This window comes from Lactobacillus sp. RTP31084st1_F9_RTP31084_210423 (assembly GCF_040919545.1).
Classification (GTDB): Bacteria; Bacillota; Bacilli; order Lactobacillales; family Lactobacillaceae; genus Lactobacillus; species Lactobacillus paragasseri.
This window is the reverse complement of the sequence record NZ_JBCOVH010000003.1, coordinates 73,003-130,673: the sequence shown is the minus strand read 5'-3', so window position 1 is coordinate 130,673 and position 57,671 is coordinate 73,003. Positions and strand designations below refer to the sequence as shown.

General features: G+C 35.1%; 50 protein-coding genes (1 of these 50 running past the window's edge). 33 read left to right on the top strand and 17 right to left on the bottom strand.

Annotated features, from left to right (window positions below):
* The 8 genes from AB5359_RS07965 to AB5359_RS07930 all read left to right on the top strand — a co-directional run.
* Nucleotides 1–2,665, top strand: the 3' end of a protein-coding gene (locus AB5359_RS07965; RefSeq protein ID WP_368280104.1) for a YSIRK-type signal peptide-containing protein. 3,986 nt of this gene lie to the left of the window's left edge; 2,665 of the gene's 6,651 nt are visible here — the last part of the coding sequence; its start codon lies off the left edge, out of view; its stop codon occupies nt 2,663–2,665.
* A 105-nt stretch (nt 2,666–2,770) separates the two neighbouring features.
* Complete coding sequence (locus AB5359_RS07960) at nt 2,771–3,556, top strand: Cof-type HAD-IIB family hydrolase (RefSeq protein ID WP_048685582.1); 786 nt, start codon at nt 2,771–2,773, stop codon at nt 3,554–3,556.
* A 30-nt stretch (nt 3,557–3,586) separates the two neighbouring features.
* On the top strand, nt 3,587–3,865 hold the full coding sequence (locus AB5359_RS07955) for a helix-turn-helix transcriptional regulator (protein ID WP_048685579.1): 279 nt from the start codon (nt 3,587–3,589) through the stop codon (nt 3,863–3,865).
* 258 nt (nt 3,866–4,123) lie between these two features.
* Nucleotides 4,124–5,023: a metal ABC transporter solute-binding protein, Zn/Mn family gene (locus tag AB5359_RS07950; protein ID WP_039157672.1), complete on the top strand. Its 900-nt coding sequence runs from the start codon at nt 4,124–4,126 to the stop codon at nt 5,021–5,023.
* Between the two features lie 34 nt (nt 5,024–5,057).
* The gene (locus AB5359_RS07945) at nt 5,058–5,717 is read left to right on the top strand and encodes a metal ABC transporter ATP-binding protein (protein WP_003649964.1); all 660 of its coding nucleotides are present in this window, start codon (nt 5,058–5,060) and stop codon (nt 5,715–5,717) included.
* Entirely contained in the window at nt 5,717–6,508 is a 792-nt protein-coding gene (locus tag AB5359_RS07940) for a metal ABC transporter permease (protein ID WP_003649965.1), read from the top strand. The genes AB5359_RS07945 and AB5359_RS07940 overlap by 1 nt, the downstream gene beginning before the upstream one ends.
* Nucleotides 6,509–6,615: 107 nt before the next feature.
* Nucleotides 6,616–8,139, top strand: coding sequence for a lactate permease LctP family transporter (locus tag AB5359_RS07935; RefSeq protein WP_077410531.1), 1,524 nt, complete (start codon nt 6,616–6,618; stop codon nt 8,137–8,139).
* A 144-nt stretch (nt 8,140–8,283) separates the two neighbouring features.
* A complete protein-coding gene (locus AB5359_RS07930) occupies nt 8,284–9,156 on the top strand; it encodes an Rpn family recombination-promoting nuclease/putative transposase (protein ID WP_126327936.1) in 873 nt (290 codons plus the stop codon).
* A gap of 58 nt (nt 9,157–9,214) precedes the next feature.
* Here the strand turns inward: AB5359_RS07930 and pepF are convergent, their stop codons facing one another.
* Entirely contained in the window at nt 9,215–11,026 is a 1,812-nt protein-coding gene (gene pepF / locus AB5359_RS07925) for an oligoendopeptidase F (protein WP_048686197.1), read from the bottom strand.
* 163 nt (nt 11,027–11,189) lie between these two features.
* Between pepF and AB5359_RS07920 the strand changes: the two genes are divergently transcribed.
* The gene (locus tag AB5359_RS07920; RefSeq protein ID WP_048686198.1) at nt 11,190–12,314 is read left to right on the top strand and encodes an LCP family protein; all 1,125 of its coding nucleotides are present in this window, start codon (nt 11,190–11,192) and stop codon (nt 12,312–12,314) included.
* A 104-nt stretch (nt 12,315–12,418) separates the two neighbouring features.
* Here AB5359_RS07920 and AB5359_RS07915 read toward each other — a convergent pair whose 3' ends face one another.
* Nucleotides 12,419–12,688: a hypothetical protein gene (locus AB5359_RS07915; RefSeq protein ID WP_020807069.1), complete on the bottom strand. Its 270-nt coding sequence runs from the start codon at nt 12,686–12,688 to the stop codon at nt 12,419–12,421.
* A 222-nt stretch (nt 12,689–12,910) separates the two neighbouring features.
* On the opposite strand from AB5359_RS07915, the gene AB5359_RS07910 reads away from it, so the two are divergent.
* The 7 genes from AB5359_RS07910 to AB5359_RS07880 all read left to right on the top strand — a co-directional run bounded on the left by AB5359_RS07910 (nt 12,911) and on the right by AB5359_RS07880 (nt 17,518).
* Nucleotides 12,911–13,303: a hypothetical protein gene (locus AB5359_RS07910; protein WP_003649972.1), complete on the top strand. Its 393-nt coding sequence runs from the start codon at nt 12,911–12,913 to the stop codon at nt 13,301–13,303.
* Between the two features lie 8 nt (nt 13,304–13,311).
* A complete protein-coding gene (locus tag AB5359_RS07905) occupies nt 13,312–14,859 on the top strand; it encodes an ABC-F family ATP-binding cassette domain-containing protein (protein WP_048686201.1) in 1,548 nt (515 codons plus the stop codon).
* A gap of 22 nt (nt 14,860–14,881) precedes the next feature.
* Nucleotides 14,882–15,661 carry a threonine/serine exporter family protein gene (locus tag AB5359_RS07900; RefSeq protein WP_368280101.1) on the top strand — a complete coding sequence of 260 codons (780 nt, stop codon included), beginning with the start codon at nt 14,882–14,884 and terminating at the stop codon, nt 15,659–15,661.
* Nucleotides 15,661–16,131: a threonine/serine exporter family protein gene (locus AB5359_RS07895; protein WP_003646733.1), complete on the top strand. Its 471-nt coding sequence runs from the start codon at nt 15,661–15,663 to the stop codon at nt 16,129–16,131. Before AB5359_RS07900 ends, AB5359_RS07895 begins: the two co-directional genes overlap by 1 nt.
* 230 nt (nt 16,132–16,361) lie before the next feature.
* Complete coding sequence (locus AB5359_RS07890; RefSeq protein WP_020807066.1) at nt 16,362–16,613, top strand: AbrB/MazE/SpoVT family DNA-binding domain-containing protein; 252 nt, start codon at nt 16,362–16,364, stop codon at nt 16,611–16,613.
* Complete coding sequence (locus AB5359_RS07885; RefSeq protein ID WP_003649976.1) at nt 16,600–16,941, top strand: type II toxin-antitoxin system PemK/MazF family toxin; 342 nt, start codon at nt 16,600–16,602, stop codon at nt 16,939–16,941. Before AB5359_RS07890 ends, AB5359_RS07885 begins: the two co-directional genes overlap by 14 nt.
* Nucleotides 16,942–17,026: 85 nt before the next feature.
* Nucleotides 17,027–17,518: a hypothetical protein gene (locus tag AB5359_RS07880; protein WP_048686202.1), complete on the top strand. Its 492-nt coding sequence runs from the start codon at nt 17,027–17,029 to the stop codon at nt 17,516–17,518.
* A 25-nt stretch (nt 17,519–17,543) separates the two neighbouring features.
* On the opposite strand, the gene AB5359_RS07875 is transcribed toward AB5359_RS07880, so the two are convergent.
* Nucleotides 17,544–18,488: a ribonucleotide-diphosphate reductase subunit beta gene (locus AB5359_RS07875; protein ID WP_368280099.1), complete on the bottom strand. Its 945-nt coding sequence runs from the start codon at nt 18,486–18,488 to the stop codon at nt 17,544–17,546.
* Nucleotides 18,481–18,942, bottom strand: coding sequence for a class Ib ribonucleoside-diphosphate reductase assembly flavoprotein NrdI (gene nrdI / locus AB5359_RS07870; RefSeq protein WP_077410530.1), 462 nt, complete (start codon nt 18,940–18,942; stop codon nt 18,481–18,483). The genes AB5359_RS07875 and nrdI overlap by 8 nt, the downstream gene beginning before the upstream one ends.
* 142 nt (nt 18,943–19,084) lie before the next feature.
* Between nrdI and AB5359_RS07865 the strand changes: the two genes are divergently transcribed.
* Entirely contained in the window at nt 19,085–19,711 is a 627-nt protein-coding gene (locus AB5359_RS07865; RefSeq protein ID WP_048686204.1) for an LVIS_2131 family protein, read from the top strand.
* Between the two features lie 65 nt (nt 19,712–19,776).
* On the opposite strand, the gene AB5359_RS07860 is transcribed toward AB5359_RS07865, so the two are convergent.
* Together AB5359_RS07860 and AB5359_RS07855 are read right to left on the bottom strand one after the other, a co-directional pair.
* Nucleotides 19,777–21,306: an O-antigen ligase family protein gene (locus AB5359_RS07860; protein WP_048686205.1), complete on the bottom strand. Its 1,530-nt coding sequence runs from the start codon at nt 21,304–21,306 to the stop codon at nt 19,777–19,779.
* A 52-nt stretch (nt 21,307–21,358) separates the two neighbouring features.
* Nucleotides 21,359–21,649: a DUF2187 domain-containing protein gene (locus AB5359_RS07855; RefSeq protein WP_003649982.1), complete on the bottom strand. Its 291-nt coding sequence runs from the start codon at nt 21,647–21,649 to the stop codon at nt 21,359–21,361.
* Between the two features lie 90 nt (nt 21,650–21,739).
* On the opposite strand from AB5359_RS07855, the gene AB5359_RS07850 reads away from it, so the two are divergent.
* The 3 genes from AB5359_RS07850 (at nt 21,740) to AB5359_RS07840 (ending at nt 24,968) form a co-directional block, all read left to right on the top strand.
* Nucleotides 21,740–22,297, top strand: a complete 558-nt coding sequence (locus AB5359_RS07850) for a guanylate kinase (RefSeq protein WP_003651275.1) — start codon at nt 21,740–21,742, stop codon at nt 22,295–22,297.
* Nucleotides 22,298–22,493: 196 nt separating this feature from the next.
* A complete protein-coding gene (locus AB5359_RS07845) occupies nt 22,494–23,657 on the top strand; it encodes a C40 family peptidase (protein ID WP_180374236.1) in 1,164 nt (387 codons plus the stop codon).
* Between the two features lie 102 nt (nt 23,658–23,759).
* Complete coding sequence (locus tag AB5359_RS07840; RefSeq protein WP_048686211.1) at nt 23,760–24,968, top strand: L,D-transpeptidase/peptidoglycan binding protein; 1,209 nt, start codon at nt 23,760–23,762, stop codon at nt 24,966–24,968.
* Nucleotides 24,969–25,009: 41 nt separating this feature from the next.
* On the opposite strand, the gene hflX is transcribed toward AB5359_RS07840, so the two are convergent.
* Nucleotides 25,010–26,290: a GTPase HflX gene (gene hflX / locus AB5359_RS07835; RefSeq protein WP_048686213.1), complete on the bottom strand. Its 1,281-nt coding sequence runs from the start codon at nt 26,288–26,290 to the stop codon at nt 25,010–25,012.
* Nucleotides 26,291–27,082: 792 nt separating this feature from the next.
* On the bottom strand, nt 27,083–28,525 hold the full coding sequence (locus tag AB5359_RS07830; protein ID WP_048686215.1) for an APC family permease: 1,443 nt from the start codon (nt 28,523–28,525) through the stop codon (nt 27,083–27,085).
* Between the two features lie 234 nt (nt 28,526–28,759).
* On the opposite strand from AB5359_RS07830, the gene AB5359_RS07825 reads away from it, so the two are divergent.
* Nucleotides 28,760–29,506 carry an ABC transporter ATP-binding protein gene (locus tag AB5359_RS07825; RefSeq protein ID WP_003652590.1) on the top strand — a complete coding sequence of 249 codons (747 nt, stop codon included), beginning with the start codon at nt 28,760–28,762 and terminating at the stop codon, nt 29,504–29,506.
* Nucleotides 29,507–29,525: 19 nt separating this feature from the next.
* Nucleotides 29,526–31,394 carry an ABC transporter permease gene (locus tag AB5359_RS07820; RefSeq protein ID WP_020807519.1) on the top strand — a complete coding sequence of 623 codons (1,869 nt, stop codon included), beginning with the start codon at nt 29,526–29,528 and terminating at the stop codon, nt 31,392–31,394.
* A 40-nt stretch (nt 31,395–31,434) separates the two neighbouring features.
* Here AB5359_RS07820 and AB5359_RS07815 read toward each other — a convergent pair whose 3' ends face one another.
* Nucleotides 31,435–32,085: a histidine phosphatase family protein gene (locus tag AB5359_RS07815; protein WP_003649991.1), complete on the bottom strand. Its 651-nt coding sequence runs from the start codon at nt 32,083–32,085 to the stop codon at nt 31,435–31,437.
* Nucleotides 32,086–32,116: 31 nt separating this feature from the next.
* Nucleotides 32,117–32,344, bottom strand: a complete 228-nt coding sequence (locus AB5359_RS07810) for a hypothetical protein (RefSeq protein WP_048686218.1) — start codon at nt 32,342–32,344, stop codon at nt 32,117–32,119.
* Nucleotides 32,345–32,444: 100 nt separating this feature from the next.
* Here AB5359_RS07810 and AB5359_RS07805 point away from each other — a divergent pair, with 100 nt between their 5' ends.
* Together AB5359_RS07805 and AB5359_RS07800 are read left to right on the top strand one after the other, a co-directional pair.
* A complete protein-coding gene (locus AB5359_RS07805) occupies nt 32,445–32,789 on the top strand; it encodes a hypothetical protein (RefSeq protein WP_003652598.1) in 345 nt (114 codons plus the stop codon).
* Nucleotides 32,790–32,880: 91 nt separating this feature from the next.
* On the top strand, nt 32,881–33,645 hold the full coding sequence (locus tag AB5359_RS07800) for an exodeoxyribonuclease III (protein ID WP_368280097.1): 765 nt from the start codon (nt 32,881–32,883) through the stop codon (nt 33,643–33,645).
* A 62-nt stretch (nt 33,646–33,707) separates the two neighbouring features.
* Here AB5359_RS07800 and AB5359_RS07795 read toward each other — a convergent pair whose 3' ends face one another.
* Together AB5359_RS07795 and AB5359_RS07790 are read right to left on the bottom strand one after the other, a co-directional pair.
* Nucleotides 33,708–35,783 carry a PTS transporter subunit IIABC gene (locus tag AB5359_RS07795; RefSeq protein ID WP_048686221.1) on the bottom strand — a complete coding sequence of 692 codons (2,076 nt, stop codon included), beginning with the start codon at nt 35,781–35,783 and terminating at the stop codon, nt 33,708–33,710.
* Nucleotides 35,784–35,809: 26 nt separating this feature from the next.
* Entirely contained in the window at nt 35,810–36,502 is a 693-nt protein-coding gene (locus tag AB5359_RS07790) for an N-acetylmannosamine-6-phosphate 2-epimerase (RefSeq protein WP_003652604.1), read from the bottom strand.
* A 131-nt stretch (nt 36,503–36,633) separates the two neighbouring features.
* Here AB5359_RS07790 and AB5359_RS07785 point away from each other — a divergent pair, with 131 nt between their 5' ends.
* A complete protein-coding gene (locus tag AB5359_RS07785) occupies nt 36,634–37,452 on the top strand; it encodes a MurR/RpiR family transcriptional regulator (RefSeq protein WP_048686223.1) in 819 nt (272 codons plus the stop codon).
* A 253-nt stretch (nt 37,453–37,705) separates the two neighbouring features.
* Here the strand turns inward: AB5359_RS07785 and AB5359_RS07780 are convergent, their stop codons facing one another.
* Nucleotides 37,706–40,390, bottom strand: a complete 2,685-nt coding sequence (locus AB5359_RS07780; protein ID WP_077410523.1) for a cation-translocating P-type ATPase — start codon at nt 40,388–40,390, stop codon at nt 37,706–37,708.
* Nucleotides 40,391–40,585: 195 nt separating this feature from the next.
* On the opposite strand from AB5359_RS07780, the gene AB5359_RS07775 reads away from it, so the two are divergent.
* The gene (locus tag AB5359_RS07775) at nt 40,586–40,768 is read left to right on the top strand and encodes a hypothetical protein (RefSeq protein WP_003646756.1); all 183 of its coding nucleotides are present in this window, start codon (nt 40,586–40,588) and stop codon (nt 40,766–40,768) included.
* Nucleotides 40,769–40,795: 27 nt separating this feature from the next.
* On the opposite strand, the gene AB5359_RS07770 is transcribed toward AB5359_RS07775, so the two are convergent.
* Nucleotides 40,796–41,440, bottom strand: a complete 645-nt coding sequence (locus tag AB5359_RS07770; RefSeq protein WP_077410521.1) for a matrixin family metalloprotease — start codon at nt 41,438–41,440, stop codon at nt 40,796–40,798.
* A 168-nt stretch (nt 41,441–41,608) separates the two neighbouring features.
* On the opposite strand from AB5359_RS07770, the gene helD reads away from it, so the two are divergent.
* Entirely contained in the window at nt 41,609–43,903 is a 2,295-nt protein-coding gene (helD, locus tag AB5359_RS07765; RefSeq protein WP_048686228.1) for an RNA polymerase recycling motor HelD, read from the top strand.
* Between the two features lie 51 nt (nt 43,904–43,954).
* Here the strand turns inward: helD and AB5359_RS07760 are convergent, their stop codons facing one another.
* A complete protein-coding gene (locus tag AB5359_RS07760) occupies nt 43,955–45,142 on the bottom strand; it encodes an ATP-binding protein (RefSeq protein ID WP_003650002.1) in 1,188 nt (395 codons plus the stop codon).
* Nucleotides 45,143–45,369: 227 nt separating this feature from the next.
* Here AB5359_RS07760 and AB5359_RS07755 point away from each other — a divergent pair, with 227 nt between their 5' ends.
* The gene (locus AB5359_RS07755) at nt 45,370–46,092 is read left to right on the top strand and encodes a C39 family peptidase (RefSeq protein ID WP_003651498.1); all 723 of its coding nucleotides are present in this window, start codon (nt 45,370–45,372) and stop codon (nt 46,090–46,092) included.
* 149 nt (nt 46,093–46,241) lie between these two features.
* Here the strand turns inward: AB5359_RS07755 and AB5359_RS07750 are convergent, their stop codons facing one another.
* Nucleotides 46,242–46,925, bottom strand: coding sequence for a MurR/RpiR family transcriptional regulator (locus tag AB5359_RS07750; RefSeq protein ID WP_048686230.1), 684 nt, complete (start codon nt 46,923–46,925; stop codon nt 46,242–46,244).
* Nucleotides 46,926–46,959: 34 nt separating this feature from the next.
* Between AB5359_RS07750 and AB5359_RS07745 the strand changes: the two genes are divergently transcribed.
* Nucleotides 46,960–47,616 carry a hypothetical protein gene (locus AB5359_RS07745; protein ID WP_003651501.1) on the top strand — a complete coding sequence of 219 codons (657 nt, stop codon included), beginning with the start codon at nt 46,960–46,962 and terminating at the stop codon, nt 47,614–47,616.
* A gap of 39 nt (nt 47,617–47,655) precedes the next feature.
* Complete coding sequence (locus AB5359_RS07740) at nt 47,656–48,978, top strand: PTS sugar transporter subunit IIC (protein WP_077410517.1); 1,323 nt, start codon at nt 47,656–47,658, stop codon at nt 48,976–48,978.
* A gap of 44 nt (nt 48,979–49,022) precedes the next feature.
* On the opposite strand, the gene AB5359_RS07735 is transcribed toward AB5359_RS07740, so the two are convergent.
* Nucleotides 49,023–49,595 carry an SGNH/GDSL hydrolase family protein gene (locus AB5359_RS07735; protein WP_048686233.1) on the bottom strand — a complete coding sequence of 191 codons (573 nt, stop codon included), beginning with the start codon at nt 49,593–49,595 and terminating at the stop codon, nt 49,023–49,025.
* An 88-nt stretch (nt 49,596–49,683) separates the two neighbouring features.
* Here AB5359_RS07735 and coaA point away from each other — a divergent pair, with 88 nt between their 5' ends.
* The 3 genes from coaA to AB5359_RS07720 form a co-directional block, all read left to right on the top strand.
* The gene (gene coaA, locus AB5359_RS07730) at nt 49,684–50,535 is read left to right on the top strand and encodes a type I pantothenate kinase (RefSeq protein ID WP_048686235.1); all 852 of its coding nucleotides are present in this window, start codon (nt 49,684–49,686) and stop codon (nt 50,533–50,535) included.
* A 9-nt stretch (nt 50,536–50,544) separates the two neighbouring features.
* Entirely contained in the window at nt 50,545–51,117 is a 573-nt protein-coding gene (efp, locus tag AB5359_RS07725; protein ID WP_003650006.1) for an elongation factor P, read from the top strand.
* Between the two features lie 155 nt (nt 51,118–51,272).
* On the top strand, nt 51,273–57,671 hold a 6,399-nt coding region (locus tag AB5359_RS07720), incomplete at its 3' end, for a Rib/alpha-like domain-containing protein (RefSeq protein WP_368287206.1).

Genomic DNA, 57,671 nt, shown 5'->3' with positions numbered 1-57,671 from the left:
TCATTATGTTTATGCTGATGGCACAACAGCAAATCCAAGCCATACTCAGACAATTACATTTACAGGATCTGGCCACATTAATAAAGTAACTGGTGAATATGTAGAAGTTGATGAAGATGGCAACATTAAGCTAGATGCAGCCGGTAAGCCAGTTCCTGGTAAGTTAAACTGGGTGGCTACGCTTGGAAACAGTTTCTTAGCTGTTACATCTCCAGAAATTACAGGTCATACACCTAGCCACGTGCAAATCGATGGTGTTGAAAATGTGGCACATGATAGTGAAAACTATGTTCATACTGTAACTTACACAGCTAATGCTGCTAAGGCTGAGATTGTCTACGTTGACGAAACCACTGGTAAGGAGCTAGAAATAGCTACAGTAGACGGCAAGTACAATGAAACAATCAACTATAGTACAACTGATAAGATCAAGTACTATGAAGGTTTAGGCTACGAGTTAGTTAAAGATGGTTATATTGGTGGTGAATTCGGTGAAACAACTAAGAAATTCTATGTAACATTTAAACATGGAACTGTAGTTGTAAATCCAGAAAATCCTGGAAAGCCTGATGAACCAATTAATCCAAACGATCCAGAAGGTTCAAAATATCCGACTGATTCAGCTAACTTGAATAAAGATGTAACACATACTATTCACTATGTTTACGCAAACGGAACTGTAGCTAGACCAAGTCACACTCAAACATTAACGTTCACTGGTTCTGGTGTGATTGATAAGGTAACTGGCCAATACGTGGAAGTAGATGAAAACGGTAATGTTAAGTTAGACGAAAATGGTAAACCAATTCCAGGTAAGTTAACTTGGACAGCAAAGGATGGCACAACTTTCATTGAAGTGATCTCTCCAACAATTAGTGGCTACACTCCAGATCAGCCAGTTGTGAATGCAGTTGAAGGAATTAACCAAGACAGCAAGAATATTGAAACTAAAGTTGTTTACACGGCTAATGCAGCAAAAGCTGAAATTATCTATGTTGACGAAACTATTGGCAAAGAGCTAGAAGTAGATACAGTAGATGGCAAGTACAATGAAACAATCAACTATAGTACAGCAGACAAGATCAAGTACTATGAAAGTTTAGGCTATGAATTAGTTAAAGATGGCTACACTGGTGGTGAATTTGGCGAAGCAACTAAGACCTTCTATGTAACATTCAAGCATGGTACAGTGGTAGTAAACCCAGACAATCCAGGAAAACCAGATGAGCCAATCAATCCTGATAACCCAGACGGACCAAAATATCCAACTGACTCTGCAAACTTGAATAAAGATGTAACACATACTATTTACTACGTTTACGCAGACGGTACTGTAGCTAAACCAAGTCATACTCAGACTTTAACGTTCACTGGTTCTGGTGTGATTGATAAGGTAACTGGCCAATACGTGGAAGTAGATGAAAACGGTAATGTTAAGTTAGACGAAAATGGTAAACCAATTCCAGGTAAGTTAACTTGGACAGCTAAGGATGGCACAACTTTCATTGAAGTGATCTCTCCAACAATTAGTGGCTACACTCCAGATCAGCCAGTTGTGAATGCAGTTGAAGGCATTAACCAAGATAGTAATAATCTTGAAACCAAAGTTGTCTACACAGCTAATGCAGCGAAAGCTGAAATTATCTACGTTGATGAAACTACAGGTAAAGCACTTGAAACAGCAACGGTTGATGGCAAATACAATGAGTCAATCAATTACAGTACAGCTGACAAGATCAAATACTACGAAAGTTTAGGCTACGAACTAGTTAAAGACGGTTACACTGGTGGTAAATTTGGCGAAACAACTAAGACCTTCTATGTGATATTCAAGCACGGTACAATTACTGTTACTCCTGATGATAAGTTCACAGAGGATGATCCAATTAATCCAGACAACCCTGAAGGTCCGAAATATCCATTTGATTCAATTGCTTTAGATAAGACCATTACTCGTACAATTAAGTACGTTTACGCTGACGGAACTAAGGCAAAGGATGATGTGGTTCAAACTTTAAGATTCCGTGGTACAGCGGTAATTGATAAAGTGACTGGTGAAATCATTATTTTAGATGAAAATGGTAGAAAAGTTTCTGATGGAATTAAGTGGACTGCACTTGCTGGCACAACATTTGTACAGGTTATTTCTCCAGAAATTGCTGGCTACACGGCCGATAAAAAAGAAATTGGCAGTGTTGAAAATGTAGATAGTGATACTGAGGATATTACTGAAACCGTAGTTTACAGTAAGAATTCTGAAAAACCAGTTGAACCAGGCAAGCCGGAAGAACCTGAAAAGCCAGTTGAACCGGGTAAGCCGGAAGAACCAGAGCAACCAGTTGAACCAGGCAAGCCAGAAGAGCCAGAACAACCAGTTGAACCAGGCAAGCCAGAAGTTTCAGAAAAACAACCAACTGAAACAACAGAACCAGACAAATCTGACGCTGATACTCTTCCAGATAATATTTCTATTGATAATACAGCTAAGAATGTCTCAACTGTAGAACATAACGAACCTGGAAAGGTAGAAGCAGCAACGACTAATGAGGCTTCATTACCTCAAACAGGACATAAACATGCTAATGTAGGAATTATTGGACTAGGCTTAGCAACAATTGCGTCAATTTTAGGCTTAGCTGGCACTAGAAAACGTAAGAAGAATTAGACTAAGCTAGTTGCATAAAAATAGTTTTGTGAAAAACGCTACCTCCGGGTGGCGTTTTTTAGTATAGTGGAGTGTGGATAATAAAAGTGGAAAGTGAGATTAAAAATGATTAAGCTTATCGCAACTGATATGGATGGTACTTGGTTAAAAGAAAATAAGACTTATGATAAGGAACTCTTTGAAAAAGAATTTCAAATTATGCAACATCGCGATATTAAATTTGTAGTTGCGAGTGGTAATCAGTATGAGAATATTTTTTCACGTTTTCCAGACTATAATCGTAAGATATACTTTATTGCGGAAAATGGTGCTTTAGTTGCTCATGGACAAGAGATTCTTAAAATTGCAGATCTATCTGATGACGATTATGGTTTAATGTTGAAAATTGTTTCAAATTTGCCATATCAAGCAGTTGTCGCTGGAATAACTAGTGCTTACGTAAGAAAAAGTGATGGTGAAAAATTTGCTCAAGAGATGACTAAATTTTTTAATAAAATTCAAGTTGTTGATAACTTTAAAGAAATTGATGATCGTATTTTTAAAGTTAGTTTAAACGTCCCAGCTGAAATCATGCCAGTTATTCTAGCTGAGTTGCGTTCACTTTATTCGCAAATTGATTTTGTAGCAGGTGCAAGCACTTCAATTGATATGCAGACTAAGGGGATGAATAAGGCTGTTGGGCTTGAATATCTTGGTAAGAAATTAGGGATAAAATCTAGTGAGATGATTGCTTTTGGCGATAGCGGAAACGATGAAGCAATGCTTAAGTACGTAGGAACTAGTTTTGCGACAGCAACAGCCTTGCCTGAAGCTAAAAAGGCAGCAAATCAAATTATTGGATCAAGTGAAGATTCAAGTGTTCAGAAGAAAATTCTTGAATTACTCTCATAATTAAATGATAAATTGAGATAGGTGAACGAGTTGAACGAACAAATTATTCGAGTTACCAGGGCTTTGAACCACCCCATTCGAATACAAATTCTGTATTATTTGAATGATCACCAAAAAAGCAGTGTAAATAACTTAGTTAAGCAATTTGATGTAAGTCAGCCGGCTATTTCTAGACATTTAAGAATACTAGAGGAAGCTAAACTTGTTAAAAGTGAGCAGGTTAAGCAGGAGCGGTACTATAGTTTAGAAGATAAACATGTAATTAAGATTTTGGATGTTTTAAGACAGCACGTTAAGGAAGAGTTTTAATAATCTCTTTTGACAAAGATATAAAAATATGTTTATATAAAGATGTAATTTTAGAGAAAAGCATTAAATTAAAAATTCAGCAAAATTTTTATTATTTACACTTATTGATAGCATCAAGTCTGAGACGTCTTGGTGCTATTTGTCTATCTAAAAATTATTGACATAATAAAAAAAGTAGCTTAGTCTAACTTTAAGTTAGAATTTATGCTGAATTTTCTAACTTAATGCTTTTTTGTTTTGCACAGGAGGATAAAATATATGCAAAATATTAAATCTAAAATTACAAAATTTATTTCTATTATTGGGCTAGTGGGACTTTTAGCGCTTGTGACTACAGCATGTGCCAATAAAAAAGAAGCGGCTAGCCAATCAGATAAGATCTCGATCGTTACAACAACTAATGTCTATTCAGATATTGCTAAAAATATTGTTGGAAAATATGGTACAGCTACAGCAATTATTGATAAAAGTAGTGTTGACCCACATGATTTTGATCCAACAACTGCTGATGCTAAGAAGTTAACTAAGGCAAATATTATTGTTGCTAACGGCTTAGGGTATGACTCATGGATGAATAAGTTAGCTAAATCTGTTAATAAAAAGCCAGTTTTAGTTGGTGAAGACTTAATGGGATTAAAGAACGGCGATAATCCTCACATTTGGTACAATTTAAATATGCCAACTAAGTATGTGGATTATTTAGTTAAACGCTTATCTAAGCTAGATAAGAAGCATGCAGCTTACTTTAAGGCTAATGGTAAAAAGTATTTAGCTAAGGTTGATAAAATTAAGAAGCTAGTTAAGACTGATAAGAGCAATAAAAAGCCAGTCTTTGTTAGTGAGCCCGTTTTTGATTATGCTTTAAAGGAAGCGGGTTATAAGATAGGCGACAAGGAATTTGAAGAAGCCATTGAGAATGGTACAGATCCAAGTCCTAAGATGATTAACAAGATGAATACTGATATTAAAGAAAAGAAAATAGCCTTTTTTGTTAATAATACGCAGGCAAGCAGCTCAACGGTTAAATCTTTTGTTAAGCTAGCCAAAAAGAATGGTGTTCCAGTTCTAAACGTTCGTGAAACTATCCCAAATCACACTACTTACTTAACTTGGATGAAGGAAAATTATCAAAATCTAGCTAATATCGAAAATAAATAGGATCAGTTTATGAAATAAAGAGAGGAAGGGTGAGATGACTAATATCTTAACTGTTAAAGACCTGGGAATGAAATTTGAAGATAAGGTAATTTTTAAGGACTTGAATTTTGCCTTAACTAGGGGATCAATGACGGCCTTACTTGGTGCAAATGGTACAGGTAAAACAACCCTAATTAGAATTTTAATGGGAATGCTACAAGCAACAACAGGCTCGTTTAAATTTGCAACTGATACTAAAGTTGGTTATGTGCCTCAGTTTAGAAATTTGGATGCTGATTACCCACTTTCAATTAGGGCTTTTGTAGAACTCAATACTCCTTTGTTTAAAAATGCCCAAGTAAAGACAAGAGTAAATCAAATTTTAAAAGAAACTCATCTGTTAGATATTCAAAATACCAGAATGGGTGAGGCTTCTGGTGGTCAGAAACAACGCGCATATTTAGCTCAAGCCTTACTAGACAAGCCAGATTTTATTATTTTAGATGAGGCAACCGCTAGTTTAGATCCTGTTGCTAAAGAAGAATTGATGTCGTTAATTAAGCATTTGAATGAAAAGCATGCAATGACTGTATTATTCACAACTCATGATATTCCTTTAGCAAAGAAATATATGAAGGACTATCTTTTGTTTAAAGACAAAGGTCTAGTAGCTGGTAAAATTAAAGACTTAACTGAGGAGGTGGGTGAAGAATAATGTTTGCGTATGATTTTATGCGTTATGCATTTCTAGCTAGTACCTTTATTGCCATTACTTGTGGAATAGTCGGTGTATATGTTGTAGCTAGAGGATTTTCATTTTTAGCCCATACTCTTTCAGAAATTGGCTTTGCTGGGGCTGCTTTCGCAGTGTGGATTGGCTGGGTTCCTTTATGGGGAATGGTTCTCTTTACCTTGCTTGGTTCAATTAGCGTTGGTGAATTATCAATGAAAAGCGACCAGAAGGAATCCGCAATAAGTGCAATTTCAGCCTTATTCATTGGCCTAGGTGTGCTATTTTTGGCTATTGCTGGTGGTAATAGTCGCTATGCTACTAATATCTTGTTTGGCTCAATTATTGGCGTTGATAGAGAGGGAGTTATTCAATTAGTTATCCTGTCTCTCTTTGTTTTAGCAATCATTTTCTTAGTTTTAAGACAGTTGAATTATGATTCGTTTGACCATGTTGGTGCAATTAGCCATCATATTAATACAAGTTTAGTTTCGGTAGTATTTTTAATTGCCTTGGCCTTAGCTGTTTCAATTGGTGCGCAAGTTGTTGGATCATTATTGGTCTTTATCTTATTAACTTTGCCGTCTTCAAGTGCCCGCTATTTAGGCAAAACAATCCCGGCTATGTTATATTGGTCAGTTGGGATTGCCTTAGTTGGTGTTTGGGCAGGATTAGTTTTAGGATATGTAACTAATTTGCCAGTGACTTTCTTTATTTCAATTATTGAAGTTGGAATTTATTTATTCGTTTATGGCGTACATGCAATTAAAAAGTAATCTTTGTGAAACCTACAAAAGCAGAAGCTTTTTTGTAGGTTTTTTTGTTTTTTAAATTTCCTTAAAATGTGGAAAAAGGATAAAATTAAATAGTATTACTTTTTTAAATGAGGAAAATTATGTGGATAAATTTCTTATGGGCATTGATACCAATTCTTTGGTTAATAATCTCGCTTGGAATTATTGGGATGTCTGCTTCAAGAGCATGTACGATTGGATTAATTATTACGATCGCGGACGCTGTTTTAATGTTTAAACAACCCCTAATTAATACTCTTTCTGGAGCTTTGGAAGGTATTATAATGGGAATTTGGCCAATTATGTATGTAATTTTGGCGGCGCTTTTTGTCTACCAGATTACAACTGAATCAGGGAGTATGCAGACGATTGAAACGTTGCTATCGTCTATTACCACTGATAAAAGAATTTTAGTGTTAATAATTGCCTGGGGCTTTGGGGGATTTCTTGAGTCGATTGCTGGCTTTGGTACAGCAGTGGCAATCTGTGCTGGTATTTTGATTTCATTAGGCTTAGAGCCAATTCAAGCATCTGTAATTTGCTTAGTTGCTAATAGTACAGCCACAGCCTTTGGAGCAATCGGCTTGCCAGTTCTGACTTTAGCCGAAGTAACTAATCTTAATGATGTGCAATTGGGCTTTATTGTAACTTTACAGCTGGTCATTTTGGTTATTTTAGTACCGTTTATCTTGGTAATTCTTACTGGTAAAAGTGTTAAAGCACTTAAGGGAATTGTCTTTATTACTTTAATGTCGGGAGTGGGAATGGCAATTCCGCAAGTCATCATTGCTAAGTTTACTGGTGCAGAACTTCCGGCTTTAGTGGGATCATTGTTCTCAATTTTAATTACAGTGTGGCTCACAAAGCGAAAAACTGGTGCAGTAGAAGAAGTAGAAAATGAAAGTATTAGCGAGATTATAAAAGCTTGCTCGCCATTCATCTTAGTATTTGTTTTTGTTTTACTTGCTTCGTCCCTTTGTCCACCTGTGAATAACTTCTTAACTAGTGTAACTACCCATTTACATGTTTATTTAGGAAAGAATCCAAATGATCTTCCAATTAACTGGCTTTCTTCTCCAGGAACATTGATTTTATTAGCTGGCTTAATTGGTGGAAAAATCCAGGGTTTAAGCTTTAATAAAATGTTCAAAATTCTTGTCAATGTTTTAAAGACAATTGGCATGACGACTATTACAGTGTGTGCAATTGTGGGTCTAGCTAAGGTAATGGTTTATGCGGGGATGACAAATGCCTTGGCTTTAGCATTAGTAAGTTTGCTTGGACCAGCTTATCCATTATTTGCACCGTTAATTGGAGCACTTGGTACATTTTTAACAGGGTCTGCTACTTCAGCTAATGTCTTGTTTGGTAATTTACAATATTCGGCTGCTCAATCTTTGGGTGTAAGTAAGTACTGGATTGTAGCGTCGAATATGACAGGAGCTACGGCAGGGATGCTATCACCGCAGAATATTGCAGTAGCTACTGGTGCGATTAATAAAGAAGGCTTAGAGGGAAAAATTTTGAAAGAAACCGTTAAGTGGGGAAGCTTATACTTGTTGATTACTTGTGTATTTCTTTATTTAGTTGGTTTCTTGACTAAGTTGGTGTAATGAAAAAGTTCTTAACTTCATTGGGGTTAAGAACTTTTTTGTTTATCGGAATATAATAGTATTTTTTCAGAAAAAACATCTTCACTTTGCGTAATAAACATATGGGATGACTCCTCGAATATCTTTTAGAGAGGATTTACTCATATGGTAAAAAAGATTGAACCCCGGTTTGGGTTCACGGAAGATAAGGTCTTTGGGATGGTGATGGAAAATAAGGAATTCTGCAAGTATTTGCTTGAAATTATTATTCCAGATCTAAAGATCAAGAAGATTGATTGGTTAGATAAGCAAGTTGAGATTAATAATTCTGAGCGCAAGAATAAGGCTAAAGAAGTTCGACTTGATGTATTAGTCACAGACCATGAAGGACGCGTGTTTAATATAGAAATGCAAACAACGGATCAGGATGATATTGGTAGACGCCTGCGCTACTATCTTTCAAGACTTGATCTACGCTATACTTTAAATAAAGGAAAGACCTATCGAAATTTGAAAGACGCCTTCATTATTTTTCTTTGTAATTTTAAACCCAAGAAAGATGATAAATTTTACGAGTCGTACCATACTTATTCTGATCAAGATAGATCAAAGCAATTGCAAGATGGCGTGACAAAGATTATCATTAATTCACAAGTTTCAGCTGAAGGTCAAAGCGAAGAATTAAAAGCTCTAGCTAAACTGATGAATAATGAGCCAGTTAAATTAAATAAACATTTCGATTACGCGCAAAGAAGAATTAAAGAAATTAACGAAGATCCGGAAACGAGGGAGAAGATTATGCTTTACGAGACAAGAATGTTAGAACGTGAACAGGCTGCTGCTAAAATAGCAGGGAAAGTAGTATATGCAGAAGGTAGAAAAGACGGTGTAGAACAAGGAAAAGTAGATTCTGCCAAAGTTATTCTTGAGAATCAAATGGATAATGGTAGCACCTTAGAACAAGCTACAGAATTTGTTAGAAATTTGAAATTGATTCCTAATGAAGAGTTAGAAAAAATTGTCGCCATGTATAAATAAAATAGCTAATGAAAAAGCTGGTAGAAATTAAATCTACCAGCTTATTTAGATGTGAATCCTACTTTTCAGCGTTTAATTCATTAACGATTTTTTCAAATTCATTAAGACGTTTTTCCAAAGTATCAAAAGCATCCCTCAAGTAATCAGCCCTAGTCATATCAACGCCAGCTCGTTTCATAATTTCTGTTGGATAATCTGAAGATCCTGATTTTAAGAAATTAATATAAGCATCACGTTCTTGCTCAGTACCGTGAACAACTTTATTAGCAAGTGCAGTTGCAGCCGCAAAACCTGTTGCGTATTGGTAAACATAGAAGTTGTAGTAGAAGTGAGGAATACGTGACCATTCCATAGCAATTTCTCCACCAGGTTCTACGCTATCTCCATAGTATCTTTGGTTTAAGTTGCCATAAAATTCATCGAGTACGTCAGCTGTTAGCGGCTGACCATTAGCATCAGTTTCATGAATAAATTGTTCAAATTCCGCAAATTGAGTTTGACGGAAGAGTGTGCCTTTAAACGAATCCAGATAATGGTTTAAGACAAATGCACGGGTCTTTGGATCAGTAATTTTATCTAAGAAATACTCGGTTAAAATATTCTCATTAGTAGTTGAAGCAATTTCAGCAACGAAAATTGGATAATCACCATAGACATAAGGTTGAGTGTTTCTTGTGTACCAAGAGTGGACAGAGTGACCAGTTTCATGGACTAGAGTGTAGAGTGAATCAAGGTTATCTTCCCAGTTAAGTAGTTCATATGGATCAGTATCGTAAGCACCACCTGAATATGCACCAGTAACCTTGTTTTGATTTTCAACCACATCAATTACGCGGTTATTAAAAATATAATCAACGTGTTTTAAATAGTCTTCTCCTAATGGTGCTAGAGCCTTTCTTGCTTCTTCTTTTGCTTCCTCAAAGTTATAAGAAAGAACTGGCTTCCCGGTTAATGGGACGTACATATCGTACATTTGAAGGTCTTTTAAGCCTAGAATTTTCTTTCTTAATGCAACGTAGCGGTGAAGTAAGTCAAGGTGGCTATTTACTTCCTTGATCAATGTATCGTAAACAGCTGTTGGTACACTATTTTCACTTAAAGCAGCTTCTCTAGCCGAATTGTATTTATGTACGCGAGCATTAAAATTGTGAGCTTTTACTTCGCCTGATAAAGTTGAAGCAAGACTGTTTTCAAACTGTCCGTAGCTTGCATACATCACGTCAAAGGCGTTTTTACGGACGTTGCGGTCTTGAGATTGGATTAAAAGTGAATATAGCCCGTCAGATAATTGAACCATTTCACCGTCTTCATCTTGGACGTAGCCATATTCCATATCAGAATTAGTTAAGACGTTGAAGGTATTAGCAGATGTACCCATTGCATCTCCAGCGTCAGCAATGATTTTTTCTTCATTTGCTGGCAAGGTATGAGGACGTTTTTGCGTAATCTGTTCAAGGCGGTGTCGATAATTTTCTAAACGTGGTTCATCTTGCATAAACTTAGCAAGGGTTTCTTCTGGAATAGATAATATTTCAGGATCGACAAAAGCAATTGCAGCACTCATTTGATTAGCTAAGCTTTGTGCTTTAGCAACAAAACCGAGGTAATGATTATTGCTTGTGTCTACATCGCTTGACATTGTAGCGTAAACATATACTTTTTCTAAGCGTCGATTTACAGCTAAAATTGCTGTAATTCCTTCGTAAAGATCTTTACCAGATTTGGCAAGTGTTCCCTTAAATTTACTTAAGTTCTTGATTTCTTGTGCAACCTGCTTATATTCTTGTTCCCATTCTTGATCGTTCTTAAAAACACGACTTAAGTCCCACTTAAGATCATCGGATACTTCATTTCTTGTTGGAAGAGCCATATTTTTTCCTTCTTTCTGTGATACAAATTTTATTAATCACCATTATAGAACATTATTTCGCTTGCTAAAAAATAAAAATTTTTTAATAATGAAACTAATGTGCTTAGCCAGTGATTTTTGTAATATGAAAAGGTAAGCTAATAGCCAGAGGAGTCAAAAATTAATGAGACCAGATGAACCTAATAAGCCAAATAAAAAACTAGAAAGAAATAATGTTTTTGCGGCGAATAAAAAAGATATTAAGAATGGAAATAACTTTGCTCGCCTGGTAGGTCTCTTAACAATTCTACTTGTTTGCGGAAGCGTAGCCTATTTTGCTCATGCTTATTTCTCAGCTATGAGTTCGGTGCAGCAGGCTTATCGCGGGACTGGAAAAACTTCGCAGTTAATTTCTCAGAAGAAGCCAATCTCTATTTTAATTCTTGGTGTTGACCAAGGAATTGAAGGTAGGCACGATCGCGGAAATTCAGATACGATGATTTTAGCAACTATGAATCCGCAGAAAAAAGAAGCAACGATGACATCAATTCCTAGGGACTTGCTAGCTGATATTAAGGGAGATGGCAAGGGTGAAGGAAGATACTACATGTTCCGGGTCAATTCAGCTTATCAAATTGGTGGCAGTAAAGGAGCTACACGAACGGTTAGAGCACTAGTAAATACCCCAGTTAACTATTATATGGAAGTTAATATGGAAGCCTTAGAGAGCATGGTAGAGGCCTTAGGAGGGGTAGATGTTAATGTTCCATTTACCTTTACTTATCACACGCATTTCAAAAAGGGTAAGCAGCACTTGAATGGTAAAGAAGCTCTAGACTACGTTCGAATGCGTAAAGAAGATCCTAAGGGCGATTACGGCCGACAAATGCGACAAAGACAGGTCATTAATGACATTGTACGTAAAGGAATGTCAGTTAACTCAATCACAAATTATCGTAAGATTCTCAAAGTCTTTGCCAAGTATGTTAAAACTAACCTAGCTTTTGATGATATGCTTTCAATTGCAATGAACTATCGTAGTTGTACGCAGGATATTAAGAGTGGCTATATTCATGGACATAATGTTTGGATTGGCTCTGCTGCAATGCAAGTAGCTTCTACTAAAGAATTACAACGCGTCTCAGATTTGGTCCGTTCTAGCTTAGGTTTAAAGAAAGAAAGATTACGTAATCAAGAAACAAGACAAAATAGCTTACAGCAAGGTCTAGATTGGAATGATCCAGAAGACTTTAGAAATTATGTTATTTATGATAAAGATTCTGATACGATTCCATGGGATGGAAATTAAGAAAAAAGCAGTTAGCGTTTCGCTAACTGCTTTTTTTAAGATATCTGTTGATGATTCTATCTTAGTGATTTTGTCTGATAACTGCAACTCTTGTTGGCAAAGTTTTAATTACCTAATTGAGAATTAGAATTTTCATGATTAATTCTTTTTTCTTCAAACTTAATTTCTACTAATTTATTTTCTCTAAATTCTTTGATTTGTTCTTCTTTAAATTTTTTACTGAGAAGAGTTGGTTTAATTGTATTTTCAACTAGGCTTTTAGAAACATTAAAATTAGTATCTTGGTCAGCTGCTTTGGAAGTAACTGAATTTGTAAGAAAACCGCAACCTAGTAGGGCAATAAGTACTACTGAAATTCCCTTCTTATGTGTCAAAGTGTTTACTCCTTTAAGTTTAAATTTAATAATAATTGAATGGTAATCGTGTTACACTAATGATATTTAAAAAGTCATTTTTAATTTACTTAACAAACTGTATTATATAAGAGGATTATTGCAGTAAAATAAAACACAATTTACATTTTTTTACAAAAAAGTTATTTGCGTAAATTGAATGTAATATTTGAAAAACTAGTGTAATAAAAAGGATGATAAAAAATGAAGCAAAATAAGTATTTTCCAGTCATTTACGGGATAATTTCTGCACTGATTGCATTTATTGCAGTGTTTTTTATTGCGCAACGGACATTTCATTTTTCTCTGCCGATGGCTATTTTAAGTGCAGGTATTTTTGCGGCATTCTTTTATGTTCTTTCATATTTTAGAGGACATGCATCTTATGAAATTAAAGCCATTGTAGCCAAGTATCATTTAACAGATGAAGAACTAGCAAAAATAACAGGGATGAAAGCCAGTGATTTTCCAATTTATCATAATAAACTCCAACTAATTATTCCTAAAAGACAATGGCCAAGAGTGTTGAATGCTTTGCAAGAATATGATGCTAAGCAACAAAATAAATTAAAAGATCAAGAAAATAATCTAGACTAGAGGAAATAATGAGCTTATTAACGGTTAAAAATCTAAGCCAAACTTTTATTGATAAAACTTTATACGAAGACGCAAATTTTGTTTTAAATAAAGAAGACCATATGGGGGTAACTGGGCAAAATGGAGTTGGTAAATCGACTTTAATTAAGATTCTAACTGGTGAAATTACCCAAGATGAGGGCGAGGTTAAGTGGCAAAATAAACTCCATGTCGGTTATTTAGACCAGTATGCCAAACTTAAAGCAGGTATAGGAATTAAAGAGTTTTTACAAACAGCATTTAGCGATCTTTTTCAAAAAGAAAAAGAATTGAATGACCTTTATGTGAAATATGGTGAAAATGGGGATGACTCTCTCTTAGAAAAAGCCGGTAAAATTCAAACTCTCCTTGAAGAAAAGGAATTTTACGATATTGATACTAAGATTGACCGAGTAGCAACAGGACTGGGCTTAGCTGATTTAGGTTATGAGCGAGATGTAGCTAAGCTTTCTGGTGGACAGCGGTCTAAATTGATTTTGGCTAAACTTCTTTTACAAAATCCTGATGTTTTAGTTTTAGATGAACCGACGAACTATTTAGATGTTAACCACATTGATTGGTTAGCTGATTATTTAAATGATTTTGAAGGAGCTTTTATTGTAGTATCACATGATTATGATTTCTTAGGGAGAATTACCAACTGCATTATTGATATTGATTTTGGCACCATTACTCGCTATAGCGGGGATTTAAAACATGCCTTACGCCAAAAAGAAGCTGACCGAGAGAGTTATTTAAAAGCTTATGCCAATCAGCAACGAAAAATCAAAAAGACTGAAGCATATATTAGAAAGAATAAAGCTGGTTCAAGATCTAAGAGTGCTAAGTCGCGGGAAAAGCAACTAGCAAAGATGGATATTTTAACGCCACCACAAAATAATAAAAAAGCGCATGTCGTTTTCCCCTATGTTGATACAGCTTCAAACTTGCTGCTGCAAACTCAGGATTTGGTAATTGGGTATGATCAGGCGTTAGTTAAGTCAGCATTTAATTTCTCTGTTGGAAATGGTGAAAAGGTAGCAGTAACCGGTTTTAATGGAATTGGGAAAACTACTTTATTGAAGACATTGCTAGGAAAATTGAAACCAATTTATGGTAATTTTGAATTATCTTCAACTGCTGAGCTGGCATATTTTCAGCAAGATCTCGTTTGGCCCAATAAAAATATGACGCCCTTGCAATATTTACAAGAAGAATTTCCACGATTGCGTCCTAGAGAATTACGTCAAGCTTTAGCTAGAATGGGTTTGACGGCTCAGCAAGCAATGAGTCCCTTAAGGGAGTTATCTGGTGGAGAACAAGAAAAGGTTAAACTAGCAAAGATGCAGTTTGAACCATCTAATTTATTGTTTTTAGATGAACCTACTAACCACTTGGATATTGCTACTAAAGATTCTTTGCGAAAGGCGATTGTTGAGTTTAAAGGTGGAGTAATTATTGTAAGTCACGAAAGAGACTTCTTTAGAGGAAACTGGGTTGACAAGACAATCGATATTGAAAAAATGAATAATGAATAGATAAGTATTTTAGAGGATAAAAATGAATAAAGAGCATGTGAGTCAAGACTATGCCGCTGAAGTGCTCGATACTTGCTTAAAAGCAGGTAGATTAATGATCGAAGGCGGCAGCGAAACTTATCGAGTTGAAGATACGATGATGAGAATAGCCCGCAACGCAGGTATTACTGGTGCTAGATGTTTTACAACTCCAACTGGAATATTTATGAGTTTAGGTGAACATTCCTATACTCAAGTTACGCAAGTTAAGAAAAGAAACATTAATTTAGAGTTGGTAGACCGGGTTAATGAGTTATCACGTGAATTTGCTGCCGAAAAAATCACTTTGAAGGAATTACAGGAAAGACTTCAACAGATTTCAATCTCTATTCCAGATTTTCCAATTTGGCTTCAAATTATCGGAGCTGCAATTTTGAGTCCGACTTTGATGGTCTTATTTATGGATGATTATGACTGGATTGATTTTCCAGCAGCTGTTATTGGCGGTTTATCATATGCTGTGTATTTAGCTATTAAACGCTATACTAATATTCGTTTTTTAGCTGAAATGGTGACGGCAATTTTTATGGGAGTAATTACCATTTTTGCTTGCAAGTTGTTTCCTAAGCTTATTGTCGATAATATCTTAATCGGATCCTTGATGACATTGGTGCCTGGAGTGGCGATAACTAATGCTCTGCGAGATCTGTTTGGTGGTGATTTATTGTCGGGGATGGCTAGAACAACAGAGGCAGTTTTAACTGCTATTGCTCTTGGTGGCGGCATCGGTATTGCAATTAAGTTATTATGGGGTGTGATGTGATGCCTTTTTGGTTAGAAATAATTGTTAATTTAGTGTTTGCCTGGCTTGCTTCTGTGGGCTTTGGATTAATTATTAATGTCCCTCACCGTGCTCTTGTGTTATGCGGTGTCAGTGGGAGTGCGGGTTGGATCTTGTATTGGTTGGCTAATCGAATTGGCATTGGCCGATTAGGATCTAATCTTTTAGGAGCATTGTGCGTTGGAATTTTAGGTTTAGTATTTGCTCGAATTAAAAAATGCCCCGTAACTGTTTTCAACATTCCCGGTGTTGTACCACTTGTGCCAGGTGTGCCAGCCTATCAGGCAGTACGTGCAATGGTAGAAGGGCAGCTGTCTGATGCAGAAGACTTAATTTTACGAGTGGCAATTGTCACAATTGCGATTGCAATGGGTTTTATGCTGGCCCAATTGATGGGCGAGATCTTTTTTAAGACGCGCAATAATAGAAAAAATAAGAAAAATTTAGTATAATTATAGATGCGACGAGTCGAGGAAAACGCGAGATGCGTTCTTTGACAGAGATCATCTGGACTCTAGAAGTCAAAGCACGGGAAGTGCTGATGATGGGCTACTTTGGCTGTGAAACAAAGACCCTGACATACTTTTGTATGTTTCTCGCCAAAAAGACTAGCTTTCTTTTGAAAGTTAGTCTTTTTTAGTACTACAATATTTTTGAAAGTAACTTAATGAGGTAAAAACTTATGAAAATATCTATTCATCATATTGTAACTCAAAAGGTTGGTAACTCAGTGGGCTTTTCACTTCCTGCTTCGTTTAAAGTAGAGGTAGGAACTGAGTATACAATTCATCAAAAATCTGATGGTAGTTTGATCTTAATACCGAAAATTTCGAATCCTTATACCTCTGATGCTAAATTTGAAGATGTACCAGAACCAGAAAGGGAAGCTTGGGAAAATTTGGCTATGGAGGAATTACGTCATGCCGAAGATTAGATTTAAACAAGGAGATATTGTATGGGCGGATTTTTCACCATCGGTTGGACAGGAAATGAAGGGGAAGCACCCTGCAGTTGTAGTGTCCTCTAATTCATACAATGAGAAAACTAATTATTTAATGCTCTGTCCCATTACTTCACACGGCAATCATTTTCCGACATATCTAGACTTGCTAGGCTATCGGGTTCATGGACGAGTAAATGCAGCACAAATTCAAACCTTTTCTAGAATGCGTTTATTAGATGAAAAACCAGCAGATCATCTTAGACCAGAAGATATGCTTAAGGTAATGGAACTACTTAGCTTTGCTTTACAGTTTGATTAATCAAATCTAACTTTTTTCGGTTGCATGAATAAGATTTATTGAGTATCTTAGTAATGAAAAAAGGATACATGAAGGAATTTTTATCGTGAAAATTAAACAAGAAGAATTAACTAAAAAAATTGAAGAACAAGATTATCTTCAAGATCTTGAAACAATTAAGTATAGTGAAATAACAAAAACTAAATTAAAGAAAGTTGCAACTAAGATGATTGGTGAAGCAGTCCAAGCTTTTAAGCATAATTCACTTATTCAAACGCAACTTGCAATTAGTGGAAGAAGACCAATGACTTTTGCATTAGAGAGTAACATCATTAATCTTCCTTTTGCTAATTACAAAAAAATTAGCAATTTTTGTAATAATGAAGATGAATATGAAGTAAATATTTATTTTGAAACTATTTCAGAATATGTAAATGTATCACACTTTAGAATCGATATTTTGGGCTCAAGTGATAAAATTGTGGCTGATCCAGATAAGTATAGCGACTTACTGGTTAAAGCAATTGAAGAGAAAATTGAAGTCATTCGTAATTATCAAAAACCAGAATCAAAAACGAAAGCTAAAAAGACAAAATAAGGAGTTAACCTTGAGGGCTAACTCCTTATTTCTTTATTTCACGCATTTTTAGAATTGGATGGGCATTTGTATAAAAGAAGAAATCTTCAATCATTGCACTTTCCATCAAACCTGTTGTTAAAGTAGGATCTAAAGTTTCAACATTTTCAGGATACTTGGGCTCTTGTCCTAAGTTCATAAGTGCCTTGTTTAAGGTGTAATGAATATAATGTTCAACCTTATCTTCTAAACCAGTGTCTTCATATAAAAGATGAATGTGGTTAAGCTCATTAGCATATAATCTATCGCATAACCCATATACCCAATTGTGAACACTTTCTTGCTCTTCTTTAGAGAGTTTGAAGTAGTCACGCCTAAATTTAATTCCTGTATAAATACCATTTAAAGTCGTTATTCTAAGTGCATATTTAATCAATTCCGCTGTTCGTGGTAATTTATGCTGTCCGAATAAATATAGGGGTCCAAAGAATGACGAATGATATAAACCAGTTGAGAGAAAAACATGTGCTGCCTTTTTCTGAATTGCATTCTCTGACTGATAGACTGTGTTTAAAAGTCTCATCTTTTTTTGCAGATATGGATTTTGGTTTGCCCAATTAAAAGCCTCATCTCGTTGCTCATCGGAAGTAGAAAATTCACTCAGAGCATGACCATAGGCTTTATTATTAATTGATTCCAAATATTGCAATGCATTATAGACAGCAGCTTCTTCGGAATTTTCCGCATCTTGCTTAATTTTTGAAAGTGAAACTTTCATCTGGAGAGTAGATGAAAGAGCTAAAGAACCAAAGCTATGTAGGAGCATAGTTTGTTCAGCTTTAGGGAGATGGGAAAATTCATCTCGGTCTTTATGAATTGGAACACGACGAGGTTCGTAGACAATATCATTTAATCTTGCCCAAGCAGAACGATCTACTTGATCTTCGACAGCATTCCAGTTACTTGCTTTATAATAAGATTTTTTATTCATTTTTCTGCCTGAAGTCACTTAAGAAACTAATATTGCTAAGAGATGGATTTTGAACTGGCAAATCTTTTTGTGCGCCTCGTTCCTTTTTACAAGCTTCTTTGACAATTTGGCGAACGTTTTTGACATCAGCCGAGTTGCCACTTAGCTCAAGTAAATAGAGAATCGGTACGTGCAATGTAACAGAAATCTTTTTTGCCGTTTGAGCAAAAAGATCATTAAAGTTACGGTTGCCACATCCTATTAAACCTAAAAGGTTCTCTTTATTATCTTTATATGTTAAAAAATCAACAACAGAACCCATCATAAAATCTTGATACGACGGCAAGATCAAAATATATTTATCATTCATTTGATATTGAGGATGAGCATCCTCAATCCGATGTGCATCAAGGCCCGTTTTATTTATGAATCGTTGCGTTTGTCCTGTAATTGTATAAAAAGCTATTTTTACCATAGTTTTGCCTAACGCTATATACCAAAACTACCTTCTACGTATTCAATTGTCGCGACTTTTTCTAATAAAGTCAAATTAAAAAAAGTTTTAAAAACATCCATAAGTACCGTATACTTAAATTAAAGAAAATGGAGGGTCCCTTATGACACTTGGATGGAATATTTTAGGTATTTTGGCCTGGTTAATACTTGTTTTGTATTTGATTTTTATCGTACAAAATATTCGTAAACGTCACTTAATGATGATTGTAAAAGATCGTAAGCGATTTGAATGGAAGACTACTCTGCTAGACATCTTAGAGGTTTTAGTTCTTCTATGCGGTGCGATCTATATGTTTAGCATCACTTTATTTTACAATCCTGATTTAGAAAATAAACAAGTTTTATCTAGTAAAATTGAATATCAGCCATTGATTTTAACAGCTGGTAATAAACGTTCATACTATGTTACCGCTAGATCTGATAATAAGAAAGTGCCTGTTCAAACATATACTTTCTATAGCAATGGAAACAGAGTAACTGTTAAAAGCAATTACGCTACCATTTCTGATGGTAAGAATCCAATGTCGGTTCAAGCAGCAGCTATTCCATATTCTGCTAAGCAATTAGTTCAAGCAGATGGGCGCTATCAAAGTGCCTATGTGGCAACATATACTGCTACTTACAAGAAAAATTGGTATAACGGCCTTAGAATGCATGCTGGTAAGACTGCAGCTCGATATTACTTGATTAGAGTACCTGACCGTACCTTTGTGAGAGAATTGAAGTAGAAGAATTTATGTAGAAAAAGACCTTATTCCGAAGATTGAAAATTCGGGATAAGGTCTTTTGTTTATTACTTCATTAGCTTTTTAGCTGTTCTGCTATAACGGATATTTTGTAATAAAAATCCTAAGATAAATGCCATCACTAAGGTTGCTGATAAGTATTCAAGAACATTACCTGCATAAAAGGCAGCAAATAAAATGAAGCCGCCCGATAAGAGCAGGGAAGAGATCAATAAAGTTTTCGGATTTTTATTGACTAACCAGTAAAAAATTCCATAGCCAAGAACAAATATGTAGATTACTGTTAATAAGATTGTTCCCAGCAATCCCATTGAATAATACTGCGCTAAAAAGTCACGCTCTAGCGGAGCAATATTATTTTCACGGCTAAAGGAAATACCAAAAAGTTTATTGAGTTTATTTTTATCATTGTTCATGACGCGACTAAGAATATCTTGTTCAAGATGTCGATAGTTTAATCGCTCAGTAGCCGGCCTTTTCATGACGTCAAGCCAATAATAGGGATCATTTTTGTAGGAATAATGATCTAAAACTAAGTCATTTTTTAAAGAATAGACCCAATAATTTTTCTTAATAAAATTCTTTAGATATTCTTCTTGTTTTTGCCCCTTATATCTTTTTAATCCAGAGTCGAGTTCTTGATCGAGTCTATTTTTGTCACCAAGATTACTTCTTTTTTGAGCTACGCCATTTTCAAGCGAAGATCTTCTAAGCGTTGGACTATAAGGAAAAATAGCACTAGAAGCAGCTAAGATGCAGATCAATGTAATTAGAAATTTGGCTGAAAACTTGGTATTTTTCAAAATTAAGCTATGGAATAAGAAGATGATTAAGAAAATAACTAAGCTAATAATTAAGCCAAAATTTCCCACCTTTGTTCCTAGCATTAACATTGCTAAGGCTTGTGCACTCACTAGCACTATATTTAAGAGGTTAAACTCTTTATAAAGAATATAGAGCATAATCGGCATAATCATAAATAAAATAGCTGATAGAGTGTTAGCTTGAAAAAATATTCCCTTAGATGCTAAAGCGTTAAAAGGATAATTTGTTTGAGTAAACCAAGAAAAAATATTGGCACTGATTCGCTTAGCTCCTGTAGTATGGTATGAAGTTAGCGAAAAAACCAAGAGATTTGAGATGACAATCGTTAAGGAATATAAACCCGAAATTGCTTGAATTACTCTGAAAAAGTATTTAGTTTTAAAATCACTGTATGAAGTGATATAGATAACTATCAAGGTTAAACAAGCTCGAATTAAGTAAAAGATCTCAACTTTTGTCGAATAGCCAAAGCTTGTTGGATCTACACCAGTAAAGTTTTTAACAGAGAATAAATGGCAAAGCGAATAGAGGATTAAAATTGCAATATAAGTAATAATCCACCATTGTTTTTTTAACCTTTGCCAATTACTTTTGATGCTAAAGAATAAAATAATAGCAATAAAAACTCCTAAAACTCTCAAAATCGATGGAAGTGAGAATTTTAGAAGTGGTGGTCTGGATAACCAATAAATATCTAGAAATGGTTGGATTAAGATAAACCAAAATAAGAATGTTTGTAGCCTTTTTTTCATATGATTATCGATACCTTTTATTAAAAAAATAAAACTTGTTTAGGCATAATTTTTATTTTGATTTTTTAGTTTTATCTGGTTGAACTTTAGAAATTTTTACATCATTAGTTGCAGCTGTTTTTCCACGTGCAGGTGATTTAACTTTCTTTAAGTTCTTAAAGTTAATAACCATTTTATTGTTTAATTCGTTAACTGAAGATTCATCTTCTGGATCGTATGAAGTAATAGCTAGCAAAGCAGAATTTTCGTAAATTTTTTCTACTTTTCCTTGAAAAGGATGCTTAAGTTCCTCTTCAGAAGTAGCAGCTAAAATTTGTCCAATCTTTACGTCAGCTTTTTTCATTTAAAAAACTCCCTTTTCTGTACAGAAATGTTTTACAATAGTGAAATACTATTATATATAATAGTCGATTTCAAGCGGGAGAGTAATATTTTGCAAAGAATTATCATAATTGCTGGACCAAGTGGGGTAGGAAAGACCACAATTTCAAAATACTTAACAGAAAAATATAATATTCCTCGTGTAGTAACGCATACTACAAGACCAATCCGAAAAGGTGAAATTCCAGGAAAATCATATTATTTTGAAAATGACGAGAGCTTTAAAAAACTTCATTTCTTTGAACATGTAAAATATGGAGAATATCAATATGGTTCAAGTAAAGAAGCGTTAGAAAAAGCTTGGGAAAAGAATGATTTAGTTTCTTTAATAGTAGAAACAGATGGGGTTAAATCATATTTAGAAAAATTAGGAAAGCAGGTATATTTTATTTATTTGACCGTTTCTGATTTTTCTGTTTTGAAAAAAAGACTACTAGCACGCGGCGATCAAGCGAGTGAAATTGATAAACGATTAAACAGCTATGAATTTAAACGCGACTTACATTTATCAGACGAATTAGCAAAAGAAGCGCATGTATTAAATAATGATAACTGGGAAGAAACAGCTAAAAAAATAGATGAAATCATAGCAAAACTTGATAATGAGTAGGTTTTGAATAATGAAAAAGATTGAGAATAAGCGAAATGTAATGACAATGATTTAGCTTTGTAACAGGGCTGTAATATTAATGCCCTACAATAACCATTGTCAATTAAAAAAGAGACACATAGCATAACTTTTAAGTTAATTAATGACGGCTATGTTGATAATATTAAGAAAAAAGAATTTTATGGAGGAAATACCTTTGACTATCAAATCTAAAGTAATCAAACTTACCACTGCTGCCTCATTCGCTGTTGCAGGTATCGCAACTTTAAGTGCAGCTAAATTAAACTCATTATCATTTAACAATACTGCACAAGCTTCAACTATCCAAGCTCCTGCAAAGCAAATTGGTGTTGTAAAAGTAAATTCTAAGACTGGTGAAAGTGTTGCAGTTTGGAACAGCTACGAAGATGGCAAGCAACAAACTGGTAAGTACTTACCACATGAATCAAGCTGGAAGACATACAAGAAGGTTAAGACTGTTAAGGGTGAAACTTGGTACAACTTAGGTGGAGACCAGTGGATCTCAGGCGATGATGTACAAGAAGAAGCTCCAATCGCACTTACTGCTGATTTATCTGCAGTTAAGGCAGCTGTAAGTCAAGTTCCTGCAGCTAACGTTGCAAGCAACGCTACTGCCGATGCACAAACTGCTGTAGCTAGCGTTAACAACGCACAACAAGCAGCAACTACTAACAATGCATCAGTTGCAACTGCACCTGTACAAACTAATACTGCAGCTACTGCACAACAAACTTCAGCAGCTGCACAAGCTCCAGTAGCACAAACTACTGCACAACAAAGTACATACACTGCTTCAACTAACAACACTTATGTTGCTCCAGCAAAGACTAACTACTACGCACAAGCTAACACTACAGTTAAGACTCAACAAGCAGCAACTTACAGTGCACCTGCACAAAACACTACTGCTACTAAGCCTGCACAACACCAAACTCAACAAGCTTCAAGCCAAGCTGCTCAACCAGCTACGCAACAAGCTTCTACTCAATCAAGCAGCACTGCTCAAACTGTAGTTAATGCAGCAAAATCACAAATCGGTAAGCCTTACGTATGGGGTGCAACTGGTCCTAACGCATACGACTGCTCAGGTTTAGTACAATACGCATACAGCCAAGCAGGTAAGAACATTGGACGTACTACTTACCAACAAGCTGGTGCTGGTCAACACGTTTCTGTAAGCCAAGCACAAGCTGGTGACATCTTAATGTGGGGTGACTACCACGATGCTATCTACGTAGGTAACAACCAATACGTACACGCACCACAACCAGGTCAAAACGTAACTCAAGCTACTATCTCAAGTTACTTCATGCCAGATTACGCAATCCGTGTAAGATAATTAAATGAAATAAACATAGTTATTTTAGAAGGTTAATTGAAAGATTAACCTTCTTTTTTGTGTTATAATGAAAAGAAATTTTTTAGGAAACAGGTATTTTTAATGAATAACAAGAATATAGAAAAAAATACCCATCCCACAAATAACTATCGTAAGTGGCTAATAGGTATTTTAATTTGCTTAGTAATTGTTTTAATAGCTTGGTTGGTAGTTGGATATATCCAGTCAAAAAGAAATGCTGAAGCGGAAAAATTTAATGCTAGTCACTTTAATTCAAATGTTGTAATTTATAATGTTCCAGTCGGCAAACTAACTGTTAAAAAAGCTACTGCTAAAATAAATGAGAAAGCTAAAAATAGTGCGGTTTTAAAAGGTGACGAAGTCATTTTAAAGAAGAATAGCGATAAAGTAATTACGAACAAAAAAGTTCAATCTTACTTTGAAGAACAACATACTCGCTACCCTAGCCGTAAAAAATGGAATTTTCAGAATACTGAGCTCTTAAAAGCAAAAGAAAAGTTAAATCAGATTAAAGATCGACAAGTAAAATATACGGTTAATGGTAAGTCTTTTGTATTTAAGCGGTCGAAAATTTTTCCAACGGTAACTTATGAAAATGATAAGTATGTTTTTTCAGATACAAAGATCTTAGCGAATAAGATTAGCAGTATTAATAAAGAAGTATCTACACTTCATAAATCTTATGACTTCCAATTGCCAAATGGTCAAGTTACAAAAGTAAAAAATGAAAGTTATGGTTGGGCTATTAATGAGAAAAAGCTTGTTGCTGCTGTTGAAAATGCTTTAGTCAATAATACGCAAGAGCTAAATGGTAAAAACTATATCTACGGTGAAGGTTTCAGTACGTATGGAACTGGATATGGCTTAAGTAATAATGGAATTGGAAATAGTTACATTGTTGTTTCTTTAACTGATCAAAAGCTGTGGATATATAAGAATGGTAAGTGCGTGGTTACTTTAAACACGATCGTTACTGGTACAGTTGAAACTAAAATTGCTCATAAAAACTTAGAAACACCTACTGGAGTTTGGTATATCCAATATAAAGAATCTCCAAGTGTCTTAAAGGGAACAAATGATGATGGTTCTAAATACTCAGTTGATGTTAAGTACTGGATGCCATTTACTTTAACTGGTTGTGGCTTTCATGATAATAGCTGGCGAAAGAACTGGTCTAAGACTGCTTACCTAAATGACGGATCTTATGGTTGTGTAAACTTAAAACCTAATGACGCGCCAAAAGTGTGGAATAATATAGAAAAGAATGAAGCAGTAATCATTTATAAATAATACGAAAAAAGAGTAGATTTTAAATCTACTCTTTTTGTCTGCTATACAGCATTTACTTTAAATTTTTCTAGATCTTTTGGAGATAGCCTTACAGTAACGTGAACGCCGTCGTCTTTAAAGTCTTCACTTAAAATTTGACCATATTCATGTAAGTAAGCTAAGTTCTTGCCATCTGAAAGTGGCAATACTAAGTTTATTTTTTCGTAATTATCAAATACTTTTTTGACAATTAAATTAGCTAACTGCTTAATTGATTCGGGATCTTTAGCGGAATATAAGATATCATTTCCTTCAATTTGAGGATAATTACGTTCTGTTAAATCAGCCTTGTTATAAGCGGTAATCATTGGAACATCAGTGATGTTTAACTCATTTAGAACTTTTTGCGTGGTTTTAATCATTTGAACCATATTATGATCCGATGCGTCTACTACATTAATGAGCAAGTCGGCGTCTTTTGCTTCCTGCAATGTAGCTTTAAATGACTCAACCAGATTATGAGGGAGCTTAGAAATAAAACCAACGGTATCTGAGAGAATGAAACTTAAATCATCCTTCAAATCAATTCGTCTAACGCTAGTATCTAAAGTCGCAAAAAGCATATTTTTTTCGAAAACCTGCTTTTTATTGGCTTCGTCACTAAAAACATTTAGCAATTCATTCATCGTTGTTGATTTTCCTGCATTAGTGTAGCCAACCAAAGCCACTTGAGGCAGACGAGAATTGTTTCTTCTAGCAGATTTGATTTCTTCTTGTTTACTGATGTCTTTTAGCTCTTTCTTAATTGCGCTAATTTGTTTACCAATAGTACGTCTATTTAATTCAAGTTTAGTTTCCCCAGAACCACGGTTGGCGAAACCGCCACTTGCTCCACCAGAACCACGTTGCTGGTCTAGATTATTTTCAGAAGGATGAAGCCGAGGTAATTCATACTGTAATCTTGCAAGTTGAACTTGTAATTTGGCTTGTCGACTCCGTGCTCGATTAGAGAAAATTTCTAAGATTAACTCTGTTCTGTCTAAAACTTTAAGCTTTGTCATGCCCTCAATATTTCTGATTTGAGTAGGAGACAATTCATCATTGATAACTAAGACTTTAGCATGTAATTCACGGGCCATATTTTTAATCTGGTTAAGCTTCCCCACACCAAAGTATGTACCTGCGACAATATTTTCAGCCTTTTGACTTCCCTGGCCGACAACATCTAAGTTGTTTGCGAGAGCTAATTCTCTTAGTTCTGTCATATAGTAGTAAAAATTGGGATCGTTTAAATTTACGCCAGCGATAAAGGCTTTAGTCTTTTTTGGTTGATTGTCGATCAAATAATTCACCTGCTTTCATAAATTTAGTTTTTATATTGGATAAATAGCTTAGAAAATCATCATAACCATTCCTTTATTTGATAGTATGAAAATTATAATTTCTTTTTAAATAAAAATCAATTTTAAAGACAAAAAGGCCACTTCGATTCCGAAGTGACCTTAGGATATTTGAACACGGTAATATCCGAATAGAGATAATTGCTTTAATTAACCGTGCACATAAATATGAGTGGAGTATATAATTGCTATTCTGATATCATAATAAATCTTACACTTCTCAATGAAATTGAACTGACTGTATCAAAGGTAGTTAATTAAGAAAATCACTTAAGCCATACATAATTATGGGGGAATAGGAAAGCTCACGACTTAAGGGTATATAGGGTGACAAATTTATTATCTTTGTAATACATAGTTTAAACTGAAGTCATATATTGAGATACGATTCAGCTTCCTGAAGAATTTAGTTAAACTGTATTTTACTAACAATTAGTTTCACTATTTTCAATTTTATTGAACTATAGACGGGAAAAAGTAGTGAAAATAGTGGATAGGTATTACGACTCAGAGTATCAAAAACTTCTTCTTAATATATTTACTAGATATTTATATAAAGTAACAGCAATTAAATATATTGTTATTTATTGCTTCTCTATGAAGACTGTCTTCATTTATAAATATAAGACCTTATAAAAATAATAGCAAATAAAAGAGCTTTCATAAATTGTTATGTTATTGAAGCATAATAAAAGCCAAATCATTAATCGATTTGGCTTTTTTAATAGAACTAACTTAATTTTCTTTTGACCTTTGCCACTTAGCAATTAATGGTAAAACAATCCCTAGTCCAATCATTAAAAGAGGTTCGACAATGTTTAGGATTAGCATATGCCACCAAGTAGCTGAGCCAGCCTTAGCATCAATTGGAACGATACCAAAAGTTGCGCCAGTAACTGTAATAATCAAACACCACCAACCAACAATAACAGCAAAAGTCTTGTTTTTGATAAATACATATTGTGATGGGAATTTTTCTGGGTGAAGTCTGATCTTAATAAAGGCCCAGAAGAGTAGTCCGGTAACATATGGTGATACAATTCCGTTTAAATTAAGTAATTGATTGAAGATGTCATTAACTGACGGAAGAGTAGCACTTAAAAATAGTAAAACGGAGCAAATTCCAGTTGTTAACCAGTAACCGTTAATTGGTAGCCCATTTTTATCAGTCTTGGTTAATTGCTTAGGTAGATACTTTTTAGCAGTATCTGATAAGAAAATTCTTGCACCGCCATCTACTAAAACAGCTAGTTGTGCAAGCATATAGAGAGCTTGGGTAATAATAAAGGTATATAGGAAGAATTTACCCATTCCGAATTTTTCACCCATTGCTTGAAAGGCATAGTAAGAACCATTCATCTTTAAATCATCTGGTAAGTGATGAGCATTAAAGAATACGCCTAATGCAAAGGAACCAAAAATAGTTAAAAATCCAGTCATGATTGCTAACATGTACATTGCTTTAGGAAAGTTTTTAGGTCCATCTTTCATTTCAGTAACGTAAGGAGCAACAAATTCGGCTCCATTCATGGCGAAAATCAATAAGCCTAATGACATTAAGAATTTCATATCAAAAGTTGGCAAGAAATTCTTAAAGTGGAATGGCTGCGTAGCAATCGTGCGTCCTTCGCCGAGGTAGACAATAGTCATGATTACGAAAAGAATAGTCATGATAAACATTGCTCCGCCACCGATAATGGATAACCATTGCAATGAATTAGCAAATCGGTGTTGGAAAAATATAAAAATGACAAAGATAATTGCAGTAAATAAGGCAAAAGCCCAATTACTCATTTCCTTGTCACTTAATGCGTGGCCTTTAAAAAGCCATGCAAAGGAAACAACGGTAGAATTTGCTACATCAACTAAGTAAGGCAGAGACACTACCCAGTAGCACCAAGCAGTAATATATCCCATTTTGTCTCCAGAGGTATGTCTTAGCCAAGATGACAAACCACCACCATCATCAGAAAAAGTTGCTCCTAATTGTCCAACGATCAATTCATAAGGAACGACAAATAAAATTAATAATAAAATCCAGTCACTAACAACTGCCAGTCCTTGGTTTTGAAAGTTGTAAGTAATATCATCAAAACCAATAACTGTAACAAAGTCCATCAGTGCAATTACCGGCCAGGTTAGTTTTTTACGTTTTTGAGCTTCATCAAAAGTATCCATGTTTCCTCCTAAAAATCCTATCTTACTTTATTTATTTAAATTTAGGAGGAGGGTTGAAGAAGTAGCTTCCCTGCATACTAAACCTCTTTTCGTATTTTAATTACAATACCGTTTTCTATTATACAAGAATAAAAGTTCAAAAAAATGAAAAACAGGCTTTACTTTTTATGCCTGTGTCTGTATTATATAGTGTAACAGGTACGTAATACACTATAACAAAAAGGGAGAGTAATCATGAGTGAAGTAGTTCAAGTTCAAGACATTACCAAGACTTATGGTAAGAAAGGTGAGAAACAATACCAAGCTTTAAAAGGCATCAGCTTTGATGTGGCACGTGGCGAATTTGTTGGAATCATGGGTGCATCTGGTTCAGGTAAGACAACTTTATTAAACATTTTGTCAACTTTAGACCAGCCAACTACAGGAAATGTTTATATCAATGGTCGTGATATTACCGGCTTAAATAAGAACCAAATGGCTGATTTTCGTGGACAAGAGATTGGCTTTATTTTTCAAGATTTTAACTTGTTAGAGAACTTAACTAATCGTGAAAATATTGCACTTCCTTTATCACTTCAAAATGTGAAGACAAGTGCAATTAATCCTAAAGTTGATAAAATTGCTAAGCGATTAGGGATTGATCATATCTTAAATAAATATCCAGCAGAAATATCTGGTGGTCAAAAACAACGTGTTGCAGCAGCGCGGGCATTAGTTCATGAACCAGCTATTCTTTATGGGGATGAACCAACTGGGGCACTTGATTCAAAGAGTGCTACAGAACTTCTTGAAACCATGAAGGGGTTGAACGAAAAAGATAAAGTATCAATCCTGATGGTAACTCACGATCCATATTCAGCTTCATATGCTAGCCGTATTCTTTTTATCAAGGATGGTAAGATTGGTAAAGAAATTAAAAAGGATGGCAAGAGCCGCGAAGAATTCTATCAAGAAATTATTGCGGAATTAGGTAGACGTTAATACTAGGAAGGAAATAATTATGCTTTGGAAATTATCATTAACCGGAATTAAAAGCCGGTTCAAAGACTATTTAGTTCTTTTTTCTGGCTTAACTTTTGCTAGTGCAATCTTCTACATGTTTATGACTTTAGCAACTAATCCTGCTTTCTTAAAAGGCTCGTTAAGTATTGCTTTCCAAATTACTCAAATTGTTTTTGGCTTTGGGATTGCGCTTTTATCAATTATCACTTTTGTTTATATTGTATATGCTAATAGCTTTTTGCTGAGCATGCGGCAGAAAGACTATGGGATGTACATGATGCTAGGTGCTAGGACTAGTAAAATTGGAAGACTGATTTTTACTGAAACACTTGTTGTTGGTTTATTAGCTACTTTATTAGGAACTGTTCTAGGAGTTGCTTTAACGCAAGGCGTTTCTAGCATTTTAATCTCACAATTGGGCTTACAAATTCATAAATTTGTAGGATTCTATTTACCAGCTTTACTTTGGACGATCGCATTTTTTGCAATTTTATTCTTTTTAGCTGCTTTCTGGAATCGTCATAAGTTAGTTAAATCGAATATAATTAATTTACTTCATGAAGATCAAAAACCAGTTAAATTACATAGAAATAAATTATGGAAGTTTATTGAGGCACTATTAGGTATTGCATTACTTGCCACAGGTTATTGGGCAATGATGCATGCAGCAAAATTAGGTACCAAAACCGTTCCCATTGCTTTCTTTACAATTGTTTTCGGTTCTTACTTTACTTTTGATTCCTTCTTTACAGCAATTATTGATTTACTTCGTAAGAACTTATCTTTCAAGTATCGAAAACTTCATTCCTTTACTCTAGGCCAATTGAAGTTTAGATTAAGTGACTATACAAGAATTTTATCAACCGTATCATTACTATTTGCGCTTGCTTTAGGAGCAATTACTGTTGGCTTGAACTTCAATAATATGACTGAGCAGGCAATGCAAAGTACTTATTATGATGTAGTTTTATACAACCGTAATCAAAAAGTTGATAATCAATTAAAGAAAGTTTCTATAAAATCTACAACTCATTTTGACTATAAGATGGTCGTAGAAGGTAAGGGAAAAGAAAAGAATCGCGTCCTTTACATTTCTGAAAATCAGCTCAAGAATAATAAGATTATGTATCAGCACTATTCACGTAAAAATGACGTGAACCACTATGATACTAGACGTCTTACTGTTAATGATTTTAAAAATAAGAAGTCAGATGTTGCAGCAGAGGGTGAATATCAATTAGTGTCTCTTACTCCGTATATTGACGCTCAAGCTAAGGTTGTATCGCAAGCTCAATATGATCAAATTAAGGCTAAAGTAAATAAGATTGAACTTTTAAGAGTTAATAATTTTAGAAGTAATTTCAACAATATTGAAAAATTGCAAAAATTATCAGTAAATCAAATGATTAGTTCACCAGAGGCTGAAAAAGATGGAATTAATGTAAATCTTTCTAATTCAAAATCTGCTCAATATCGTCTAGTTTCAAGTATGACTTCTGGTTTTGAATTTATGGGTTTCTTCTTAGGACTAGCCTTTCTAGCAATGCTTGCCTCAACCTTGATGTTCAAGGTTTTATCTGGTGCAAACAGCGACAAGCCAAGATATCAAATGCTATGGAAAGTTGGAACGAGAAAGAGCTTATTGAAATCATCAATTACTAAAGAAATTGGAATTCTGTTTGCTTTACCAGCAGTTTTAGGTGTGGTAGACGTCCTATTCGGACTTCAATTATTTAAATCCATCTTGGGGATGAATACATATGACAAACTGTGGATACCATTTACAATTTTCGGAGTGCTTTACGTAATTTACTACCTATTAACAGTGATTTTATACCAACATATTGTTTTACAAAAAGAAGATTAAGAAAAAGACTTCATCAAAAATTGGTGAAGTCTTTTTTGCGTTAAACTGACATTTTATTATAAGAAGCAATTTTCATATCTTTATCAGTCATATTCATAATTGTAATTGATGCGTTTCTTGGACCGTGAGCCAAGTTGTATTTGCCAGGCGCAAAGCGAGAAACAATACTTCTAATGGTAAAGCCATGAGTAACAAGTAAAATGTTTTCAGCACCATCTAATTTACTGATTAAATCAAAGCCTTTATTAACTCGGCCCCAATATTCCTCCGCATTTTCTGCTTCATGATATGGGTCTGCTTCTTTCATGTAGTCTTTAATAGTATTGATATCAACTTCTTTAAGGAGTTCATCTCTTCTTGGATAGCCATGGGGGCCACCAATCATGCGCCAAGCTTCATCAGAATTCATTCCTTCAAAAAAGCCATAGAATTGTTCCCTGAAAAATGGCGTTGCGATATGCTGCAACTCATCACGGTTGCAATTTTCATTGATAATGTAGTCACAAGTGTCGCTAGCTCTCTTTAAATCGCTTGAAATAGCAATATCAAAAGGAATATCGCTTAAAGCTTTACCAGCATCTTTTGCACCCTTTATTCCTTCATCAGTTAATGGGGTGTCACACCAGCCCTGCATTTTGTCATAGCGGTTGATATAAGTTTGACCGTGACGTACGATATAGATTCTTTTCATGATAAAAATCTCCTTGAATTACTTACTTTGATTATATCAAACCTAAAAAAATTAAAATCTTAAAAGGCGTATACAAAAACAGAATTAACAAGATGCCCACTATAATTAAGAGAATAGTATTTCTTTTAGTCAGTTTTTGATGTTTTTCTTCGGTAATTTTATTATTTCTAAAATCACTACTTACTTTAATTTGTCGACCTACAAGAATAGCAATTAAAACTAGGTAAATAAATAGGCCAATTAGTTCGAAGGTTCGCATTGTGATTCTCATCTTTCCTTGTGATAGAAACATTGTATCAAAAATTTTGAATATTAAAGCTAAGTATACTAACTTAAGAGATGAAAGAAGAGTGATTTTTATGAGAGTTACAAAATTAGTAATCGGAATTTTGATGATTGTTTATTCTGTATGGCTATTTATTCAAGGTTTATTAGGTGGATTTTTAGGAATAATTGCTGACAAAAATATGTTAGCAGGGATTCTTGGCATTCTCCTTTGCGGCTTATTTATGGCAAGCGGGATTGTCTATATTTCAACTGAAAATAGTGACGGTCTAGGCGGTGATATTGCTGGCTTTGCCATGATGATTGTTGCCGGAATTTTAGGCTTTTTCGGCGGAACATATGCTGGTTTGATTTGGACTGGAATTTTAGCCTTGATTATTGGAATTGGCTTCTTTGTATGGCATTTGAAGACTAGATGAGAGAAATCGAAATATTTCATCTGTTTGAACCAACTATGTACAATAAAAGGTGAGAGAGCTGACTAGTAAGCTTATAGAAAGAAGGATTATTATGAAATTTATGTCTTGGAATGTAAATGGGTTGCGTGCTGCGTTGCGTCATGGCTTTGTTAATACTTTTACAGACTTAGATGCAGATATCTTTGCCATACAAGATACTCGCGTAGAGGCAAATGAAGTACAAATTGACTTACCAGGCTATTATCAATACTGGAATTATGCCAAAAGAAAGGGCTATGCTGGTACTGCTGTCTTTACTAAAGAAAAGCCGATTACAGTCGCAAATGGATTCGGCGTTCCAGAAGTTGATGGCGAGGGTAGAAGTATTACTTTAGAATTTCCAAACTTCTATTTCATTGATGTCCAAGTTCCATTCTCTGGAGAGAAATTGCAAAGATTAGATTTTAGAGAATTGTGGGCACAAACCTTTAGAAATTACGTTACTAAGTTAATGCAATATAAGCCAGTAATCATTGGCGGGGATATGAGCGTGGCTCATGAGAAGATTGATTTAGCAGAACCAGATGACAATCACCGTCATGCAGGATTTACTGGAATTGAAAGAAAAGAATTTTCTGAATTATTGAATGCTGGTTTCATTGATACTTTCCGCTATTTCCACCCAGATGAAGCAAAGTATACTTATTGGAGCTATCGTGAAGATGCTCAAGCAAAGAATATTGGCTGGAGGCTAGATTATTTCTTGGTATCACATAACTTAGAAGATAAGATAATCAATACCAAGATTTTAAACAACATTATGGGATCAGATCATTGCCCAATTGAATTAGATTTAGACATTAAAACAGGAAAATAATTTTCATTAGACAAAGAAAAATGCACCTCGTAGTTATACGAAGTGCATTTTTTGATTTGATATTATTTAGTTAATGCAGAGTAGACATCGTCATGAGGTTCAACTAATTGTCCACTAGTTACGATATCTTCAACTTGTGAAACTCTGTCATTGCTGTTAGTAATCAAAGTCATCACAACTGGATCTTTTCCAGCATCCTTGATTTGTTCAAGGTCCATTTCAATTAATTGTGTTTCAGGAGTAACTTGCTCGCCTTCCTTAACTTTCATTGTGAATGGTTTGCCTTGAAGTTCAACTGTATCTATTCCAAGGTGAAGCATTACTTCTAGGCCAGATTTTGTTTTAAGGCCAATAGCATGTTTCGTCTTGAAAATCGAAATGACAGTAGCATCAACTGGGCTGTAGATTTTTCCGTTTTCTGGTTCAATTGCAAACCCTTCACCCATCATCTTTTGTGAGAATACTTCATCTTTAACTTGGGTGATATCTTCAAATTTACCTTTTACGGGTGCTTTAAAAATAACTTTTTCTGACTTATGAACAGTTTCTACTTTTGTAGAAGCAGGTTTGTTAGTTTTATCCACTTGTGGATTATTTGCTGGCTGCATGTCAGGATGAGTGATAATGTCATTAATTTCTTGGCTATAAAGATCGGCTTTTCCACCGAAGATAGCTTGAACCCCTCCAGCTACTTTCAAGACACCTGGAGCACCTAGCATCTTAAAGACATCGTCATTAACTAAGTTATTGTCTTTTAGTGAAACTCTTAATCTTGTTGCACAAGCTGAAACAGTTTCGATATTATCTAAGCCACCTAATGCTGAAATAATTTCGCATGATTCATTGTAAAGCTTGTCATCAGTCTTAGGACCAGCTGCCATAATTTGATCGGCAGCTTGATTATCTTCAACAACCATTCCAGGGATGCCAACATGGAACTTCTTAATGCAAAAAGTAAATACAAAGAAGTAAAGGAAGAACCAAATAACACCCATAATTAAGACGTTTGGCCAGTTGGTTTTATCTCTTCCTTGTAAGACACCGAAGAGTAAATAGTCAATTAAACCGCCAGAGAATGAATTACCAATTCTGATATTCATGATGTCAGCTACATAGAATGAACAGCCATCAAGAAAGGCATGAATAACGTATAGCCAAGGTGCTACGAATAAGAAAGTATATTCAATAGGTTCAGTAATACCAGTTAAGAAAGAGGTTAAACCGCCTGAAAGGTATAAACCACCATTAGTTTTACGGTTTCTCTTAGGTAAGCAAAGATACATTGCTAAAGCTGCACCTGGAAGACCAAACATCATTGTAGCAAAACGACCAGCAAAGAATCTTGTACCATAGGTAAATAAGCCATGATGGTTAGGGTCAGCTAATTGAGCAAAGAAAATATTCTGTGCACCAACAACAGTTTTACCTGCAACATCCGCAGTTCCACCTAATGCTGTGTACCAAAACATTGGATAGATAGTATGGTGAAGACCAACTGCTCCAGTTAAACGAAGCAAAAATCCATACAAGAAACTACCAAAGCTTCCCATTTTAGCAATTGCATAACCAGCACTAGTTAAACCGCTTTGAATTGGTGGCCAAATGATAAAGAAGATAGCACCAATTACAATAGCTGCAAGGGATGAAATAATCGGTATAAATCTTGATCCGCCAAAGAATCCTAAAAATTGAGGTAATTCAACTTTACGATAGTGGTTATGAAGATAAGCGACTACGCATCCAATAACGATTGCTCCTAAAACACCAGTATCAATAGTGTTTTTAGGTGAAAACATTTGTAGCAAGCCTGAAATTGTTGCGGTATAAACTAAGTAAGCTACACCACCAGCCAGGCCAGCTGTACCTTTATCTCCCTTAGCAAGACCAACAGCTAGTCCAATTGAGAAGATAAGCGCTAAATTATTAAAAACTGCACTACCGGCGAAGTTCATTACTTTTAAGATGGTTTGAAGCCATTCTTGATTAAGCCAAGGATAAGCACCAACGGCTGCTTTATTTGTTAGAGCACCACCTAAACCTAAAAGCAAACCAGCTACCGGTAAAATGGCGATTGGAAGCATGAAGGCTTGACCTAGTTGTGAAAAGGCCTGCCCAACATGAGAAAATTTCTTAGACATGATTAAGCCTCTTTCGTTATGATTTATTATTTTTCAAAAACAGAAGTGAAAGTTTTAGCAATTTGAAGTGGGCGAGTAATTGCACCACCAACTACAATTCCTGCTGGATTGATATCAATTACTTGCTTTAATTGTTCTGGAGTGTGAATTTTTCCTTCAGCAATTACTGGCAGACCATCATCGACTAAAGCTTTAATTAAATCAAAATCTGGATGGTCAGTCTTAGGACTTTCCTCAGTGTAGCCAGAAAGAGTAGTACCAACAAAATCTACGCCTGCTTCATAGGCGTTTTTGGCTTCTTCAAAGTTTGAAGTATCTGCCATTAAAAGTTGGTTTGGATATTTAGCTTTAATTTCTTTAATAAATTCAGCTACTGTCTTGCCATCATGTCTTGGACGTAAAGTGCAGTCAAGGGCAATTACTTCAACGCCAGTTTCCATCAATTCGTCTACTTCTTTCATAGTTGGCGTAATGTATGGTTTTTCTGGTGGATAATCGCGTTTAATAATTCCGATCATTGGTAGATCGACTACTTCTTTAATTTGTTTAATATCTCTAACAGAGTTTGCTCTTAAACCTGTTGCACCAGCTTCTTGAGCAGCTTTTGCCATTAATGGCATAATGCCGCCTTCTTCAGTATAGAGTGGTTCGCCAGGTAAAGCCTGACATGAAATAATTAAACCACCATGGATTTTGTTGATAAATTCTTCCTTGTTCATTTGTAAATATACTCCAAATTAATTTAATTCTGGAGTTTTCCTCCCAAGAAGATAATATAATGAATTTAAATATTATGCAAGCGTTTTCTAGTAAAAACATGATATAGTTATTAGGACGAGGACGTGAGAAAATGGAATTTATTCAGCTCTATAATCAAAATAAAGATAAATTAACGAAGTCAGAAAATAAATTAGCTAACTATATTGCTGCTCATACTGAGCGTGTAATTTATGACACTATTAAGTCACTGGGAAAGGCAACCAATACGGGAGATGCTACGATAGTTAGATTATGTAAAAAACTAGGCTATTCAGGTTTTTCGGATTTAAAAATTGCTTTAGCGCAAGATTCAATGATGACTACAGCTAAGAACCATGATGGAGCTCAGACAAGTTCCCAGCGAAGTAGTAAAGTTTTAATTTCTTCAATAGAAAAAACAGAAGAATTAATTAATCCACCTACTCTAAAAAAAGCAGTTAGTTTATTAGCTAAAGCTCAGCGAATTCATATTTTTGGAGTAGGACATTCCGGTGAGTCTGCTAGAGACTATGAGAGAACATGGCTAAGAATTGGACTAATTGCTAACGCAGAGTCGGATCCTCATATTCAAGTCCAGGTTGCAACCTTGCTGAATAAAGACGATGTAGTAGTTGGCTTATCTCTTTCAGGTCATACTAAGGATACGTATGATTCATTAAATGTTGCTAAAGACTATGGAGCAAAAATCCTGGCAATTACCAATGATCTTACTTCTCCAATTGCTCAATTAGGGGATGTGAGTTTACAAACGTCAGTTAGTGAGTTTATGAATATTGGTAGTGTAGCAGGGCAAGTTTCGCAATTATATTTGTGCGACGTTTTAGCTAGAGAATATGAAAAGCGTAATAAAGTTGATGTAGATAAAATTAAAGAACGAGCTCTTGCAGCAGTTATAAAGAAATCTATTTAAATAAATATAGGAAAACGTCAAGTATATACAATGTACTTGAATCACTAAAAAAACAGCCAAACTACTTTGATTAAGTAATTCGGCTGTTTTGGTATCTACGATACCGATTATTTTGATTACCAAAAAGTGGAAGGCATAAAGGTTGTTTAAGTCTTTATGCCAGTTGTAAGTGTTAAATTTATACTTATATTATATAAATTAAATCATCATAAGTCGAAAAATATGCTCATAATAATTAAATTATTATATTATGTTAGTCACTGGTTGTTTGCAGCTTGTTTTCTTTTTGTCTAGCTTTAATTAGCTTCTTAATCCACTTGCTTATCTCAACTTGCAGGATAGAGAAGAGAGAAAGAATAATTACTACTAACCATTGTCTTGAAGTAAGACTAGTCAAATGGAAGAGAGTTTGTAAGTTAGGAGTGAAAAGAATGATTCCCATTAGGACCGCTGAAACAATAAAGGAGATAATCAACCAAACATTTATTTTATTGCCTCTAACCCAGATTGGATCAGTATTAGAATGTTGGTTAAATGCGCGAAGCATTTGTGATAAGGCTAAAACGCAAAATGCCATTGTTTGACCAGCAATTGGATTATCAAACGACTCTCCAATCCAGTAAGCTATTAAGGTCATTAAGGCGACGAAAATTCCTTGACTGATAACACGCCAAACAAGGTCTTTTTCAAACAAAGTTCCAGTCTTTACTGGCTTATGTTTCATGATATTTTTACTTGCTGGGTCTACTCCTAAAGCTAAAGCAGGCAAACTAGCTGTAGCTAAGTTAACCCAGAGAATATGCACAGCAAGTAGCGGTGCATCCCAGTTGAAGATTGTAGCTACAAATAAAGTAGTAATTTCGGCAATATTACCAACTAGTAAAAATTGAATTACTTTCTGAATATTGCGATATACTTTTCGACCTTCTCTAATTGCTGCCGTAATTGTTGTAAAGCTATCATTAAGTAAAATCATATCTGAAACATCTTTAGCAACATCAGTACCACCAATACCCATAGCAACACCGATATCAGCAGCCTTTAGGGCGGGTGAGTCATTGACCCCATCTCCTGTCATCGCTACTACTTCATTATTTCGTTTTAGGCTTTGAATGATTCTTAATTTATCATTAGGCGAAACACGAGCAAAAACAGTAGCGGATTTAACTGCTTGATCTAGTTCATTATCTGTCATTTCGTTTAATTCAGTACCTGAAATAACAGTGTTTCCATTAGTATAAATACCTAAATTTTTAGCAATAGCGACTGCTGTATTTTTGTGGTCACCCGTGATCATAATGGTCTTAATTCCAGCTTCGCGAGCCATCTTGATTGATGCCTTAACCTCATCTCTGGCAGGATCAATCATACCGACTGCACCTAAGAAAACTAAATGCTGTTCAATATTTTCTCCTTCTTGAGGCAGGTTTAGCATATTTTTGCTGGCAAAGCCTAAGACTCTTAATGCTTGATCAGACATCTTGTGCGATAAGGTAAGAATATTATCTTTATCAGCCTTAGTTAACTTACGTGTACCATTATTTGTGTGGATGTAGTCACAAAGTGGCAGTAACTCATCGAGCGCACCTTTAGTGTAAGCGACGTATTCATTGTTTATTTCATGAACCGTAGTCATTCTCTTTCTAATTGAATCGAAAGGATATTCGCTAAGTCTTGGATACTCTTTTCTTAAGTTAAGAGCCGAGTAACCTAAATCTTGTGCTAGAGGAAGAAGTGCACCTTCAGTCGGGTCTCCAATTACTTCTTTAGGATTTTCTAAATTAAAACTAGCATCGTTACAAAGACTAGATGCATAGATTAATTGCTTATATGAATTAGAATCCTTACTTGCTTTTTCTACACTTAGAACTTTTTTATTAAGGAAATCATCACCATTAGCTAAATGAGTTACAGTCATTTTATTTAACGTTAATGTTCCTGTCTTATCAGAACAAATAACCGTCGCGTTTCCTAGAGTTTCAACAGCAGGCAACTTCTTAATTAAGGCATGTTGTTTTGCCATTCGTTGCACGCCAAGCGCCATAATGATTGTTGCTGTTGCTGGCAGACCTTCTGGAATAATTGAAATAGCTAAAGAAATTGCTACCAAGAATTGTGGTAAAAGTGGACGACCATAAAAGGCACCAATTGCAAAGATTAAAACGCAGATAATTAAGCCAATGATTGTTAAGACTTTACCTACTGTATTAAGTTTTCGCTTTAATGGAGTATCACCAGCATCATCATTTTCAAGCATACCGGCTATTTGGCCAATTTCGGTGTCCATTCCAGTTTTAGTTACAATCCCGCTTCCTCGTCCGTAAGTAACGATTGAAGAAGTATAAGCCATATTCTTTCTGTCGCCTAGAGGACAATCTACTGAAAGAACAGCTTTCGCATTCTTTTCACTAGCAATTGATTCACCGGTTAAAGAGGCTTCTGCAATTTTTAAGTTAGCAGATTGAATTAAACGCAAATCAGCTGGAACCATGTCGCCGCTAGCTAGAATAACTAAATCCCCGATAACTAATTCGCTAGCAGGGATGATCTTTTCAATACCGCCACGCATAACTGTAGCAGTTGGCGCGCTCATCGTTTTGAGAGCCGCTAGAGAAGACTGAGCTTTTTTCTCCTGAATAATTCCAATGATTGAGTTAACGACAACAATAAAGAAAATTACGCTGGCTTCTACCCATTCATTTAAAATTGCAGAAAAAGCAGCTGCTCCTAATAAGATCAAAATCATCGGATCAATGATTTGCTCTTTGAACATCATTAAGGTTGATTTTGGTGGCTTTTCAGCTAGAGCGTTAGGTCCATATTTCTTTAACCGCCGCTGAGCTTCTGGCTCACTTAAGCCAGTAGAACTTGTTTCTAAATCTGAAAATAACTCGTTTGTTGTTTGAGAATACGAGGGAGGTTGTTTCTGATTATCCATAAAGGATATACCATTCCTTTCTTTTATTAAAATACATTTCTTTATTTGTATAGTGTTGATATTTGTTTGCATATAAGCAAATATATCTAAAAACATTTATGATATATAGTATAAAATGCAAGGCAAAGTAAGTCTAAAAATATGCTTATAATAAGATAATTTTGTTATAGTTAAGATAGAAATGGAGAAATAAGTATGAAGCAACTAGATCAATCATTTATTATTGGGATTTTTGGCTTAATTGGTTTGTTTATCGGTTTATTTGTTAAAAATATTATGGTATGGACTTTTGTAGGTATTGCAGTAGGTTATGTCATAACTTTCTGGATTCCTTATTTTAAAAAGCAACACCAATTAAAAAAGAAAAATACAAAATAAGAGCGGTTCTTAAAAATAGAATCGCTCTTATTGTTTTTGATATAATTTTTTAACATCTTCAACATCGCTTGGCTGAATGGTATAAAAAGATCCTTGTGGATACATGACGGAAATGCCGTTCTTATGGCCTAACCCGATTGCATGGCCTAATTCGTGTTCAACTGTGTTGACGATTCGACCGTGGTTGTAGCCATAACTTGGATTTAAAAGGTAATATGAATTTAAACGGACAGTTGCTTTAATTAAGTGCCCTGTTAGGGAATTATATTGCGTATCAGTTAAACCAGCCGCGTTAGTCTGTCCATCATTCATTACTTTAATGATGATTTTGGCATTACTTTTGTCATTCGTAATTTTGAAATTAAAGGCCCCTGTATTGTTCCAAATATTGATTCCATCAATTGCGGCTTGCCTGAGGGTGGGATCAGAGAGGTCAAGATAAACAGATGCAGAGTTAGTTTCAAAAGTATGTCCTTTGGAGCTGTCGGCATTTGTATCATCATTTTGAATTTTTTCAGGTGAAATAAATTGTTGTACTTTGGCTGTTAAATATGGGAGTGGGTTTCTAGTTCCAAAAGTTTTTTCAATTTCTGGCGCAGTCTTTTGATAAGCAAAGTTAAGTCCAATAAATAAAAGAGCTAGAACTAGAATACTTTTAAAGAATCGTTTCACTTTTTCATCTCGCTAGGTAATTTTATTTAATTATAAAACTAATTAATTAAGAAAAGACTAAATAATAATTGAGACTTTCTCAAAGTTGTAAATTCTTTTAGAAAGCGTATACATATGATAAAATAGTATGCAAAGTTTTTACTAATACTAGAAATAGGTGACTTAATTTTGGTAAAAGAAACTGAACAACAAAAAGAACAAAAGCATTTAGATAAAGTTCTAGGCTTAATTAAAAAGAAAGAAAGCGAATTAGATCATTCAATTGAACATGCGCAAAATGAAGCGCAAAATATTAATTCGCACTTTTTTGATGATGTGAAATTAGATTATGATGGCTATTCAACTTCAATGGATACTGCCTTGTCAATTCATCAGCAGCAACAAATGTTAGCAGAACGTCAAAATGCCTGGCAACATTCTGCTAAGCAATTATCAACTTTGCAGCGTTTAGAAAAGAGACCGTATTTTGCCAGAGTTGATTTCCAAGAACCTAATGAAGATCCTGAAACGATTTATATTGGCTTAGGATCTTTTGCGGATAAAGAAGATCACTTTTTAATCTATGATTGGCGTGCACCGATATCTTCTATTTATTATGATGGTAAGTTAGGTAAAGTTTCTTATAATGCGCCCGATGGTGTGCAAACCGTTGATATGACTAAGAAACGGCAATTCTTGATTGAAGATGGTAAGATTACCAATATGTTTGATACCAATGAGTCAATTGGGGATCAAATGCTCTTAAATGTCTTAAACGAAAAATCTTCTACACAGATGAAGTCGATCGTAACAACGATTCAGCGTGAACAAAATAAGATTATTAGAAATACTAGTGCAGATCTTTTATTTGTTCAAGGGGCAGCAGGATCAGGTAAGACCTCAGCTATTATGCAACGTGTGGCGTACCTACTTTACCGTTATCGCGGGAATTTAACTTCTAGCGATGTTATTATGTTTAGCCCTAATCAATTGTTTAACGATTATGTTAAAAATGTTCTACCTGAAATGGGTGAACAAAATATGGTGCAGATGACTTACTGGCAATTTGTTTCTCGTCGTGTTCCAGGGATGAATGTTGAAAACTTATTTGAACAATTCGAAGATAATGAGCAAAATGACAAGATCGTTAACTTAAAAGATTCCTTACAATTCTTTAATGCGGTAACTCGCTATGCTAAGCACCTTGAAAAGAATGGTTTAATTTTTAAAAATATTTATTTCAAGAATAAGAAGAAACCATTTTTTGATAAAGAAAAGATCAAGGAAATTTACTATGGTTTTAATGAAAATTACCATTTAAGAAACAGAATTGAAGCTACCAAAGAAGCTTTAATTAATAGCTTAAATAGAAGAATTGAGCCAGAAACTAAGAAGGCTTGGGTTGATAAGACGATTGAATCGTTAGATCAAGAGCAATTGAATAAGTTATATGATCGTCCAGACCAAGAATTTGAATCAAGTGCTAAAGAAGAACATTTCTTAGCTCGTAAAATTGTAATTAAGCAATTAAAGCAAGTTAGTCGTAAGATTCACCAGAACCGTTTCTTGAATATTCGTGCGCAGTACTTGCGCTTCTTGCGTGCTGTTCCTAAGTTGATTGATTTAAGCAAGTGGGAGATTAGCCAAGAAGAGTGGGAAGCACATATTGAAAATGTTAAAGATAGGTTCAGAAACGGCAAGATCAAGATGGCTGATATTTCACCATATTTGTACCTGTACGATTTAGTTACAGGGCGTAGAACTGATTATGAAATGCGTTATGCCTTTATTGATGAAATTCAAGATTACACTCCATTCCAGTTAGCTTACCTTAAATACAACTTCCCAAGAGCTAAGTTTACGATGCTCGGAGATTTGAACCAGGCTATTTTTACTAAAGATGAAAGTAAGACTCTTTTAGGTCAGATTTCCAAGTTGTTTGATCCTGAAAAGACTGATGTTGTTCAATTAACCAAGTCTTATCGTTCAACTAAGGAATTAACTAATTTTACTAAGCAAATTCTGCGGCAAGGTGAAAAGATTGAGGCCTTTGATAGACGTGGCCCTAAGCCTGCTTTTTACAAGCGTGATAGTCTTGAAAAAGAATATAATGCTTTAGAGGATATCTTAGTAGAAAATGATGAGCAAAAGTTAACTACTGCCATTATTACTAAGACTTTGGCTGAAGCAAAAGAAGTGGCTAAGGTTTTGAAAGAAAGAAAAATTAAGGCAACTTTAATTGGGTCAGCCAACCAGCGTTTAGTGCCTGGAACTTTAGTTATGCCATCATATTTGGCTAAAGGACTTGAATTTGATGCAGTAATTGCTTGGAATGTTTCAAGGGATAATTATCACCAACTTGATGAAACGCAATTGCTTTACACAATTACTTCACGTGCAATGTATAAACTTGACTTGATTTATACAGGCGAGAAGAGCCCACTGTTTGATGATTTAGACGAGAAGACTTATGTGAATAAATAAAAAAATGGAGTGCCAAATTTGGCATTCCATTTTTTGTGGGTTTATTTAAATTTATTGCTCTTTTAGTAGCCAGTCGATAACGTTTATTTGTTCAATACCATTGTCGTTGTAGCTACCGGGGTCTTGAGTGAGAAGAATTTTCCGATAGTTATCAGTAATTTCAAGAAAGGGTGCAATTTCCCTGTTATAAGTCTTATCGTCTTGGACTGTGAGACTAACTTGATAATATTGCTTAACACCGTCTTTGATTGCAACGAAATCAATTTCTTTATTTTTAAGACTACCGACATATACTTCATAACCGCGTCTCTTTAATTCCATAAACACGATATTTTCAAGCCTGCTGCCCATGTTTGGACGTTTCTGACCTAAAAGAGCACGTCTGAGGGCGGGGTCAACGGGGTAATACTTGCTATTAATTTGTAGATATTTTTTGCCTGCAATATCATATCGATTGCATTGGTAGAATAAATAGGAATTTACTAATTTTTCGAGGTATGAAATTACTGTGGCGTTGCTAGTCTTGATTCCATTAGAGGTTAGAGTATTGGCAATTTTAGCAGGAGTAACGAGACTGCCGTTGGCTTCAGTTAAGAAACTAGCAATTGCTTCAAGTAAAGTTGCATTACCGCGATTTACTCTCGTTAGGATATCTTTTATTAATACTGTATTGATAATTCCTTGAATGTAAGAAAGATAAGTATTATTGTCGTTTAATTCAGTAGCAAATGGAAATCCACCTCGTTCTAAGTAAGTTGAAAAGGCTTCTTCTTTTGAAAGTTCAGTTGTTTGTAAAAATTCTTTAAAAGAAAAAGGATAGATAGGGATTTCTATGTAGCGTCCCGAAAGAAGAGTAGCTAATTCGCCAGAAAGCATAAAGGCATTAGATCCTGTGACATATAAATCTACATTATTTTTTATATAAAGACTATCGAGTGCTTTTTCAAAATTAGGAATGCTTTGGATTTCATCAATAAAGATGTAATTCATTTTGTTAGGAATGAGATGTTCATTGATGTAGTTATATAGGTCTAGGTAGGTCTTAATTGATACTAAGTCTAAATCTTCAAAATTCAGCGTTTGAATTTGATTAGTATTTACTCCAGACTTGAGCAATCGCTCTTGATATAACTGAAGAATAGTAGATTTACCGCAGCGACGTACTCCAGTTAGGACTTTAATGATTTGTTTATTACGTAGTTTATCTAAAGTATTTAAGTAAGAATCACGTGGTACCATTGTTAACCTCTACTTTTAATAATAGTTGATACAAGATTTTAACTAATTTAATTCTTAATTTAATTTTAGCATATAAATTAGATTAACTTAATTCTTGCTACATATTTTTAGCATAAATAAAGTTAATTTAATTCTTATGCTAAAAGCACAAAAGAAATGAAATCTATTTAATTCTTACATTGCCAACTTAATTTGCGTTTTGACATTTCTGATATAGAATATTCAGCATGAAAAGAATAAGCAGAGCAAAGAGATATCGACGTCGACGAAAGATTTTATATGGAATTTTAATACTGATTACAGCTGGAGTAGTTGGGATTATCCTTAATTTTGAAAAAATTCAAAATGAATATGACTGGCTTACTTTAAGACCTGAGCAAAAATTGAATGTCCCCTTAGAAAGGCAATTACCGGACCTGCCAAATGGCTGTGAAGTTACGTCACTGTCAATGCTCCTAAATTATTATGATATTAATGTAAGTAAATTAGAATTGTCTTCTAACATTAAGCATGTTTCCTCTTTTATTGGCAATGATTATCGCGGAAATCCTCATGTCGGTTTTGTTGGTTATATGAGTATCGAAAACGCGGGGTGGTGCGTTTATAATGAGCCGCTCTATGATGTTGCTAAGAAGTATACTAAGAGAATTCGTAATTATACTGGCAATGATTTTGTTAGGGTGTTGAAGTTAGTTTCTAAAGGACACCCAGTAATGATTATTACGACTTTAAAATATGACCGGGTAAATGATATGCGGACATGGCAGACTAAGCAGGGAAAGGTTAATGTGACACCTTCTTCTCATGCTTGTGTGGTTACTGGATATAATAAAAAGAAGGGGATTGTTTACGTAAATGATCCTTATGGCGTTAAAGATAAAAAAGTAAGTTTAAAGAAAATAGAGGCTAGCTATAATCAGCAAGGTAAGCAAGCCTTGTACGTAGAGTAGTGTGTGTAAAAAAAGCATCCCGTTAGGGATGCCTTTTTTGATGCCTGAATAAAAATGTTTTTCAAAATAGAAACATGTTTTCAAAACAGGGAAAAGTATTCAAAATTATTAAAAACCAAAGTAGTATAAGAATTGTCTTAAGAAGGTACCTAATTAGACAAAAAGTTACTCATTAATAATTCAAAATAGATGAGTGTTAGACCAAAAAACAGCTGAGGGTAATGGCTGTCAAAAGAAGTGGGGTTAAAAGTATCTGAGCTTATTGCAAGCGTTGAGTGTTTTGCAATTGTTGAGTTCTTATCTCCTGTAAAGGAAATAACATCACGATTATTTTTCTGAGCTTGTATGCAAAGTTCAGCTAATCGCTTTGTTTCTCCAGAATTGCTGATGACAATTATTAAAGTATTCTTATGCTTTCTAAGCATCTCAAGATGCGAATTGGATGTACAACGAAAGCCATTCAAATTAAGATATTCACTCATGTAATTAGCAATATTTTGAGAGTATCCACTGCCCAATATCATGATCATTGAGTCTTTATGCTTATCCATCAAGTTGGAAAAAGGCTTTACGTATGACTCTACTTTTAAGTCGTTTTCAGTATTATTAGGAAAATTTGGCGCATCTGCAATTAGAAAGACCAATTCTGAATATCCTGAAAGCTTCATCTTTTTACAGGTCTTAACGATAAAGCTAGGAGATGTAAATGTTCGTTTAGCGAGTTCACGAATATTGATATTTTTAATTTCATTACGGTGTTGATTCATATAAATTAATATTTTTTGTTCATCAGTATTCAGTTGAAACTTTTCGCTAATAGTTTGAATATTCATTGTTTTCTCCTATATATTGAAAGAAGGACTCACGATGTCAGAAAAAGATATTAAGAAAAATGAAGTACCACAAAATAGAGATAAGGAATTTTTAGCTGATCCATGGGCCAGAACTAGGACTAGAAATGGATTAGCAGCTGATGAAGTTATCTCTGCATTGCAAAAATCAATCAGAAAAGGCAAAGAACGAGCAGCATGTGAATTTGCTTATGAAATGTATATTTCTTCTCCGCAAATGGAAGAAAAACTATGGCGTAGACTTCAAGCTATTTCAGTTGAAGATATAGGAATGGGAAATCCACAAGCTCCAATTTTGATTAATAGTCTAAATCAAATGAGACAAAACTTTAGTTACAATGAGCCGGATCGTGCCATGATGTTTGTTCATGCAATTCGTTACTTATGTGAATCAACTAAGGATCGGTCTTCTGATTTACTTAAGAATATCATTATTAAGAACTTTGCTCTAGGTTATGTTCCTGAAATTCCAGATTATGCATTAGACAAGCACACCACTCGTGGCAAAAAGATGGGAAGAGGAAGTATGCATTTTCTAGAAGTCGATTCTAAGGTTACTCCACAATTAAAAGTGGACAATGACTATTGGGACGAATACCACAAAATTAGAGAAAATTGGGATGACAGTAAAGTTATACCTAATGCTTTCAAGTTCAATCCATATCAAATTTAAGTTGTATTTATCTTTAGTAAGGAAAATAGGTGATCTCTAATGGCTGAAACTGCTGCTAAAAAAGATTCACTGATTACTAAATTGGATAAAGTTTTAACGCCTATTGGACAAAAACTTGGAAATGAAAAGCATCTACAAGCTATATCAAATGGTATGCTTTTCGGATTGCCATTTTTGGTAATTGGTTCATTCTTCTTAATTGTTGCTAACCCACCAATTGTACTTGATAGATATAATCCACGAACAGCTAATATTTTTATGCAATGGCTTGCTGGTTGGAAATATTGGGCTGTCGCACATTATGCTCAAATAACTATCCCATATAATATGACTATGGGAATCTTTGGTATGATTTGTGCTTTTGGTATTGCATATGAATTAAGTAAGTCATATCGTAGGCTTCATCCTGCTACTGATGGGATGATCTCATTAGTTACCTTTTTAATGGTTGCAACTACTGTTGATAAGAATAATAAGATTAGTCTCAATAATTTAGGAACAAATGGACTATTTGTTGCAATTATCATTGGATTATTAGCTGTCGAAATTGACCGCGGGATTGAAAAGAGTAAGTTGAAGATAAAGTTGCCAGCATCGATTCCCCCAATGGTTGCCAACTTTATTAATTCCTTAATACCGCTATTAGCAAATATCTTTATTTTCTATGGTGCTAATTTAATTTTAGTCAGCTTAACGCATGCTGATTTTACTACCTTCATTATGAAGTGTTTGACTCCAGCTACATTTTTGGCTAATAGCTTATGGGGTTATATTTTGATCGTAACTTTAGGAAATCTATTATGGTTAATTGGTGTTAACGGAAGTAATGTAATTTTTCCAATTGTCTTTGCAACTGGTATTGCAGCTACTGGTGCTAATGCTGCTTTAGTAGCAAAAGGATTAGTACCTACTCATTTAATGAATTTACAGATGTTTAGAATTGCTGTTTTAGGTGGATCTGGTAATTCACTTGCTTTAGTAATTCTAATGATGAGAAGCAAAGTAGAAAAATATCGTGCATTAGGTAAGCTATCAATTATTCCTGGAATTTGTAGTATTAATGAACCAGTAATTTTTGGTACACCAATTTGTTTTAACCCTATTTTAGGTATTCCATTTTTGATTGCTCCAATTATTAATATTATTCTTACTTATATTGCTGAAAGTTTACACTGGATTGGAATGGGGTATATTGTAGATCCTTCATTTACACCGTTTTTCTTCCAGGCATATATGAGTTCAATGGATTGGAGAAATATTATTTTTGAAGTGATTTTAATCATTATCGGTATTTTTATTTATTTACCATTCTTTAGAGTTGCTGAACAAAATGAATTAAGAAAGCAAGAAGTAACTGAATAAAATATCCGGAGTACAAAAGAGCATCCCATTGTTGGGATGCTTTTTTACGATGCAGTAACCAATTCTTTTTCTTCAACTAGATCTGCTAATCTTTCAATCAATAACTTATTTCCTGCTTTATTTAGATGAATACCATCTTTTTGCAATAGTTTATTGGGGTGACCAGTCTTTCGCATTACTTTGGCAAAATTTAAGAATGGAATTTTATTTTTAACATGGCATTCTTGAGCAACTAATTCAAATTGCAAAGTTTTAGGCCAAGCTTGATCTTGAGCAATTTTCCAATTAGTATAGGAAGGTCCCATTAATAATGTTTTATCAGCCCCAATTAAATCGACCAATACTTGTAAGTTATGCGCATATCGTCCGGCGCTCAAACCAAACTGCATGTTGGCGTCGTTAGTGCCTAGGGCCAGAATAACTAGATCATACTTAAAAGGTTTGATTCGTAACTCATAAAAATCAATTGCCTCTTCAGTAGTTGTCCCAGGTACAGAATTATTAATAATTGTAAATTTAGGTAATTTTTCTTGCAGTCCTTGAGTTACAATATTAGTTGCGCGTCCATCAATATAGCCTGCAAGTAGGGAATCACCAAAAAGAATTAATTTTTTCATAGATATCTTCTTTTCTTTCTCTCAATATATATGATAGGCTGAACAATGTAAAAATACTAGGAACAAGGCAGAAGGAAGGCGGCTTTTTATGCAAGAGCAATTTACACATCTGACATCTGAAAAGTGGCAGACACTAATCCCTCCAAGCGATGAATTTAGTGCGGAGATTTTCATGATGAAGAATCTTCAGTACAATATGAGCCAAAAAAATGCAATCTACCGCACTAAGCAGACCTTTTATAACGAAAAATGGCAAAAAATACCTTTTATCATCGGAGTAACTGGGTCTGTTGCTGTAGGGAAATCTACTTTTGCAAAGAAAATAACTCGCTTGTTCGAACGCCTTGAACCAGATAAAACAATTGCCCAAGTTTCTGCTGATGGTTTTTTAATGTCGAATGCAGAACTTAAAGCTAAAAACTTAATGGATCAAAAGGGCTTCCCATCATCATTTAACTGGGATGCCTTTTATACTTTTTTAGTAAGCGTTAAGGCTGGTAAGGAAAGAGTACCATATAGACTATACTCGCAGGAAATTTCTGATCTGGTGCCTAATGAATTGGGGTATGTCAGCGTTCCTGATATCTTAGTGGTTGAGGGAATTAACCTGCTGGAGGTGCCTCCAGACGGGCAAGCTCCTCCAAGTGACTTTTTTGATTATGTAATTTATCTGGATGCAAGCGAAGAAGACTTAGAGAAATGGTATCTTGATCGCTACCATTTAATGCTCGAGATTAATCGCAATAATCCAGATAATTTCTTTTATAAGTGGGCTAACGTCCCGCTTGAACAAGCAGATAATTTTGCCAAAAGAGTCTGGCGTGATGTTAACTTGAAGAATTTACATGACTATATCGAACCAACTAAGAAGAGAGCTGATATGATTATTAAAAAGTATGGTAATCATGAGATCAGCGATATGTATATTAGAAAATTTTAGGGAGAAAACATGCAAGCAATCGAATTAAAAAAGGGTATGATTTTTAGCCAAGATGGTAAGTTAATTGAAGTACTAAAGAGTAACCACCACAAGCCTGGTAAGGGTAACACGGTTATGCAAATGGACTTACGTGACGTGATGAGTGGAGCTGTTGTTCACAAAACAATGCGTCCAAGTGAGAAGGTGGAGTTAGTTAACGTTGCTTTAAAGAAGGCACAATACCTTTATGATGATGATGCTAACTTTATCTTTATGGATACTGATACTTATGAACAATATCTAATTCCAAAGGAACACCTTGCAGCAGAAGCTAAGTTCTTGATGCCTAATATTGATGTTGATCTTAAGTTTACTGATGAAGGTAAATTAATCGGAATCAACTTACCATCTACTGTAAAGATGACTGTTAAAGAAACCCAACCAGAAATCAAGGGTGCAACCGCTGCTGGCGGTGGTAAACCTGCAACGATGGATACTGGTTTAGTTGTAACTGTGCCAGATTTTATTAAAGAAGGCGAAGAATTAATCATCGGAACTGAAAACGGTGATTATAAAGGCCGTGCTGATAGCATTAGTAGATAGATTAAGATAGAGCTGTTTGGATGAAACAGCTCTATTTTGTTGCACTTTTATATGACAGTGTTATATAACAAACAAAATTTAATCTACACAATGATAAGAAACAGGATTATAATGAAAATGTAGTTTTTATAATTTACTAAAGGAGAAAGTAAATAATGCTATCAAAAAATAATTATCAAGAAAAACTCCGTAAAATGGAGCCTAGAAAAGAACGTTTTTCAATTAGAAAGTTTTCTATTGGAGCCGCTTCTGTTTTAATTGGTTTCAGCTTTATGAGTATGGCTGGAAATCAAAAAGTTCAAGCTGCTGAGCAACAAGAAAAACCAGCAGTAGTGCAAAATGCAAAAGATAATGAGCAGATCCAAAGTAGCACTGGAGCTACTCTAGAAGGCAAAATGGGGGGGGTAAGCTCAGCTACTACAGCTAATAAAACAGCTACTGATAGCAAACTTACTCAATCTCCTATTCAAGATAGTACTCACTCTTCTGCTAATACAGAAGCAAATAAATTAACTGAATCTGCAAATTCAAATGTACAAACAGGTCAAAGTAATGATTCTGCTACTTCTCACAAAGTAGATTCAACTAATGTAGAAAATAAAACAACTGTATTAAACACCGGTAACAAGCAAGCATCAGTGACTGAGGCTGATCTTAGAGACGAAAAAGTAGCTGCCGTTTCTGCTGAAAGTACTCCAGCTAAGGAACTTCGTGGTACTCAAACCGCAGAAGCTAGCGATTGGCAAAGCTTAGTTAATGCTTTAAATAATGCTAATAACGGTACAATTAAATTAACTAGTGATATTACTGTTGCTAACAAAGGCACTAATGTTAACGGTATTAATCGTCCAAATCCTGTTGTTAATGGCGGCAAGATGAACTTAACAGGTTCAAATATTTCTGGAGGATTAGACATTGATGGTCAAGGTCACGTTATTAATTTTGGTGCTAATTATCTTAGCTTTACTACTAACAACCAAAAAGATAGTAATCCGTGGGATATTACCTTTAAGAATATGACCATTAACGCCGATGGCTATGATAATTCATGGTCTACTCTTGGCGGTGCATTTAGCCCAATTTACATGGGTGGAGATGACATAAGAACTGATCTTTTAGCTAACAACAAGGTTACATTTGAAAACGTAACTGCTGATATTAAAAACGGTGCCCTCTATACCACTACTATGGCTCAACAAACCACTGATAATCCATACACTACGGTAACGTTTAAAGGTAATAATAATATTACTTGTGAAGCCGTAAATGTTAAAGGTAACCAACTTTACAATTATTCAAGTGCTGTTTCAGCTTCACACATTATTTTTGTAGATGGTTCTGACACTACCTTTAACGTAAGTTCAGCTAAGACTAACAACGACCAAAATGCTGGTGGCAATATTTTGCGTGCCAAAGTTGAAGATGAAACAAATGATACGGCTCCAGCAATTGATGTCCAACAAGGTGCGACCGTAACCTTAAATGGTAATTCTACAGATGTTAAAGGTATGCTGGTAAATAGCGCCATTACTGGTACAGTTCAAGTAGATGGTAATTTAAATGCCAACATGGCTGATGGTCACTCAATGGCTATTTGGGCTGGTAACTTAAACATTGGTAAAAATGGTGTTGTTAATATTAAGACTAAGCAAAGTAATGATGGCAGTGGTATAAATGGCGTAGGTACTTACAATGGTTATCACTTTGCTCCCATTTCATTAGGTGTTGGTTTTGCTGCTAACGTTTCTAATGCTGTCTCCAATGTTTTAGATAACCAAGGTAAGTTAAGAATTGTTCGTACTGGTGATAACAATCAATCTACTTCACCGTTAATTTCATTTGGTTCAGGTAATGGTACTGGTGCTGAATTTAGCTTAAATGTAGCAGATGGCGCTACGATGGATTTGCAAGATGGTGCAACGTCTTCAATCAAAGGTGACTTCACTAATACGCCTAACATTGGTATCGTAACCATGTGGGGTAACGGTGGTACTAGTGGTTCAGCTGCTTCAACTTATGCCAATATTAACATTAATAATCCAGCTTATGTAAACTTCCAACGTACAGGTTCTCAAACTGGTACGTTGCTTCGCCTTGAAAACATGAACAACCACGTTAACATTTCAAGTGACGGCGAAGCTTTACCGTTAGCTTTATGGGAGGAAGCCAATAAGAGCGCAGGTCCTTCATATTACTGGTACATCAACCAATTAAAGAACCAAAACAACTGGGGTGACAATTCTATTTCAGGATTTGCTCAAACTGGTAATACAGTCGGTCAAAATAAGAAGGGTGAAATTAAGTTCTTACACTCTAATGGTGAAGTAAATCTGGCTCAAAACCAAGCTGGACTTAATAGTTATCAATTTATTGATGGTACTGTTACTCAAGGACAACCAGCTGATGGTGTAAAATATGAAACCCCATACTTGAACCGACTCTTGAATAACTTCAATTGGTGGAATCCACAAAGAGTTGCAATGGGTAGTTCGTTAGAAGAAGTAGCTAAACCAACTGACTCTGATCAATATCAACCAGTAGTCAAGACTATTGATGGTAATACTAGACAAACCTTAAATGACTTAACCGCCAAGGACGGTATTTCTGGTTTACGTACTAGCGATGGAACCATAACACCAGATCTTTCTGCTATTAAATCTGTAACTTGGTATGATGCAGCTACTGATGCAACTGAATGGAATACTTTGATGAATGGTCAAGATGCTCCAACTAACCCAACTGGTAATTTGAAGACTAGCGATACGTCAGCTTGGGCTAAGGTTACTTATACAGATGGATCGATCGATTTTGCTAATATTCCATTGAATATTACTGTACCAATGGCAGATACTTACACTCCATCTTATAATCCGGTAACTGTAGAACAAGGACAAAGTGCTACTGCTGAACCTAACTTTGTAGGACAAGATGGTAAGGAAACAAGCATGCCTACTGGATCTACTTTTACAACTGGTGCTAATACTCCAAGTTGGGCTAATGTCGATCCATCAACTGGTATTGTTACAGTGAACCCAAGCGTTGACGTGATTCCTGGTGCATACAATGTTCCCGTTACTGTGACTTATCCAGATAAAAGTATTGATGAAACTAATGTTCCAGTTATTGTAACCAAAGCTGGTCAAAAAGTTATTTGGGGTGAAAATGGTGCAGTTGTAACTACGGTTGATACTTCTAATCTTAGTGTTCATGAAACTAGTGAGAATTCACAAGTTCTTTCTCCAACTAGTGTTGTGACTGCTCAAGGATATGAATTAACTGATGGTAAGCTTTCAACTACTGCTACGCCAATTAATATTGATCCTTCAACTGTAAGTTGGACTACAACTCCTGATACTACTGTAGAAACAGCAAATATTGCTGGTAAACAAATTTCTACTAGTGTTAATATTGATTTCACTAATAATGATGCAGCCAGAAATATTTTAGGCTCAAAGAATGGCATTGTAACTACTGACTCATTCACCATTGATGCTAAGGGTGCTGGTGCTAAGTCCGTATCAACTCCAGTGAAAATTGCTTTAGGTTCTGATTTAACTGGTGAACAATTTGATCAATTGGTAGATAACAATATTCCAGCTAATGAAATTGCTACTACTACTTGGGCAACTAAGCCTGATGAAAATGGCAACGGCGGAGTAATTAAGATTACGTTTAAAGACGATGCCGCTAATGGTCAACCAACATACTTGAACATTACTATTCCATCAAGTTCAGTTGATATTACAACTAATGCTGATCAATACACTCCTGAAGGGCAGCAAGTTTCTACTAAAGTAGGCGAAACTCCAGATGCTTCACAAGGTATTAGTAATAAGGATACTTTACCAGATGGAACTAAGTACACTTGGGAGACTGCGCCAGATACTACCACGCCAGGTAAAAAGCCGGTCGTAGTTGTTGTAACTTATCCAGATGGATCAAAAGATAATGTTCCAACAACTGTGGTTGTTAATGCTAAACCAGAGATTAAACCAATTAGCACCACTGTTGGTCAAATTCCAGAAGCTACTCAGGGTATTGCTAACCTTAATAATGGAGGTTCTACTCCAGTTGATGGTTATCCATCAGGAGCAACTTGGGTAACTGCGCCAGATATTTCTAAGCCAGGAACAACCACTGGTACAGCTAAAGTAACTTATCCAGATGGAACTACAGAAACTGTTACTATCCCAGTTGCTGTAAGTGATAATCAAGATGTAACGATTATTGATGACAAAGGACATAGTTACAGCTTACATGCTAAAAATGTAATTACTCACAAGACTTCAGATAAGAATATTATTGGAGCTCCTGTAATTGAGAACTTTAAACTTAGTTACTACGAAGGTGGACAAAACTATAGTAAGCCATACATTTACACTTTAAATTCCGATGGTACTGCTTATGAGCTTACCCAGACAGGTGATAATCCAGTTGGTGTTACTGTGAACGCACCGCAAAGTGTTCCAGTAAGTGAAATTTCTTCAATTTGGACTCCAATTGGCGCTGAATTTGGTATTCCAGGTGTTACTGGTCAGGGTCAACCATCTAGTTTAGTATCAGACAAGAACAATGGAACTAAGACTATTACTTACACTGGTCAAGATAATACCCAAGGCAATCCATATGTTTATCCAATGTATTCTGCAACAGTAGATACTTCTAAAGTAAACTGGCCAATTTTTGGTAAGGGTCCTAAAGCTCAACATCCATTCCCATTTGTTTACATTTATGGTGCTGAAGCTAATGGTACTATTCCAAGTGTTAACTCAGATGTTTCTGATTTAAGAACAGCTTTAGGGGATGCAAGTAAAGTTGTAAATACTGCTGATTTAACTCAAACACATAATTCGGAAATTTCTTCAATTGATTGGCAAACATTGCCAAGTCTTGAAAAAGCAAACGCACAAGCTCCAGCAACAGTTCGAATTAACTTTACTGATGGTAGCTATCTTGATGTCCCAGTTGCTGTAAATGTAATTAAAGTTGATCAAGGTATTGATGACAAGGACAATCATGATATTTATCGTGATATCACGCGTACTATTACTGTTGAAGGACAAGACACACCAGTTGTCCAACATGTAATTTATAGCCGTGCTAAGATTACTGATTTGGCTAAGCCAGAAGGACAACAAGTAACTTATACTGCTTGGGTAGCTGGTAAAAACAGTGAAGGACAAGAAGTAACAAGTTTCCCACAATTTGAGGTTACTAAGTTAGGCTACACTGCTACAGCTACTGGTGCGGCAATTGAAACTATTGATGGCAAGCAATATGTTCCAGCTTCCGCAACAATTACGCCAGACTCAAAAGATTTAGTTGTTGATGTAACTTATACTGCTAATGAGCATACTTTAGTAATTACTTATGTTGATTCTCAAACCGGTAAGCAAGTTGGTTCACGTTACAATGTATCTGGTAAAACTGGTGAGGAAGTATCTGTTGATGTTGCTGGTAATGTTCCAACTAATTGGAAATTGGTTCCAAATCAAAACGTTATAAGTTCATATAAATTTGGTTCAGATGATCCAACACCTGTAACTTATAAGGTTGAACACAATACTGAAAATGTCCCTGTTGATAAGACTGATTCAAATACTTATCGTGAAGTAAATCAAACAATTTACGAGATTCCAGCTGGTAAGACTGAAGCTGATAAGACAGTTGTAAGAACGATTACTGTTCCGTTCCAACGTACAGGAACTAAGGACTTAGTAACTGGTGACATTACCTGGAATGACTGGCAAGGACCAACAGGTTCATTTGATAAAGATAATGTATCAACTTACGAATTACCTGCATTTGAAGTATCTCAAGTAACTGGTTACGATAGCTACGTAAATGGTTCTAAGGCTATTCAAGTTGGATCAGTTGATGTAAATGCTGATTCACAAAATGTAATTGATACTATTACCTACGTTAAACAAGATTCAACCCCAGTACCATACAAGCCAGGCAAAGAAGGCGTAAACGATGAAATGAACAAGTACGTAACTCGTACGATCATTGTTAAGGAACCAGGCAAGCCAGAAAGCAGAGAGTTGCAAGTAGTCCACTTTACTAATGAAGATAAGAACGGCAATAGCGGCTACAAGGATCCAGTAACAGGTGAAGTAACATACAATAGCGACTGGCACGTAGCAGGCAACTTGGAAGCTAAGACTGGAACATGGGCAGAATTCAATGCGCCAGAGGTAACTGGCTACACTGCAAATCCAGAAAAGGTAGCAGAAGAAACAGTAACTTCAGATACTAAGGATACGAGCGTAACAATCACTTACACTAAGAATAGTGATACTCCAGTACCATACAAGCCAGGCAAAGAAGGCGTAAACGATGAAATGAACAAGTACGTAACTCGTACGATCATCGTTAAGGAACCAGGCAAGCCAGAAAGCAAAGAATTGCAAGTAGTCCACTTTACTAATGAAGATAAGAACGGCAATAGCGGCTACAAGGATCCAGTAACAGGTGAAGTAACATACAATAGCGACTGGCACGTAGCAGGCAACTTGGAAGCTAAGACTGGAACATGGGCAGAATTCAATGCC

What these genes read in the sequence shown, in the direction of transcription:
- AB5359_RS07820 (WP_020807519.1), top strand. Translation starts at nt 29,526, where the DNA reads ATGCTTTGGAAATTATCATTAACCGGAATTAAAAGCCGGTTCAAAGAC.
- AB5359_RS07825 (WP_003652590.1), top strand. Translation starts at nt 28,760, where the DNA reads ATGAGTGAAGTAGTTCAAGTTCAAGACATTACCAAGACTTATGGTAAG.
- AB5359_RS07800 (WP_368280097.1), top strand. Translation starts at nt 32,881, where the DNA reads ATGAAATTTATGTCTTGGAATGTAAATGGGTTGCGTGCTGCGTTGCGT.
- AB5359_RS07755 (WP_003651498.1), top strand. Translation starts at nt 45,370, where the DNA reads ATGAAAAGAATAAGCAGAGCAAAGAGATATCGACGTCGACGAAAGATT.
- AB5359_RS07740 (WP_077410517.1), top strand. Translation starts at nt 47,656, where the DNA reads ATGGCTGAAACTGCTGCTAAAAAAGATTCACTGATTACTAAATTGGAT.
- AB5359_RS07895 (WP_003646733.1), top strand. Translation starts at nt 15,661, where the DNA reads ATGCCTTTTTGGTTAGAAATAATTGTTAATTTAGTGTTTGCCTGGCTT.
- AB5359_RS07930 (WP_126327936.1), top strand. Translation starts at nt 8,284, where the DNA reads ATGGTAAAAAAGATTGAACCCCGGTTTGGGTTCACGGAAGATAAGGTC.
- AB5359_RS07830 (WP_048686215.1), bottom strand. Translation starts at nt 28,525, where the DNA reads ATGGATACTTTTGATGAAGCTCAAAAACGTAAAAAACTAACCTGGCCG.
- AB5359_RS07840 (WP_048686211.1), top strand. Translation starts at nt 23,760, where the DNA reads ATGAATAACAAGAATATAGAAAAAAATACCCATCCCACAAATAACTAT.
- AB5359_RS07795 (WP_048686221.1), bottom strand. Translation starts at nt 35,783, where the DNA reads ATGTCTAAGAAATTTTCTCATGTTGGGCAGGCCTTTTCACAACTAGGT.
- pepF (WP_048686197.1), bottom strand. Translation starts at nt 11,026, where the DNA reads ATGGCTCTTCCAACAAGAAATGAAGTATCCGATGATCTTAAGTGGGAC.
- AB5359_RS07735 (WP_048686233.1), bottom strand. Translation starts at nt 49,595, where the DNA reads ATGAAAAAATTAATTCTTTTTGGTGATTCCCTACTTGCAGGCTATATT.
- AB5359_RS07885 (WP_003649976.1), top strand. Translation starts at nt 16,600, where the DNA reads ATGCCGAAGATTAGATTTAAACAAGGAGATATTGTATGGGCGGATTTT.
- AB5359_RS07905 (WP_048686201.1), top strand. Translation starts at nt 13,312, where the DNA reads ATGAGCTTATTAACGGTTAAAAATCTAAGCCAAACTTTTATTGATAAA.
- AB5359_RS07760 (WP_003650002.1), bottom strand. Translation starts at nt 45,142, where the DNA reads ATGGTACCACGTGATTCTTACTTAAATACTTTAGATAAACTACGTAAT.
- AB5359_RS07940 (WP_003649965.1), top strand. Translation starts at nt 5,717, where the DNA reads ATGTTTGCGTATGATTTTATGCGTTATGCATTTCTAGCTAGTACCTTT.
- AB5359_RS07950 (WP_039157672.1), top strand. Translation starts at nt 4,124, where the DNA reads ATGCAAAATATTAAATCTAAAATTACAAAATTTATTTCTATTATTGGG.
- AB5359_RS07775 (WP_003646756.1), top strand. Translation starts at nt 40,586, where the DNA reads ATGAAGCAACTAGATCAATCATTTATTATTGGGATTTTTGGCTTAATT.
- AB5359_RS07865 (WP_048686204.1), top strand. Translation starts at nt 19,085, where the DNA reads ATGACACTTGGATGGAATATTTTAGGTATTTTGGCCTGGTTAATACTT.
- AB5359_RS07900 (WP_368280101.1), top strand. Translation starts at nt 14,882, where the DNA reads ATGAATAAAGAGCATGTGAGTCAAGACTATGCCGCTGAAGTGCTCGAT.
- AB5359_RS07910 (WP_003649972.1), top strand. Translation starts at nt 12,911, where the DNA reads ATGAAGCAAAATAAGTATTTTCCAGTCATTTACGGGATAATTTCTGCA.
- AB5359_RS07815 (WP_003649991.1), bottom strand. Translation starts at nt 32,085, where the DNA reads ATGAAAAGAATCTATATCGTACGTCACGGTCAAACTTATATCAACCGC.
- AB5359_RS07790 (WP_003652604.1), bottom strand. Translation starts at nt 36,502, where the DNA reads ATGAACAAGGAAGAATTTATCAACAAAATCCATGGTGGTTTAATTATT.
- AB5359_RS07785 (WP_048686223.1), top strand. Translation starts at nt 36,634, where the DNA reads ATGGAATTTATTCAGCTCTATAATCAAAATAAAGATAAATTAACGAAG.
- AB5359_RS07945 (WP_003649964.1), top strand. Translation starts at nt 5,058, where the DNA reads ATGACTAATATCTTAACTGTTAAAGACCTGGGAATGAAATTTGAAGAT.
- AB5359_RS07745 (WP_003651501.1), top strand. Translation starts at nt 46,960, where the DNA reads ATGTCAGAAAAAGATATTAAGAAAAATGAAGTACCACAAAATAGAGAT.
- AB5359_RS07875 (WP_368280099.1), bottom strand. Translation starts at nt 18,488, where the DNA reads ATGAATAAAAAATCTTATTATAAAGCAAGTAACTGGAATGCTGTCGAA.
- AB5359_RS07810 (WP_048686218.1), bottom strand. Translation starts at nt 32,344, where the DNA reads ATGCGAACCTTCGAACTAATTGGCCTATTTATTTACCTAGTTTTAATT.
- AB5359_RS07855 (WP_003649982.1), bottom strand. Translation starts at nt 21,649, where the DNA reads ATGAAAAAAGCTGACGTAAAGATTGGACAAATTTTAGCTGCTACTTCT.
- coaA (WP_048686235.1), top strand. Translation starts at nt 49,684, where the DNA reads ATGCAAGAGCAATTTACACATCTGACATCTGAAAAGTGGCAGACACTA.
- AB5359_RS07890 (WP_020807066.1), top strand. Translation starts at nt 16,362, where the DNA reads ATGAAAATATCTATTCATCATATTGTAACTCAAAAGGTTGGTAACTCA.
- efp (WP_003650006.1), top strand. Translation starts at nt 50,545, where the DNA reads ATGCAAGCAATCGAATTAAAAAAGGGTATGATTTTTAGCCAAGATGGT.
- AB5359_RS07920 (WP_048686198.1), top strand. Translation starts at nt 11,190, where the DNA reads ATGAGACCAGATGAACCTAATAAGCCAAATAAAAAACTAGAAAGAAAT.
- nrdI (WP_077410530.1), bottom strand. Translation starts at nt 18,942, where the DNA reads ATGGTAAAAATAGCTTTTTATACAATTACAGGACAAACGCAACGATTC.
- AB5359_RS07860 (WP_048686205.1), bottom strand. Translation starts at nt 21,306, where the DNA reads ATGAAAAAAAGGCTACAAACATTCTTATTTTGGTTTATCTTAATCCAA.
- AB5359_RS07805 (WP_003652598.1), top strand. Translation starts at nt 32,445, where the DNA reads ATGAGAGTTACAAAATTAGTAATCGGAATTTTGATGATTGTTTATTCT.
- AB5359_RS07780 (WP_077410523.1), bottom strand. Translation starts at nt 40,390, where the DNA reads ATGGATAATCAGAAACAACCTCCCTCGTATTCTCAAACAACAAACGAG.
- AB5359_RS07960 (WP_048685582.1), top strand. Translation starts at nt 2,771, where the DNA reads ATGATTAAGCTTATCGCAACTGATATGGATGGTACTTGGTTAAAAGAA.
- AB5359_RS07935 (WP_077410531.1), top strand. Translation starts at nt 6,616, where the DNA reads ATGAGGAAAATTATGTGGATAAATTTCTTATGGGCATTGATACCAATT.
- AB5359_RS07750 (WP_048686230.1), bottom strand. Translation starts at nt 46,925, where the DNA reads ATGAATATTCAAACTATTAGCGAAAAGTTTCAACTGAATACTGATGAA.